This window comes from Citrobacter sp. CK185 (assembly GCF_030333565.1).
In the GTDB taxonomy this organism is placed as follows: domain Bacteria; phylum Pseudomonadota; class Gammaproteobacteria; order Enterobacterales; family Enterobacteriaceae; genus Citrobacter_B; species Citrobacter_B koseri.
Window position 1 is genome coordinate 1 of the sequence record NZ_JAOWFR010000015.1, and the last position, 57,671, is coordinate 57,671.

General features: G+C 55.5%; 44 protein-coding genes and 1 pseudogene (1 of these 45 running past the window's edge). 25 read left to right on the top strand and 20 right to left on the bottom strand.

All coding sequences use genetic code 11. The features are described from left to right. The first annotated feature begins 751 nt into the window (after positions 1-751). The 7 genes and pseudogenes from dppA (at position 752) to OGV79_RS02350 (ending at position 7,813) form a co-directional block, all read left to right on the top strand. A complete protein-coding gene (dppA, locus tag OGV79_RS02320; RefSeq protein ID WP_012135678.1) occupies positions 752-2,359 on the top strand; it encodes a dipeptide ABC transporter periplasmic-binding protein DppA in 1,608 nt (535 codons plus the stop codon). A gap of 196 nt (positions 2,360-2,555) precedes the next feature. Beyond that, complete coding sequence (dppB, locus tag OGV79_RS02325; RefSeq protein WP_012135677.1) at positions 2,556-3,575, top strand: dipeptide ABC transporter permease DppB; 1,020 nt, start codon at positions 2,556-2,558, stop codon at positions 3,573-3,575. 9 nt (positions 3,576-3,584) lie between these two features. Then, positions 3,585-4,487 (top strand): dipeptide ABC transporter permease DppC, encoded by a 903-nt coding sequence (gene dppC, locus OGV79_RS02330; RefSeq protein WP_012135676.1) that lies wholly within the window; start codon positions 3,585-3,587, stop codon positions 4,485-4,487. 10 nt (positions 4,488-4,497) lie between these two features. Further along, a pseudogene (locus tag OGV79_RS02335) lies at positions 4,498-5,065 on the top strand (ATP-binding cassette domain-containing protein); the annotation flags it as partial. An 18-nt stretch (positions 5,066-5,083) separates the two neighbouring features. Further along, the gene (locus tag OGV79_RS02340; protein WP_353622150.1) at positions 5,084-5,455 is read left to right on the top strand and encodes an oligopeptide/dipeptide ABC transporter ATP-binding protein; all 372 of its coding nucleotides are present in this window, start codon (positions 5,084-5,086) and stop codon (positions 5,453-5,455) included. Further along, entirely contained in the window at positions 5,452-6,456 is a 1,005-nt protein-coding gene (gene dppF / locus OGV79_RS02345; RefSeq protein WP_012135673.1) for a dipeptide ABC transporter ATP-binding subunit DppF, read from the top strand. The genes OGV79_RS02340 and dppF overlap by 4 nt, the downstream gene beginning before the upstream one ends. Before the next feature lie 154 nt (positions 6,457-6,610). Further along, positions 6,611-7,813 carry a sigma-54 interaction domain-containing protein gene (locus OGV79_RS02350; RefSeq protein WP_024131046.1) on the top strand — a complete coding sequence of 401 codons (1,203 nt, stop codon included), beginning with the start codon at positions 6,611-6,613 and terminating at the stop codon, positions 7,811-7,813. Positions 7,814-7,846: 33 nt separating this feature from the next. Here the strand turns inward: OGV79_RS02350 and OGV79_RS02355 are convergent, their stop codons facing one another. The 5 genes from OGV79_RS02355 to bcsE form a co-directional block, all read right to left on the bottom strand. Beyond that, positions 7,847-9,145, bottom strand: coding sequence for an aromatic amino acid transport family protein (locus OGV79_RS02355; protein ID WP_283316761.1), 1,299 nt, complete (start codon positions 9,143-9,145; stop codon positions 7,847-7,849). A gap of 115 nt (positions 9,146-9,260) precedes the next feature. Then, the gene (gene megL / locus OGV79_RS02360) at positions 9,261-10,457 is read right to left on the bottom strand and encodes a methionine gamma-lyase (protein WP_012135669.1); all 1,197 of its coding nucleotides are present in this window, start codon (positions 10,455-10,457) and stop codon (positions 9,261-9,263) included. A gap of 282 nt (positions 10,458-10,739) precedes the next feature. Continuing rightward, entirely contained in the window at positions 10,740-12,419 is a 1,680-nt protein-coding gene (gene bcsG / locus OGV79_RS02365; protein WP_049009740.1) for a cellulose biosynthesis protein BcsG, read from the bottom strand. After that, the gene (gene bcsF / locus OGV79_RS02370; protein ID WP_012135666.1) at positions 12,416-12,607 is read right to left on the bottom strand and encodes a cellulose biosynthesis protein BcsF; all 192 of its coding nucleotides are present in this window, start codon (positions 12,605-12,607) and stop codon (positions 12,416-12,418) included. The genes bcsG and bcsF overlap by 4 nt, the downstream gene beginning before the upstream one ends. Beyond that, a complete protein-coding gene (gene bcsE / locus OGV79_RS02375; protein ID WP_112001424.1) occupies positions 12,604-14,163 on the bottom strand; it encodes a cellulose biosynthesis c-di-GMP-binding protein BcsE in 1,560 nt (519 codons plus the stop codon). The genes bcsF and bcsE overlap by 4 nt, the downstream gene beginning before the upstream one ends. 290 nt (positions 14,164-14,453) lie before the next feature. Between bcsE and bcsR the strand changes: the two genes are divergently transcribed. The 9 genes from bcsR (at position 14,454) to OGV79_RS02420 (ending at position 30,400) form a co-directional block, all read left to right on the top strand. After that, on the top strand, positions 14,454-14,648 hold the full coding sequence (bcsR, locus tag OGV79_RS02380; protein WP_012135663.1) for a cellulose biosynthesis protein BcsR: 195 nt from the start codon (positions 14,454-14,456) through the stop codon (positions 14,646-14,648). An 11-nt stretch (positions 14,649-14,659) separates the two neighbouring features. Further along, complete coding sequence (gene bcsQ, locus OGV79_RS02385; protein WP_012135662.1) at positions 14,660-15,412, top strand: cellulose biosynthesis protein BcsQ; 753 nt, start codon at positions 14,660-14,662, stop codon at positions 15,410-15,412. After that, on the top strand, positions 15,409-18,015 hold the full coding sequence (bcsA, locus tag OGV79_RS02390) for a UDP-forming cellulose synthase catalytic subunit (protein ID WP_012135661.1): 2,607 nt from the start codon (positions 15,409-15,411) through the stop codon (positions 18,013-18,015). The genes bcsQ and bcsA overlap by 4 nt, the downstream gene beginning before the upstream one ends. Positions 18,016-18,025: 10 nt before the next feature. Then, complete coding sequence (bcsB, locus tag OGV79_RS02395; protein ID WP_200096929.1) at positions 18,026-20,377, top strand: cellulose biosynthesis cyclic di-GMP-binding regulatory protein BcsB; 2,352 nt, start codon at positions 18,026-18,028, stop codon at positions 20,375-20,377. 3 nt (positions 20,378-20,380) lie between these two features. Further along, the gene (gene bcsZ / locus OGV79_RS02400) at positions 20,381-21,490 is read left to right on the top strand and encodes a cellulose synthase complex periplasmic endoglucanase BcsZ (RefSeq protein ID WP_080750344.1); all 1,110 of its coding nucleotides are present in this window, start codon (positions 20,381-20,383) and stop codon (positions 21,488-21,490) included. Continuing rightward, positions 21,472-25,056, top strand: a complete 3,585-nt coding sequence (bcsC, locus tag OGV79_RS02405) for a cellulose synthase complex outer membrane protein BcsC (protein ID WP_286467047.1) — start codon at positions 21,472-21,474, stop codon at positions 25,054-25,056. Before bcsZ ends, bcsC begins: the two co-directional genes overlap by 19 nt. A 180-nt stretch (positions 25,057-25,236) precedes the next feature. Further along, positions 25,237-27,243 carry a biofilm formation regulator HmsP gene (gene hmsP, locus OGV79_RS02410; RefSeq protein ID WP_024131042.1) on the top strand — a complete coding sequence of 669 codons (2,007 nt, stop codon included), beginning with the start codon at positions 25,237-25,239 and terminating at the stop codon, positions 27,241-27,243. A gap of 157 nt (positions 27,244-27,400) precedes the next feature. Beyond that, on the top strand, positions 27,401-28,687 hold the full coding sequence (dctA, locus tag OGV79_RS02415; RefSeq protein ID WP_012135654.1) for a C4-dicarboxylate transporter DctC: 1,287 nt from the start codon (positions 27,401-27,403) through the stop codon (positions 28,685-28,687). Between the two features lie 219 nt (positions 28,688-28,906). Then, the gene (locus tag OGV79_RS02420; RefSeq protein ID WP_286467055.1) at positions 28,907-30,400 is read left to right on the top strand and encodes a M16 family metallopeptidase; all 1,494 of its coding nucleotides are present in this window, start codon (positions 28,907-28,909) and stop codon (positions 30,398-30,400) included. An 85-nt stretch (positions 30,401-30,485) separates the two neighbouring features. On the opposite strand, the gene kdgK is transcribed toward OGV79_RS02420, so the two are convergent. Next, positions 30,486-31,415 carry a 2-dehydro-3-deoxygluconokinase gene (kdgK, locus tag OGV79_RS02425; RefSeq protein WP_012135652.1) on the bottom strand — a complete coding sequence of 310 codons (930 nt, stop codon included), beginning with the start codon at positions 31,413-31,415 and terminating at the stop codon, positions 30,486-30,488. A gap of 232 nt (positions 31,416-31,647) precedes the next feature. On the opposite strand from kdgK, the gene pdeH reads away from it, so the two are divergent. Together pdeH and OGV79_RS02435 are read left to right on the top strand one after the other, a co-directional pair. Continuing rightward, on the top strand, positions 31,648-32,415 hold the full coding sequence (gene pdeH, locus OGV79_RS02430; RefSeq protein WP_012135651.1) for a cyclic-guanylate-specific phosphodiesterase: 768 nt from the start codon (positions 31,648-31,650) through the stop codon (positions 32,413-32,415). 121 nt (positions 32,416-32,536) lie between these two features. Further along, on the top strand, positions 32,537-34,594 hold the full coding sequence (locus OGV79_RS02435) for an AsmA family protein (RefSeq protein WP_286467062.1): 2,058 nt from the start codon (positions 32,537-32,539) through the stop codon (positions 34,592-34,594). Between the two features lie 59 nt (positions 34,595-34,653). Here OGV79_RS02435 and OGV79_RS02440 read toward each other — a convergent pair whose 3' ends face one another. The 3 genes from OGV79_RS02440 to OGV79_RS02450 all read right to left on the bottom strand — a co-directional run bounded on the left by OGV79_RS02440 (position 34,654) and on the right by OGV79_RS02450 (position 38,254). Further along, the gene (locus OGV79_RS02440) at positions 34,654-35,976 is read right to left on the bottom strand and encodes an MFS transporter (RefSeq protein WP_049011539.1); all 1,323 of its coding nucleotides are present in this window, start codon (positions 35,974-35,976) and stop codon (positions 34,654-34,656) included. Between the two features lie 302 nt (positions 35,977-36,278). Continuing rightward, positions 36,279-37,307 (bottom strand): inner membrane protein YhjD, encoded by a 1,029-nt coding sequence (gene yhjD / locus OGV79_RS02445; RefSeq protein ID WP_012135646.1) that lies wholly within the window; start codon positions 37,305-37,307, stop codon positions 36,279-36,281. Positions 37,308-37,354: 47 nt separating this feature from the next. Further along, entirely contained in the window at positions 37,355-38,254 is a 900-nt protein-coding gene (locus OGV79_RS02450) for a LysR family transcriptional regulator (RefSeq protein ID WP_012135645.1), read from the bottom strand. Between the two features lie 119 nt (positions 38,255-38,373). Between OGV79_RS02450 and OGV79_RS02455 the strand changes: the two genes are divergently transcribed. Together OGV79_RS02455 and OGV79_RS02460 are read left to right on the top strand one after the other, a co-directional pair. Then, the gene (locus OGV79_RS02455; protein WP_286467068.1) at positions 38,374-39,132 is read left to right on the top strand and encodes an SDR family NAD(P)-dependent oxidoreductase; all 759 of its coding nucleotides are present in this window, start codon (positions 38,374-38,376) and stop codon (positions 39,130-39,132) included. A 281-nt stretch (positions 39,133-39,413) separates the two neighbouring features. Beyond that, a complete protein-coding gene (locus OGV79_RS02460; RefSeq protein WP_286467075.1) occupies positions 39,414-41,003 on the top strand; it encodes an STY4199 family HEPN domain-containing protein in 1,590 nt (529 codons plus the stop codon). Between the two features lie 5 nt (positions 41,004-41,008). Here the strand turns inward: OGV79_RS02460 and OGV79_RS02465 are convergent, their stop codons facing one another. Next, entirely contained in the window at positions 41,009-42,658 is a 1,650-nt protein-coding gene (locus OGV79_RS02465) for an alpha,alpha-trehalase (protein WP_060816131.1), read from the bottom strand. Between the two features lie 427 nt (positions 42,659-43,085). Between OGV79_RS02465 and OGV79_RS02470 the strand changes: the two genes are divergently transcribed. Beyond that, complete coding sequence (locus OGV79_RS02470) at positions 43,086-44,480, top strand: cytochrome-c peroxidase (protein ID WP_071259278.1); 1,395 nt, start codon at positions 43,086-43,088, stop codon at positions 44,478-44,480. A 145-nt stretch (positions 44,481-44,625) separates the two neighbouring features. Here OGV79_RS02470 and gorA read toward each other — a convergent pair whose 3' ends face one another. Continuing rightward, positions 44,626-45,978, bottom strand: a complete 1,353-nt coding sequence (gorA, locus tag OGV79_RS02475) for a glutathione-disulfide reductase (protein WP_047460436.1) — start codon at positions 45,976-45,978, stop codon at positions 44,626-44,628. A 104-nt stretch (positions 45,979-46,082) separates the two neighbouring features. Continuing rightward, a complete protein-coding gene (locus OGV79_RS02480; protein WP_071259280.1) occupies positions 46,083-46,925 on the bottom strand; it encodes a 23S rRNA (adenine(2030)-N(6))-methyltransferase RlmJ in 843 nt (280 codons plus the stop codon). A 206-nt stretch (positions 46,926-47,131) separates the two neighbouring features. Here OGV79_RS02480 and prlC point away from each other — a divergent pair, with 206 nt between their 5' ends. Both prlC and rsmJ read left to right on the top strand, forming a co-directional pair. Beyond that, positions 47,132-49,174, top strand: coding sequence for an oligopeptidase A (gene prlC / locus OGV79_RS02485; RefSeq protein WP_081353211.1), 2,043 nt, complete (start codon positions 47,132-47,134; stop codon positions 49,172-49,174). A gap of 8 nt (positions 49,175-49,182) precedes the next feature. Next, on the top strand, positions 49,183-49,941 hold the full coding sequence (gene rsmJ, locus OGV79_RS02490) for a 16S rRNA (guanine(1516)-N(2))-methyltransferase RsmJ (protein ID WP_071259284.1): 759 nt from the start codon (positions 49,183-49,185) through the stop codon (positions 49,939-49,941). A gap of 74 nt (positions 49,942-50,015) precedes the next feature. Here the strand turns inward: rsmJ and OGV79_RS02495 are convergent, their stop codons facing one another. Then, positions 50,016-51,218, bottom strand: coding sequence for an NAD(P)/FAD-dependent oxidoreductase (locus OGV79_RS02495; RefSeq protein WP_071259286.1), 1,203 nt, complete (start codon positions 51,216-51,218; stop codon positions 50,016-50,018). A 233-nt stretch (positions 51,219-51,451) separates the two neighbouring features. Here OGV79_RS02495 and OGV79_RS02500 point away from each other — a divergent pair, with 233 nt between their 5' ends. Then, entirely contained in the window at positions 51,452-51,955 is a 504-nt protein-coding gene (locus OGV79_RS02500) for an RrF2 family transcriptional regulator (protein ID WP_012135633.1), read from the top strand. A gap of 65 nt (positions 51,956-52,020) precedes the next feature. Here OGV79_RS02500 and nadS read toward each other — a convergent pair whose 3' ends face one another. From nadS to uspA, 4 genes are all read right to left on the bottom strand, one after another. After that, positions 52,021-52,308, bottom strand: coding sequence for a NadS family protein (gene nadS, locus OGV79_RS02505; RefSeq protein WP_058668245.1), 288 nt, complete (start codon positions 52,306-52,308; stop codon positions 52,021-52,023). Further along, positions 52,305-52,646 carry a type II toxin-antitoxin system RelE/ParE family toxin gene (locus OGV79_RS02510; RefSeq protein WP_048902455.1) on the bottom strand — a complete coding sequence of 114 codons (342 nt, stop codon included), beginning with the start codon at positions 52,644-52,646 and terminating at the stop codon, positions 52,305-52,307. Before OGV79_RS02510 ends, nadS begins: the two co-directional genes overlap by 4 nt. A 112-nt stretch (positions 52,647-52,758) precedes the next feature. Further along, entirely contained in the window at positions 52,759-54,231 is a 1,473-nt protein-coding gene (dtpB, locus tag OGV79_RS02515; RefSeq protein ID WP_286467083.1) for a dipeptide/tripeptide permease DtpB, read from the bottom strand. A 299-nt stretch (positions 54,232-54,530) separates the two neighbouring features. Continuing rightward, positions 54,531-54,965, bottom strand: coding sequence for a universal stress protein UspA (gene uspA, locus OGV79_RS02520; RefSeq protein WP_000323571.1), 435 nt, complete (start codon positions 54,963-54,965; stop codon positions 54,531-54,533). A 391-nt stretch (positions 54,966-55,356) separates the two neighbouring features. On the opposite strand from uspA, the gene uspB reads away from it, so the two are divergent. Beyond that, on the top strand, positions 55,357-55,692 hold the full coding sequence (gene uspB, locus OGV79_RS02525) for a universal stress protein UspB (RefSeq protein WP_012135627.1): 336 nt from the start codon (positions 55,357-55,359) through the stop codon (positions 55,690-55,692). A gap of 47 nt (positions 55,693-55,739) precedes the next feature. On the opposite strand, the gene OGV79_RS02530 is transcribed toward uspB, so the two are convergent. From OGV79_RS02530 to pitA, 3 genes are all read right to left on the bottom strand, one after another. Further along, positions 55,740-56,147 carry a hypothetical protein gene (locus OGV79_RS02530; protein ID WP_071259288.1) on the bottom strand — a complete coding sequence of 136 codons (408 nt, stop codon included), beginning with the start codon at positions 56,145-56,147 and terminating at the stop codon, positions 55,740-55,742. Beyond that, entirely contained in the window at positions 56,125-56,514 is a 390-nt protein-coding gene (locus tag OGV79_RS02535; RefSeq protein WP_071259290.1) for a polymorphic toxin type 44 domain-containing protein, read from the bottom strand. Before OGV79_RS02535 ends, OGV79_RS02530 begins: the two co-directional genes overlap by 23 nt. 265 nt (positions 56,515-56,779) lie before the next feature. After that, positions 56,780-57,671, bottom strand: partial view of an inorganic phosphate transporter PitA gene (pitA, locus tag OGV79_RS02540; RefSeq protein ID WP_012135626.1) — the 3' portion only. 605 nt of this gene lie beyond the right edge of the window; 892 of the gene's 1,497 nt are visible here — the last part of the coding sequence; the start codon falls outside the window, past its right edge; its stop codon occupies positions 56,780-56,782.

A 57,671-nucleotide genomic window follows, 5' to 3' on the forward strand; every position in this document is an offset into this window, starting at 1 on the left:
AGGGCGAGCCACGCAGTGGCGAGTAATCCTCTATCACCGACCAATTCAGAAAAGCCAGCCTACGGGCTGGCTTTTTGCTGTCTGGAATTCAGCATTGTAGGCCTGATAAGCGAAGCGCCATCAGGCGGGATTGGTAGCCCACTTTCGGCAACGCCGGATGGCGGCGCAGGCGCCTTATCCGGCCTACGGCGATTTCGCCATTGGCAAAAAATGTGCATCACTTCTCACTGTTTGTTCACGTTTTTGTGACATATTCCATTGTCTTTTTTTATCTTTGCTTAAATTTTTTTTTGCGTTACTTATGGCTGAGCCCAGCATTTTCCGCTGTGCGTTTTAGCGTTCGTGATATTAATCGCTCAGATATGCAGCATTTCGTCAGAAATTTTTCACAATCTGCACAAACGTTAATCACCAAATGTTGCGAAATATGAAGCGATTAATTCTGGTGTTAACGGAGTAGCACAAATTTCCCTGCTGAAAATAGTCGTTTGAAGTTTTTTTAATCTTTGTTTGTGAATTCTCACCGTTGTTGTAAATCATGGTTGCCTGTATTGACGTTTTCACATTCTGTTGACAGATTGTAGGGCATGAGGGGCATTTCATGGAGAATCCGCACTGCAACTCAGGCGCTTATGTGAACGGAATCCCCATCCTCTTAACGCCGACCCGGCCGGGTAAAAAACAAAAAAGGCCAGGCGGTGCAAACCCACTGCAAAGGGTAAAACAACAACATCACATTTGGAGCAGAAGAATGAGTATTTCCTTGAAGAAGTCAGGGATGCTGAAGCTTGGTCTGAGCCTGGTGGCCATGACCGTCGCAGCAAGTGTACAGGCTAAAACTCTGGTTTATTGTTCAGAAGGTTCTCCAGAAGGCTTCAACCCGCAGCTGTTTACCTCCGGCACCACCTATGACGCCAGCTCAGTACCTATCTATAACCGTCTGGTGGAATTTAAAATCGGTACAACCGAAGTTATTCCAGGCCTCGCTGAAAAGTGGGATGTCAGCGAAGACGGCAAAACCTACACCTTCCACCTGCGTCAGGGCGTGAAGTGGCAGGACAGCAAAGACTTTAAACCGACGCGCGATTTCAACGCCGATGACGTGGTGTTCTCGTTCGATCGTCAGAAAAATGCTGAAAACCCGTACCACAAAGTGTCCGGCGGCAGCTATGAATACTTCGAAGGGATGGGGCTGCCAGACCTGATAAGCGAAGTGAAGAAAGTGGACGATAGCACCGTTCAGTTCGTGCTGACCCGTCCAGAAGCGCCGTTCCTCGCTGACCTGGCGATGGACTTCGCCTCCATCCTCTCTAAAGAATATGCTGACAACATGCTGAAAGCCGGTACGCCGGAGAAAGTGGATCTGAACCCAATCGGTACGGGGCCGTTCCAGCTGTTGCAGTACCAGAAAGACTCCCGCATTCTGTATAAAGCGTTTGATGGTTTCTGGGGCACCAAGCCGCAGATCGACCGTCTGGTGTTCTCCATTACGCCTGACGCGTCCGTGCGTTACGCCAAGCTACAGAAAAATGAGTGCCAGGTGATGCCGTACCCGAACCCGGCGGACATCGCGCGCATGAAGCAGGACAAAAACATCAACCTGATGGAGCAGGCGGGTCTGAACGTCGGCTACCTCTCTTTCAACACCGAGAAGAAACCGTTTGATGACGTGAAAGTCCGTCAGGCGCTGACCTACGCGGTGAACAAAGAGGCGATCATTAAAGCGGTTTATCAGGGCGCGGGCGTTGAAGCCAAGAACCTGATTCCGCCGACCATGTGGGGCTATAACGACGACGTTAAAGACTACAACTACGATCCAGAAAAAGCCAAAGCGCTGCTGAAAGAAGCGGGCCAGGATAAAGGCTTCACCGTTGAACTGTGGGCGATGCCGGTACAGCGTCCGTACAACCCGAACGCTCGCCGTATGGCTGAGATGATTCAGGCTGACTGGGCGAAGATTGGCGTACAGGCCAAAATTGTCACCTACGAGTGGGGTGAATACCTCAAGCGTGCGAAGTCAGGTGAACATCAGGCGGTGATGATGGGCTGGACCGGTGATAACGGGGACCCGGATAACTTCTTCGCGACCCTGTTTAGCTGCGCTGCGGCGAAAGACGGTTCCAACTACTCTCGCTGGTGCTACAAGCCGTTTGAAGACTTGATTCAACCGGCGCGCGCCACTGACGACCACAACAAGCGTGTTGAACTCTACAAACAGGCTCAGGTGGTGATGCATGACCAGGCGCCTGCGCTGATCATCGCTCACTCCACCGTGTACGAACCTGTGCGTAAAGAAGTCAAAGGCTATGTGGTTGATCCTCTGGGCAAACACCACTTCGAAAACGTCTCTGTCGAATAATTAAAAGCCAGGGGTGCCTGAGCACCCCATGCCCGGCGGCGCTGCGTTTGCACGAACCTACGATCGTAGGCCGGGTAAGCGCAGCGCCACCCGGCGTAATGCTTTACCCCACGGCGGTGTATGCCGTGGGATAAGATTTGTGAGCAATACAGACGCACTGTCACCAGGCGGCGCGTCATTAGAGAGAATCCGGGTTATGTTGCAGTTCATCCTCCGACGTTTGGGACTCGTCATCCCCACGTTTATCGGTATCACCCTTCTCACCTTTGCCTTCGTCCATATGATCCCGGGCGATCCGGTCATGATCATGGCAGGTGAGCGTGGTATCTCTCCTGAGCGTCATGCTCAACTGCTGGCTGAACTCGGTCTGGATAAACCGATGTGGCAGCAGTACCTCCATTACATCTGGGGGGTGATGCATGGCGATTTGGGCATCTCGCTGAAAAGCCGTTTGCCGGTGTGGGACGAGTTCGTGCCTCGCTTTAAAGCGACGCTGGAACTTGGCGTCTGCGCCATGATTTTCGCCACCGCAGTAGGAATTCCGGTCGGCGTGCTGGCCGCCGTGAAGCGCGGTTCCATTTTCGATCATACCGCTGTTGGCCTGGCGCTGACCGGTTACTCTATGCCTATCTTCTGGTGGGGCATGATGCTGATCATGCTGGTATCGGTGCAATGGAACCTGACGCCGGTTTCCGGGCGCGTCAGCGATATGGTGTTCCTTGATGACTCCAATCCGTTAACCGGCTTTATGCTGATTGACACGGCTATCTGGGGCGAAGAGGGCAACTTTATTGATGCTGTCGCGCACATGATCCTGCCTGCGATGGTGCTCGGTACGATACCGCTGGCGGTTATCGTGCGTATGACCCGCTCCTCCATGCTGGAAGTGCTGGGTGAAGATTATATCCGTACCGCGCGCGCCAAAGGTCTCACAAGGATGCGCGTCATCATCGTACACGCGCTGCGTAACGCGATGCTGCCGGTCGTGACCGTGATCGGTTTGCAGGTAGGGACGCTGCTGGCAGGGGCGATCCTGACCGAAACCATCTTCTCGTGGCCTGGCCTTGGCCGTTGGCTGATTGATGCGCTGCAACGACGCGATTATCCGGTTGTACAGGGCGGGGTGTTACTGGTAGCGACGATGATTATTCTCGTCAACCTGCTGGTCGACCTGCTGTACGGCGTGGTGAACCCGCGTATTCGTCATAAGAAGTAAGGGGCCATCATGTCACAGGTTACTGAAAATAAAGTTATCTCTGCACCGGTGCCGATGACCCCGTTGCAGGAGTTCTGGCACTATTTTAAACGCAATAAGGGTGCGGTTGTCGGTCTGGCGTATGTCGTCATCATGATCCTGATTGCGGTGTTCGCGAACGTCATTGCGCCGTATAACCCGGCAGATCAGTTCCGCGATGTGCTGCTGGCGCCGCCTGCGTGGCAGGAAGGCGGCAGTATCGCGCACCTGCTGGGAACGGATGATGTCGGTCGCGATGTGCTGTCGCGCCTGATGTATGGCGCACGTCTGTCGCTGCTGGTGGGCTGCCTGGTGGTGGTGCTGTCGCTGGTGATGGGGATTGTGCTCGGCCTGGTCGCGGGTTACTTCGGCGGCATTGTTGATAACATCATCATGCGTGTCGTCGATATCATGCTGGCGCTGCCAAGCCTGCTGCTGGCGCTGGTGCTGGTGGCGATCTTTGGCCCCTCTATCGGTAACGCCGCGCTGGCGCTGACCTTCGTGGCGCTCCCGCACTACGTGCGTCTGACCCGCGCCGCCGTGCTGGTGGAGGTGAACCGCGATTACGTTACCGCTTCCCGCGTGGCGGGCGCAGGCGCGATGCGCCAGATGTTCGTCAATATCTTCCCGAACTGCCTTGCGCCGCTGATCGTTCAGGCGTCGCTCGGTTTCTCTAACGCCATTCTCGATATGGCCGCCCTGGGCTTCCTCGGCATGGGTGCGCAGCCGCCGACACCGGAGTGGGGCACCATGCTCTCCGACGTGTTGCAGTTCGCACAAAGTGCCTGGTGGGTCGTGACCTTCCCGGGTCTGGCGATCCTGCTGACGGTGCTGGCATTTAACCTGATGGGTGACGGTCTGCGTGACGCGCTCGATCCCAAACTGAAGCAGTAAGAGGTTCGAGATGGCGTTATTAAACGTAGATAAATTATCGGTGCACTTCGGTGACGAAGGTACGCCGTTTCGCGCGGTAGACCGCGTAAGCTACAGCGTAAATCAGGGCGAAGTCGTTGGTATTGTCGGCGAGTCCGGCTCCGGTAAATCGGTTAGCTCGCTGGCGATTATGGGGCTGATTGACTTCCCGGGCCGCGTGATGGCGGAAAAACTGGAATTCAACGGTCAGGACTTGCAGCGCATCTCTGAGAAAGAGCGCCGCGATCTTCCAGGACCCGATGACCAGCCTGAACCCGTGCTACACCGTAGGTTTCCAGATTATGGAAGCGATTAAGGTGCATCAGGGCGGCAACAGGAAAACCCGTCGGCAGCGGGCGATTGACCTGCTGACTCAGGTGGGGATTCCCGATCCGGCGTCGCGTCTGGATGTCTATCCGCACCAGTTGTCCGGTGGGATGAGCCAGCGCGTGATGATTGCAATGGCGATTGCCTGTCGTCCGAAACTGCTGATTGCCGATGAACCGACCACTGCGCTGGACGTGACCATCCAGGCGCAAATCATCGAACTGTTGCTGGAATTGCAGCAGAAAGAAAATATGGCGCTGGTGCTGATTACTCACGATCTGGCGCTGGTGGCGGAAGCCGCGCATAAAATCATCGTAATGTATGCCGGACAGGTGGTAGAGACAGGGGCGGCGCACGATATCTTCCGCGCGCCGCGTCATCCGTATACGCAGGCGTTGCTGCGCGCACTGCCGGAATTCGCGCAGGATAAAGCGCGCCTGGCGTCGCTGCCGGGTGTGGTGCCGGGAAAATATGACCGCCCGAACGGCTGTCTGTTGAACCCGCGCTGCCCGTATGCCACGGATAAATGCCGTAGCGAAGAGCCGGATCTGAATCTGCTCGGCGATGGCCGCCAGTCCAAATGCCACTATCCACTCGATGATGCCGGGAGGCCCACACTATGAGTACGCACGAGGCCACCTTGCAACAGCCGCTGTTGCAGGCTATCGACCTGAAAAAACACTACCCGGTGAAGAAGGGGCTGTTTGCGCCCGAGCGCCTGGTAAAAGCGCTGGATGGCGTATCGTTCACCCTTGAGCGCGGTAAAACGCTGGCGGTCGTGGGCGAGTCCGGCTGCGGGAAATCCACGCTGGGCCGCCTGCTGACGATGATTGAAACGCCGACTGGCGGAGAACTGTATTATCAGGGGCAGGATCTGCTCAGGCACGATCCGCAGGCGCAAAAACTGCGTCGGCAGAAAATCCAGATTGTGTTCCAGAACCCGTATGGTTCGCTGAACCCGCGTAAGAAAGTGGGGCAGATTCTGGAAGAGCCGCTGCTGATCAACACCTCGCTCAGCAAAGAGCAGCGTCGTGAAAAAGCGCTGGCGATGATGGCGAAAGTCGGCCTTAAAACCGAGCATTACGATCGCTACCCGCACATGTTTTCCGGCGGCCAGCGCCAACGTATTGCTATCGCCCGCGGTCTGATGCTTGACCCGGACGTGGTGATCGCCGATGAACCGGTCTCCGCGCTGGACGTTTCCGTGCGCGCGCAGGTGTTGAACCTGATGATGGATTTGCAGCAGGAGCTGGGGCTGTCTTACGTCTTTATCTCGCACGACCTGTCGGTGGTCGAACACATTGCCGATGAGGTGATGGTGATGTATCTCGGCCGCTGCGTGGAGAAAGGGACGAAAGAGCAGATCTTTACCAACCCGCGCCATCCGTATACGCAGGCGCTGCTCTCCGCGACGCCGCGTTTGAACCCGGATGACCGCCGCGAGCGCATCAAGCTGACCGGCGAGCTGCCAAGCCCGCTGAATCCGCCGCCGGGCTGCGCCTTCAACGCCCGTTGCCGTCGTCGCTTTGGCCCCTGCACCCAGTTGCAGCCGCAGCTTAAAGATTACGGCGGTCAACTGGTGGCCTGTTTCGCCGTCGATCAGGATGAGAACCGACAGCAATAACTGTTGGTTATTGCCTCATAACCGGAGCCTTGTGCTCCGGTTTTTTTATATTCCTTTTTTGGCTCCACAATGTGAGTCCATCGGCAGAACATTATCCCATAGCGACTAGAATGTAAGCAGATTTCTGATTGCCACAGAAATATCTGGAGCCAACGTGGTCACGATACGCTGGGATATTAAAACAATCGATCGTCTGTCTATGGTTGAGGATGTCCTCAAGGAGTTTTCCTGCCGCGATATTAATATTATCTCCATGAAGGTCACGCCGGGTCGGATTCTGATTAAATCCTGGTGCCGCCATTTGCAGGATATTTCCAGCGTCCAGACCTGCCTCAATCAACATGCCGACATTATTAATGTCGCTTACCTCTCAGAGAATCTTTCTGAACTGACCACGCCCGAACTGACGCGACCGCGCTATTTCTCCGACATTATCTGTAGCAGCCAGAGTATGCAGGTGCTGATTGAAAAAGCGCTAAAAATCGCTGACAGCAAATATACCGTCCTGATCCGTGGTGAGACTGGCACGGGTAAAGAGTTGCTGGCGCGCGCCATTCATAATTCCGGGCAGCGGCGCTTTTATCCGTTTATCCCCGTCAACTGTTCAACGCTGCCTGAGGCATTGATGGAGAGCGAACTTTTTGGTTATGAAAAAGGGGCGTTCAGCGGTGCGGACGGCAGAGGGAAAAAAGGGTTGTTTGAAATGGCGGATAAGGGAACGCTGTTTCTTGATGAATTTGGCGAAATGCCGCTGAATTTACAGGCCAAGCTGCTGCGGGTGCTTCAGGACGGCGGCATCCGCCGCGTCGGCGGGGCGCAGGTGATCCCGGTTAACGCGCGTATTATTGTCGCCACCAACGCGAACCTGGAAGAGATGGTCGAACAGCGACTGCTGCGCGCCGATCTCTGGTATCGCATTAACGTACTGACGCTCACGATTCCGCCGTTGCGCGAGCGTCCTTCGGATATCACTTTACTGATTAGCCATTTTGTACAGAAATATGCCAAAGAGTTTCAACGGCGGCTGATACTGGACAAAGCCTGTTTTGAGTCACTGCGTCACCACCACTGGCCGGGCAACGTTCGCGAACTGGAGAACACCATTATCCGTCTGATGCTGATGTCAGAAAGTGATGTCATCACCTGCGATGATTTGGGGCTTTCAACGGTGTCACAAGCGTTGCCGGGGCATCCCGACCGCCCCTTCAAAGAGCAGGTGCAACATGCTGAGCGGCAGCTGATTGAGCAGATGGTGGAAGAGAATGTCTCCTCCCGGCATATCGCAAAAGCGTTGGGGGTTTCGCACACGACGGTGCTGAATAAAATACGTAGCTACCAACTGGAAGGGGTGAGTTAAGCGCCGCCAGGAACCGACGGCGCACGGAACGCGTTATTCAATCAGCTTCAGGAGCGGCGACAGGCACAGCAAAATCCCATACAGCAGAATCAGCCAGGTTTTCAGGCCGCGCAGTTTTTCCAGTTGCGTGACTTTATAGATCAGGAAAAAAGGGATGATGCACGACACAATGCCGTACAGCGGGCTACCCAACTGGAAGAACACCAGCACCGAGACGCGGAACGATACCCAAATGACCAGCGTGATAACGATAAAGGTACAGATGCCAAGCGTCAGCGCCAGCGGATTGATCTTCTCCACGTCGATAACCCGGCTCAGCACGTTGAGAATGATGCCCTTGATCGCTTCATGAAAACCCAGGTAAATACCGAAGAAGGCGGTGAGAACCGCAAAGATATTCAGTACCGTTGAGGTGAAATGAATGATCTGTCCGGGAATGACCTGCGCAGCCAATGCCAGCGCGGAGATATTCTGCTCAAAGGCGGAAACGGCTTCTTCGTGGCTGATGGAGAAGGTAAACGAAAACGAGAAGAACAGGATCACGGCAATCAGCGTGATATAGCTGATGCGGTGGGTACGAATGGCCATGCGCGTCGCCAGCACTCTGTCGGCTTCTCGTTTGCGGTAGGCAATGTTCATTGGGTTCAGTACCTGAATAAACACCGCCGAGAAAAAACAGAAGGGGACGGTGAGCAGCACATCGCGGAAGAAGACCGACGCCTGCGGGAAGGCCGTAATATTGCTGAAGTTCCAGTGCGGAATCATCGCGAAACCGAAGATCAGGATGATGCCTACTTTCACCACCACCATAGGGCCGGAGATTTTAAACAGCAGCTTTTCTCCACCGGAGGCGATAGCGACCAGTACGGCGAAGATCGCCACTTTATAGAGGATGGACTGCGAGAGATCGGCATCGGTCAGACCGAAGGTTTTAATGTACGACGCGCTGTCGAAAACCACGGATAAAGAGTAGATAAAAATGCCGTGGATAATCATCAAAAAGTAGATCACGCCGAGGAAGACGCCCCAGTTTTTCCCCAGGTAATGACTGATAATATCGGTGTAGTCATTACAGGTTTCACTTTCTGATAACGTCTTTAAGTAAATATCCTGCACGATATAGGTTGCGGGGTAGGCGATAATAAACGCGGTGATAAAGACCCAAATTCCTTTTAGCCCAATCTGTACCGGCATCAGCACCGTTCCGGCGCCAATGGCCATGCCGATACATAACAGCACCCAGCCAAAATCGTATTTCGTAAACGGTAGTTTTTTTGAGAACGCTGCGGTGGTCGCTTTACTGTTGCTTAATTGTAATGTGTTGTCCTGCATAGAGCCCCCTGCCCAAAATACGCGTCACCCCGGGAAGGATGATGCGTATAGCCAGGCCGTTGTGCCTTGATTCTCAACAGCCGGAGCCGACGCAGGCCAGCTCCGACCGTAATGGTCAGAATGTCGCCTTTCTGATGGCGTGTTCAAGGTCGTTAATAATATCTTCTGGATCTTCAAGACCCACAGAAAGACGGATTAGCCCGTCGGTAATACCTGCTTTAAGCCGTTCCTCTGGCGCAACAGGCGAATGTGTCATAGACGCAGGGTGCTGAATGAGGGTTTCGGTATCACCGAGACTGACCGCGAGGAGGCACAATTCTACCGAATTGATCATGCGTCTGCCAGCCTCCAGGCCACCCGCGATTTCGAAGCTGATAATGCCGCCGGGCAGGCTCATCTGGCGTCTGCCAAGTTCATACTGCGGGTGCGAAGGAAGCCCCGGATACCAGACGTGGGTAATCTTCGGATGGCTTTCCAGGAAACGGGCGATTTTCAGCGCGTTCTCGCAGTGGCGCTCCATGCGAATCCCCAGCGTCTTCACGCCGCGCAGCGTCAGCCAGGCGTTAAAGGGGCTCATGCAGCCGCCGGTGATATCCTTCAGCCCGATAAACCGCGCCTGATCGATAAACTCCTGCTTGCCGACGATGACCCCGCCAATAACATCCCCGTGTCCGTTGATGTATTTCGTGACGCTGTGAACCACGATATCGGCTCCCTGGAGCAGGGGTTGCTGGCAGTACGGCGACATAAAGGTGTTATCCACAACCAACAGCACGCCCCGCTGATGGGCGATCCCGGCGACCGTTTCGATATCGACCAGGGAGAGCGTTGGGTTGGCGGGCGTTTCGATGTACACCACTTTGGTTTCCGGGCGGATGGCTTCGCGGATCTCATCCGGGTTGGCGGCATTAACGAAACTCACGTCAATACCGAACTTCGGTATGCTGTGCGACAAAAATGCGTGCGTGCAGCCATAAATCGCGCTGGCTGAGACAATGTGATCGCCCTGCTCACAGAGCGTCAGCAGCGTGGTGGTGATGGCGGAAATGCCGGACGCGGTCGCCAGCGCCGCTTCGCCTCTTTCCAGTACCGCCAGCTTTTTCTCCAGCGCGTCCGTCGTGGGGTTGCCCAGGCGGGTGTAAATGTACCCGGACTCTTCGAGCGCAAAGCGGGCGGCCCCCTGTTCGGCGCTGTCGAAAACAAACGTCGACGTCTGGAAGATTGGCGTACTGAGCGCGCCAGTTGAAGGATCGGGTTGTTGCCCCGCGTGAACGATCTGGGTGTTGAATCCGTAAGTACGACAGTCAGACATGATATCTCCTTTGATTCGGAACAGAACAGCTCACACTCAAATAGCAATCGCTGTGCCAGAAAAGGAGTTTTTATATATCAAAGAGTTAGTGGGTTTCGTTTTTTACGGGTCGTCAGAAAAGTTGCCAGCTGGCAAGAATCTTTCCAGCGTGTTGCAGCGCTTGCGCGAGTTTTGCCGGATGGCGACAAAAGCGTCTTATCCGGCCTACAAATCGGCATAATTTCAGGAGATTGTGCCTGACCTGTAGGCCTGATAAGCGTAGCGCCATCAGGCCTTTTTCGTTTACTGCGGATAAGGCACCCAGTCGCCGCCGTTCAGACGCACATACGGTTTACCCTGATACTGGATAACCACCGCGTTGGCGTTTTCAGCGACCGGTGCGGTCTGCGGCAACCCACGGGTGAGCTGATCCCAGTTGACGTTGTCTTCGACAAACAGTTTGCCGTCAAGGGCGCGCACCACCAGTTCGGAAATCGCCAGGTAGCTGCTCGGCTGATCAATCTCAATCGATGCGCCCTGATGAGGCGTTTTCATACCGAAGAATTTCACCGCTGCCGGTACGTTGGTGATCGACGGGCTGGGGATGTCGCGTAGCCCGGAAACCTGCATTCTGTCGCCTTTGAGCGCGCCGCCGTGTTCCGGGACCATCACCACCATCACTTTACGGCCCGATTTCTCCAGCTCGGTAAAGAAGGCGTCCAGCTCATCGAACAGCTTTTGCGCGCGAATTTTGTAATCCGCCGTTTTGCTGACGCCAGGGAAGTGGTTCCCGTCGTGCAGCGGCAGCGTGTTATAGAACGTTGCGCTACGCGAGTTCTGATCTTTCTCGGTGGTTTCCAGCCAGCGGTTGAGCACGGCGGTGTCGTCATAAACCGGAGAACCGTCAAAGCCCAGCAGCGTGACGGGCAGCCCTTTTTGATCCATCAGCTCCGTCTGCATACCGCCATTCTCACGCACTTCTTTCAGGAAGCCGCCGAATTCGCCGTTATGACCCATCATCAAATGCTGCGTGAAGCCCAGCTTCGACAGGTTATCAAACAGGTAGCAGTCGTTGCCTGCCGGTTGATACAGATTCGTGTGCGACGACTGGCCGCAGCTGGCGCGCAGCAGGCGGATCGCCGCCGGGCCGCTGTAGGAGGTGGCGGAGTTAAAGTGCTTAAACAGAATATCGAAATGCGACCATAACGGATGTGACATCAGGCCTGCGGCTTCAACATCAGACCACGAGAGGGAACAGATGTTGATCACCAGCAGTTCAAACGGCTGCGCATCGGCCGGCAGCGCCGTCGGGAACGGCGTTTTTCGTTTTTCTTCTGCGTTATAGAAGGTGTTCAGCCACGCGTTCAGATTGGCTGAGGTCGGAGGCGCGGTCTGCGCCGGGATATCGCCGACCACCGGGGTGTCTCCTGCCGTTGCGACCGTCGCCGCCGCAGAGCCGCCGGTGGTCGTCACCGTGTCGGTCGGCTGGCCGCCAGGCCACAGCGTAAAGACTGGCCCTGTCAGCGTCAGCACGTTCAGCCAGATCATAATGGCGACAACAAAAAGAGTGACCCGAATCCACTGCGATAAAAACAGCCAGGCGACGAGCAGCACAAACACGGCGCCGATCATCTGCCAGTTGATAAAGCGAGTCACCAGATCGAGCATATAGTCCGCGCTAAAACCCGCGACCTGCGAGCCCTGACTGATAATGCTTTGTGGGCCAGGCAGCCAGGTGTCATGCCAGAAAAGCGCAAAGCCGATTGGGATAGCGACCCAATGGCGCAGGCGGTGCAGGCTGAGTTTGGGGACTGGCATTAACAAAAAGGCCATGAAGACCAGGTTCTGCAACGGATGGAAGTTGAGATATCCCGCCCAGAGCAGGCCAAACTTTACCAGAAAGTAGAAATTCCAGCCTGCAAGGCCGCGCCAGTATTGCCAGAGAGGTGAAGGCATGGATGAGGTTTGAGTATGCTGAGTCATTTTTTGTCTGCCTTGACGTTTGTTGCACGGCGCAAGGTTCCGGCGGGTTTTACATAACGGGGTCTGGCGAATAACAGTCGGGCTGTGTTACGGATGCGGCGAAGCGAATGGCGCGCCAGATAGCCCAGAGGAAAAAAGATCAGCGCGCAAAAGACGATGATCTGGATGATATCGTTGACGTTCATCATTGTGGGCGCTCCACGCTGTCATCCAGCAGTCGTAAGGGTTCGGGAATACGTCGCCAGACTCGCCCGTCATGCTCGGCATTGAGCACAGGGTTCGGCCCCTGAGTCAGCGGCAGCGGTGTGCCCCACAGTTCAGGCGACAGCAGGCGCATTTGCACGAGTTCAGCGCTGATTTGGTTATCTTCGAACCAGACCATGCGGTTGGAAAAGATATCGCCGGTCGGCAGCGGGAAGATATGGTTCAGCGCAGTGTCCAGATCGTTGACCCGACAGAATGATAAAAACAGCACCAGCCGGTTGCCGCCGATAGTCATGATATCGCCGGTACGGTTTGGGCGGCAGAGCGTCAGCGCCTGCTCGATGCGGATACCCGGCACCGGGCGCAATGCGACCATCACGCCTTTCCCGTCAGCGGGCAGCAGCGTGTTGCTCATCATGTTATGTACGGCTTCGCAGAAGACGTCCCATGTCTGGAAACCGCGCAGCTTCATGGGCTGCGTCATCGACAGGAGTGTGGCGATCTCTTCCGGGACGTAGCGGCTGAATTGCTGTCCCTGCACGCTTTCAATCAGCGTCAGGCAGCGGGAAAGCGGCGCATTCCACGGAATAACCATATTCGCGCCGCAGCCTAACAGCAGTCGCTCGTCGGTCGCCCGCAAACTGGCGAGATTTTCGCGGACGATAATTTTCAGCGCGCTTCCGCGCTGGCGGCGCAGCGTATGGATATTTCGCGCCATGGGTTCGATTTGGCTATTTTGCGTCAGGGAGAAGATGATCGTCGCCGCCTGCGCAGTTCGCGCCTCGTTGAACAAGGTTTGGTTATTATCAAAAAGCGCCCAGTGTTCCGACAGCGGCGGAGCGCCTTCAAGAACGGCGATATTGCTGAGGATGCGTTTTTCGTCGCTGCGCGGCTGAATGTTCGCCTCTTCCTTGTGAGCCAGCTCCCAGTGCGCATCTTTATGGCGCAGCGTCAGTTGTTGCCGGGCGCTGACCCCTTTTTCACTGCACCAGAACGCGATGTCGAACAGATGCTGGTCGCCCTGAAAACGTAAGCTGGCAAGGCCGAAAAGCGAACGGTACTCCCCCATCAACAGGGAGAACTGTTTGTCATTATTATTTCCAGGGTTAATAACCAGAAGCGAACAGTGATGGAACCGGGTCCATTTATTCATTTTTTCCAGCCACTGATGAAGGCGTTCCCCTGATATATTTTGCCAGGCGTTATTCGCGCAAAGAAGAATGAAAAAGTAATGTGTAGGATCAACAGAACAAAGCAAATCGCGGGGCAAAAAGTATAACCCCTTTTCAGAATCCGGCATTGAAAATAACTGGATTTTTTCCGGGCCGTGAGATTCATCTAATTTGATTAATTCACCCGGATCGCTGCCCATACAAATGACCGCGACTTTCGCGTTCCCTGCCTGCGAGGCAATCGTTTGATTCACCAGGCTGATGGCATCTTCATTGCGATCAGCGTCAACCCACCAGACACCGCCGGCAGGCATGTGGCGTAGTTCATCCCATAATGATGAGATGCCGATAGAAAATACGGGGTCCACAGCGTCCCTCTTGTCGCTATTTTATCTGTTTATCAGTTTACTAGCGAAAGCTCAGAAATAAACCTAACATTGAAATTAAAACACATCAGATTTAGCATATGAATCAATTCGGCGGGCAGGAAGCCTTGCGACCTCGGTCATGGTGTTTTCTTTACTCTTACAGTTTGCGTAACGGAAAGGCGAGAAATGAACGATCCCCTGCATTGAAGATTAACAGTGAAGAGGGGGGGATGCTGCCAGAAAAATTGTCTGAAGCATGGTGAGTATATTCAAAAGGGACACAATACAGAATGTATAACAACAACGAACCTGACTCTCAGTTTGATTCAGCATTGGGCTATACCTTTCAAAATGATTTTCTGGCGTTAAGTCAGGCTTTCTCCTTGCCCGAAATAGACTATACCGATATTTCCCAACGCGAACAGCTGGCTGCGGCGATTAAACGTTGGCCTTTATTGGCTGAATTTGCGCAACAACCATCATAAGGGAGTCAGGGATGTCCATTCTGGGATTGCAGGGCGTGCGCGGCGGTGTAGGCACCACATCAATCACTTCGGCGCTCGCCTGGGCGCTGCAAATACTCGGGGAAAATGTGCTGGTCGTTGATGCCAGCCCCGATAACCTGCTGCGTATGTCATTCAATGTCGATTTTGCCCATCGCGACGGCTGGGCCAGGGCGCTACTGGACGGTAAAGACTGGCGCGATGCCGGACTGCGTTATACCACCCAGCTCGATCTGCTGCCGTTCGGACAGCTTACGGTGGAAGAACGGGAGAATCCTCAGGAATGGGCGGAAAAGCTGGGAGCTATTTGCGCTGGCCTGCGCGAACTGAAAGAGAGCCGACGCTATTCGTGGATTTTGCTGGATCTTCCCCACGGCGTCTCACCGCTGACGCAACAGTTGGTCAGTCTCTGCGATCATACGCTGGCGGTGGTAAAAGCGGACACCAATTGCCATATCCGGCTGCATCAACAGGCGCTGCCCACGGGCGCGCATATTCTGATTAACGATTTACGCATTGCCAGCCAGTTGCAGGACGATCTGTACCAGGTCTGGCTGCAAAGCCAGCGTCGTTTGCTGCCGATGGTGATCCATCGCGATGAAGCGATGGCGGAGTGTATGGCTTCGAAACAGCCGCTGGGCGAGTACCGTGGCGATTCGCTGGCGGCAGAAGAGGTGCTGACGCTGGCAAACTGGTGTTTGCTGCACTATGCGGGCAATCGCGCCCCTGCCGGGAGCGCATCATGAACATCCTGACCCGGTGGCTTCTCATTCCGCCGGTCGGCGCACGCCTGAGCGAGCGCTATCAAGGGTATCGCCGTCATGGCGCGTCGCCGTTCAGTGCGATGCTGGGCTGCCTGTGGGTGATTCTGGCGTGGACTTTTATTCCGCTTGAGCATCCGCGCTGGCAGCGCATTCGCGCGCAGCATAAAGCGCTCTATCCGCATATTAACGCCAACCGACCGCGTCCGCTGGACCCGGCCCGCTATGCCATTCAAACGCTCTGGTTGATGGCCTTCTCGCCGCGTAAAGAGAAGAAGGTCGAACCGCGCTGGCGGTCGCTCTCCCGCCTGCTGGGCGTGCGCGGTCGCTATCATCAGTGGATGGACACGCTGCCCGACCGCGTCAGTAAAAAGACCACGCATCTGGAAAGCGAAAAAGAGCTGGGCCATCTTAGCAACGGGGTGCGCCGCTTTATCCTCGGCGTCATCGTCACTTTTTCCCTGATTCTGGCGATCATCTGTATTACCCAGCCGTTTAACCCGCTGTCGCAGTTTATCTTCCTGATACTACTGTGGGGCGTCGCGCTGCTGGTGCGGCGGATACCGGGGCGTTTCTCCGCCCTGATGTTGATCGTGCTGTCGCTGACGGTGTCATGCCGTTATATCTGGTGGCGTTATACCTCGACGCTAAACTGGGATGACCCGCTGAGCCTGGTTTGCGGGCTGATTTTGCTGTTTGCGGAAACCTACGCCTGGATTGTCCTGGTGCTGGGGTATTTCCAGGTCGTCTGGCCGCTTAACCGCCAGCCCGTGCCGCTACCGAAAGAGATGGCGCAGTGGCCGACGGTGGACATTTTTATTCCGACTTACAACGAAGACCTCAGCGTGGTGAAAAACACCGTTTACGCCTCGTTGGGCATCGACTGGCCGAAAGACAAGCTGAGCATCTGGATTCTTGACGACGGTGGGCGCGAAGAGTTCCGCCAGTTTGCCCAGACCGTCGGCGTACAGTATATCGCCCGTACCACGCATGAACACGCCAAGGCCGGCAACATCAATAACGCGCTGAAATACGCGAAAGGCGAGTTTGTCTCGATCTTTGACTGCGACCATGTCCCGACACGCTCGTTCCTGCAGATGACGATGGGCTGGTTCCTGAAAGAGAAAAAGCTCGCCATGATGCAGACGCCGCACCACTTTTTCTCGCCGGACCCGTTTGAACGCAACCTCGGTCGTTTCCGTAAAACGCCGAACGAAGGCACGCTGTTTTATGGGCTGGTGCAGGATGGCAACGACATGTGGGATGCGACGTTCTTCTGCGGATCGTGCGCGGTGATTCGCCGTAAACCGCTGGATGAGATTGGCGGCATTGCCGTTGAGACCGTGACCGAAGATGCGCATACCTCGCTGCGCTTGCACCGTCGCGGCTACACCTCGGCCTATATGCGCATTCCACAGGCGGCAGGTCTGGCGACGGAAAGCCTGTCCGCGCACATCGGACAGCGTATTCGCTGGGCGCGCGGCATGGTGCAAATCTTCCGTCTGGATAACCCGCTGTTCGGCAAAGGCTTAAAGCTGGCGCAGCGTCTGTGTTACGTCAACGCCATGTTCCACTTTTTATCGGGTATTCCACGGCTCATCTTCCTGACGGCGCCGCTGGCTTTCCTGCTGCTGCACGCCTATATCATCTATGCGCCCGCGCTGATGATTGCGCTGTTTGTGTTGCCGCACATGATTCACGCCAGCCTCACCAACTCGAAGATTCAGGGGAAATACCGCCACTCCTTCTGGAGTGAGATCTACGAAACGGTGCTGGCCTGGTATATCGCGCCGCCGACGATGGTGGCGCTGATCAACCCGCATAAAGGGAAATTCAACGTTACCGCGAAAGGCGGGCTGGTAGAGGAAGAGTATGTCGACTGGGTGATTTCCCGGCCCTATATCTTCCTGGTGCTGCTCAACCTGCTGGGGGTCGTGGTGGGCGTCTGGCGTTACTACTACGGCCCCGCCAACGAAATACTCACGGTGATCGTCAGTCTGGTGTGGGTTTTCTATAACCTGATCATTCTGGGCGGCGCGGTGGCGGTTTCTGTGGAAAGTAAGCAGGTACGCCGGGCGCACCGCGTTGAAATCTCCATGCCGGCGGCCATTGCCCGTGAAGATGGCCACCTGTTCTCATGCACCGTGCATGACTTCTCCGACGGCGGCCTGGGGATTCGGATCAACGGGCAGGCGCAGGTGCTGGAAGGGCAAAAGGTTAATTTATTGCTTAAACGCGGCCAGCAAGAGTACGTCTTTCCTACTCAGGTCGTGCGCGTGCTGGGCAATGAGGTTGGGCTGCAATTGCTGCCGATGACCACGAAACAACATATCGACTTTGTGCAGTGCACATTTGCCCGCGCGGATACGTGGGCGCTCTGGCAGGACAGCTTCCCGGAAGACAAACCGCTGGAAAGCCTGCTGGATATTCTGAAGCTGGGCTTCCGTGGCTACCGCCATCTTGCGGAATTTGCTCCGTCTTCCGTCAAAGTAATTTTCCGTTCTCTGACGACGCTGGTTTCCTGGATTGTGTCGTTTATTCCGCGTCGCCCGGAGCGGCAGCCGGATCAGGTGATGGCTCAACAATGATGATAACGCGATGAAAAGAAAACTTTCCTGGGTTTATGCAGTGGCTATGGGGATAAGCGCTTTCCCCACTTTCATGACGAATGCGACGCCTGCAACGCAACCATTGATCAATGCTGAGCCAGCGCAAACGCCGACAGCGCCTGCGGCAGAAACGCCGGAGCAGCCGGTCGGCCAGGTAATGCCGGGCGTGCCGGGCGCCGATGCGCCCGTGGTGGCGCAAAACGGGCCTTCCCGCGATGTGAAGCTGACCTTCGCGCAAATCGCGCCGCCGCCGGGCAGCATGGTGCTGCGTGGCGTGAACCCGAATGGCAGCATTGAGTTCGGTATGCGCAGCGATGAGGTGGTGTCGAAAGCGATGCTGAACCTGGAATACACCCCGTCGCCGTCGTTGCTGCCGATCCAGTCGCAGCTGAAGGTCTACCTCAATGATGAGCTGATGGGCGTGTTGCCGGTCACGAAAGAGCAACTGGGCAAAAAGACGCTGGCCCAGATGCCGATCAACCCGCTCTTTATCACCGATTTTAACCGCGTGCGGCTGGAGTTCGTCGGGCACTATCGTGATGTCTGCGAAAACCCGGCCAGCAGTACGCTCTGGCTGGATGTTGGCCGCAGCAGCGTGCTGGATCTGACGTACCAGACCCTGCCGGTGAAAAACGATCTGTCGCACTTCCCGGTGCCATTCTTTGATCCGCGGGACAACCGCCAGGTTACGCTGCCTGTGGTCTTTGCCGGTTCGCCGGATCTGATGCAGCAGCAGGCGGCATCCATTGTCTCTTCATGGTTCGGTTCGCGCGCAGGCTGGCGCGGCCAGCATTTCCCGGTGATGTACAACACGCTGCCGGATCGTAATGCCATCGTCTTTGCCACGAACGACAAGCGCCCTGATTTCCTGCGCGATCACCCGCCGGTAAAAGCGCCGGTGATTGAGATGATCAGCCACCCGGACAACCCATATGTGAAGCTGCTGGTGGTCTTTGGCCGCGACGATAACGATCTGTTGCAGGCGGCGAAAGGCATTGCGCAAGGGAATATCCTGTTCCGTGGCGACAGCGTGGTGGTGGATGAGGTGAAGCCTCTGCTGGCGCGTAAACCTTATGATGCGCCGAACTGGGTACGTACTGACCGTGCGGTGACGTTCGGCGAGCTGAAAACCTATAAAGAGCAGCTCCAGTCCACCGGGCTGGAACCTGCGGCGATTTCGCTGTCGCTGAATCTGCCGCCGGATCTCTATCTGCTACGCAGCAACGGTATTGATATGAATCTCAACTACCGTTACACCACGCCGCCGAGCAAAGACAGCTCGCGTATGGATATCAGCCTGAACGATCAGTTCCTGCAAGCGTTCAGCCTGAACAGCACCCAGGAAAGCAATCGCCTGCTGCTGCGTTTGCCGGTATTGCAGGGGCTGATTGACGGTAAAACGGACGTGTCGATCCCGGCGCTGAAGCTGGGGGCGATGAACCAGCTGCGCTTTGACTTCCAGTACATGAACCCGATGCCGGGCGGCTCGGTGGATAATTGCGTGACGTTCCAGCCGGTACAAAACCATGTGGTGATTGGCGACGACTCCACCATTGATTTCTCGAAATATTATCACTTTATCGCGATGCCGGACCTGCGTGCCTTCGCCAATGCGGGCTTCCCGTTCAGCCGGATGGCTGACCTTTCAGAAACCATTGCCGTGATGCCGAAAAACCCGAACGAAGCGCAGATGGAAACGCTGCTGGATGTGACCGGGACGATTGGCGCGCAGACCGGTTTCCCGTCGATTAACCTGAATATCACCGACGATAGCCGCCAGATTCAGGGTAAAGACGCGGATATTATGGTGATCGGGACAATCCCCGACGCACTGAAAGATGACAAACGCATCGATCTGCTGGTACAGGCGACGCAAAGCTGGGTGAACACGCCGATGCGCCAGACGACCTTCCCGAGCATCATGCCGGATGAGGCCGACCGCGCGCCGGATGCGAAATCCACCATCACCTCTGCTGGCGCGATGGCGGCGGTAGTGGGCTTCCAGTCGCCGTTCAACGACCAGCGTAGCGTGGTGGCGCTGCTGGCAGACAGCCCGCGCGGGTATGAACTGCTGACCGAAGCGATGAACGACAGCGGGAAACGCGCCGCCATGTTTGGCTCCGTGTCGGTGATCCGCGAGTCTGGCGTCAACAGCCTGCGGGTGGGCGATATTTACTACGTCGGGCATTTACCGTGGTTCGAACGCCTCTGGTACGCGTTATCGAATCATCCGGTGCTGCTGGCGATACTGGCAGCGGTTAGCGTCGTGCTGTTGGCCTGGGTTCTGTGGCGTCTGCTGCGCATTATCAGCCGTCGTCGACTCGATCCCGATAACGAGTAATCGATGATGAACGCGCTGCGTGGATGGATGTTAACTGCCCTGATGCTGGCGACCGTCAGCGTGCAGGCGGCCTGTACGTGGCCGGCATGGATACAGTTCAAAAAGGACTATATCAGTCAGGAAGGACGGGTGATTGACCCCAGCGACGCGCGCAAAATCACGACGTCGGAAGGGCAAAGCTATGCGCTGTTCTTTGCCCTCGCCGCCAACGATCGGCCGGCATTTGACCTGATCCTCGACTGGACGCAAAACAACCTGGCGCAGGGTTCCTTACAGGCGCATCTGCCTGCCTGGTTGTGGGGGCAGAAAGACCCCTCGACCTGGGAGGTGCTGGATGCAAACTCCGCTTCCGACGGCGATATCTGGATGGCCTGGTCGCTGCTGGAAGCCGGGCGCTTATGGAAAACGTCGCGCTATACCGACACTGGCGCCGCGCTGCTAAAACGCATTGCGCGTGAAGAGGTGGTAACGGTGCCGGGGCTGGGTTCAATGCTGCTGCCGGGGAACGTGGGTTTTGCGGAAAAGACGCGCTGGCGCTTTAATCCGAGCTATCTACCCCCGCAGCTGGCGCAATATTTTACCCGCTTTGGCGCGCCCTGGACCACGCTGCGTGAAACTAATATGCGTTTGCTGATGGAAACCGCCCCGAAAGGGTTCTCGCCGGACTGGGTGCGCTATGAAAAAGACAAAGGCTGGCAGCTGAAACCGGAAAAAACGCTGGTCAGCAGTTACGATGCCATCCGCGTTTATTTATGGGCGGGGATGATGCACGACGGCGATCCGCAAAAAGCGCGGCTGCTGACGCGCCTGAAACCGATGGCGACGCTGACGACAAAAAACGGCGTTCCGCCAGAGAAGGTGGATGTCGCCAGTGGTAAAGCTCAGGGCGACGGGCCGGTGGGCTTTTCGGCTTCTTTATTGCCTTTCCTGCAAAACCGTGATGCTCAGGCGGTGCAGCGACAGCGCGTGGCGGACAATTTTCCCGGTAGCGATGCCTACTATAGCTATGTGCTAACGCTTTTCGGACAAGGATGGGATCAGCATCGTTTTCGCTTCACCGCTAAAGGTGAATTACTACCTGACTGGGGCCAGGAATGCGCAAGTTCAAATTAAGTCTCATCCATCTCATTTTGCCGGGTGGCGGTAACGCCTTATCCGGCCTACGGGATGCCGCTGATTGTAGGCCGGATAAGACGCTAAAGCGTCGCCATCGGGCAGTGCTCGGCCTAACGCTCGGCATCGCCTGGATGCCATTCGCCGAGGCGGCGCCTTCCGCGCAACAGCAGTTGCTGCAACAGGTTCGGTTAGGCGAAGCCTCGCACCGTGAGGATTTGGTGCGCCAGTCGCTTTATCGCCTGGAACTGATCGACCCGAACAACCCGGAAGTGGTCGCCGCCCGGTTTCGCTACCTGCTGCGCCAGGGCGACAATGACGGGGCGCAGAAACAGCTCGACAGGCTTTCCCAGTTAGCGCCGAGTTCCAGCGCGTATCAATCCTCCCGCACGACGATGATGCTTTCCACGCCGGAAGGGCGCCAGTCCTTGCAGGAGGCGCGTTTACAGGCGACCACCGGTCATACCGAAGAAGCGATTGCCGCTTACGACGCGCTGTTTAAAGGTCATCCGCCGCAAGGCGATCTGGCGGTGGAATACTGGACGACGGTGGCAAAATCTCCCGCGAGACGTAACGAGGCGATTAATCAGCTTAAAAGAATTAACGCCAGTACGCCGGGCAATACCGCTCTGCAAAACACGCTGGCGCAGTTGCTGTTTGACGGCGGGCGACGCGATGAGGGATTTGCCGTATTAGAGCAGATGGCGAAATCCAGCGACGGGCGCACGACGGCTTCCGCTCTCTGGTATCAGCAGATTAAAGATCTGCCTGCCAGCGACGCCAGCGTAAAAGCGCTTCAAAAATACCTGACGGTGTTTAGCGAAGGCGACAGCGTCAATGCTGCGCGCAGCAAGTTGAGTGAACAGCAGCAACAGCTTTCCGACCCGGCGTTCAGAGCCAGAGCGCAAGGCCTGGCGGCGGTGGAGGCCGGACAGGGCGGCAAAGCCGTAACGGAATTGCAGCAGGCGGTAAGCGCGGATCACCGCGACAGCGAAGCCGTCGGCGCGCTGGGGCAGGCCTATTCGCAGCGCGGCGATCGTGCCCGCGCGGTGGCGCAGTTCCAGAAAGCGCTTGCGATGGACCCGAACAGCAGCAGTCGCGGCAAATGGGAAAGCCTGCTGAAGGTAAACCGCTACTGGCTGGCGATTCAGCAGGGCGACGCCGCGCTGAAAGCGAATAACCCGGACCAGGCGGAACGCCTCTACCGGCAGGCCAGGAGCATCGACAATACCGACAGCTATGCCGTGTTGGGGCTGGGCGACGTGGCGATGGCGCGTAAAGATTATCCCGCCGCCGAGCGCTACTATCAGCAGACGCTGCGAATGGACAGCGGCAACAGCAACGCCGTGCGCGGCCTGGCGAATATCTATCGTCAGCAGTCCCCGGAGAAAGCCTCGGCGTTTATCGCGTCGCTCTCCAGTCGTCAGCGGCAAAGTATTGATGATATTGAACGTAGCCTTGAAAACGACCGGCTGGCGCAGCAGGCCGAAGCGCTGGAAAACCAGGGGAACTGGGCGCAGGCGGCGGAACTGCATCGTCGCAGGCTGGCGCTGGACCCCGGCAGCGTCTGGGTAACGTATCGTTTGTCCCGCGATCTGTGGAACGCCGGGCAGCGCAGCCAGGCCGATGCGCAAATGCGCGCGCTGGCGCGTCAGAAACCGAACGACCCGGATCAGGTGTATGCCTATGGGCTGTACCTCGCGGGCAACGATCAGGATCGCGCGGCGATGGCGCATATCAATAATCTGCCGCGTAGCCAGTGGAACAGCAACATTCAGGAACTGGCGGACAGGCTGCAAAATAATCAGGTGCTGGAAACCGCCAGCCGCCTGCGTGATAGCGGCAAAGAGCGGGAAGCGGAAACGCTGCTTCGCCAACAGCCCGCCTCTACGCGCATTGATTTAACCCTTGCCGACTGGGCGCAGCAGCGGCGCGATTATTCTTCGGCGCGCGCCGCCTATGATGCGGTTCTGGCGCGGGAGCCGGGTAATGTCGATGCCCGACTTGGCCTGACGGAAGTCTATATTGCGCAGGGCGATAACGCGGCGGCGCGGGCGGAACTGGCGAAACTTCCCGCCCCGGCGACCGGGGAGCCGCTGTCCATCAATATGCAGCGCCGTATGGCGCGGGCTCAGGCGCAACTGGGCGATACCGTCGCGGCGCAGAAGACCTTCAACACGATTGTGCCACAGGCGAAGTCACAGCCGCCTTCTATGGAAACTGCGATGGTGCTGCGCGACGCGGCGGGCTTTCAGGCGCAAAACGGCGAACCGCAGCAGGCGCTTGAGACGTACAAAGACGCGATGGTGGCTTCCGGCATTACGCCGACCCGCCCGCAGGATAATGACACCTTTACTCGCCTGACCCGTAATGACGCGAAAGATGACTGGTTAAAACGCGGCGTGCGCAGCGATGCGGCGGATTTATACCGACAGCAGGATCTGAACGTCACGCTGGAGCATGATTACTGGGGATCGAGCGGCACCGGCGGCTACTCCGATCTGAAAGCGCATACCACCATGTTCCAGGTTGACGCGCCGTTGTCAGATGGCCGGATGTTCTTCCGTGCTGACCTGGTGAACGTGGATGTCGGCAGTTTCTCGACCCATGCGGACGGCACCTGGGACAAGAACTGGGGCACCTGTACGCTGCATGACTGTAGCGGCAACCGCAGTCAGTCTGATACCGGCACGAGCGTGGCGGTCGGCTGGAAAAACGAAACCTGGAGCTGGGATATCGGGACTACGCCGATGGGCTTTAACGTTGTCGATGTGGTTGGCGGCGTGAGCTACAGCAATGATATCGGGCCACTGGGCTATACGCTGAACGCGCACCGTCGGCCAATCTCCAGCTCTCTGCTGGCCTTCGGCGGGCAGAAAGACGCGCCGAGCAACACGGGCACAAAATGGGGCGGCGTGCGTGCGGACGGCGGCGGTGTGAGCCTGAGCTATGACAAAGGTGAAGCCAACGGCGTCTGGGCTTCGCTGAGCGGCGATCAACTGACCGGTAAGAACGTCGCGGATAACTGGCGCGTGCGCTGGATGACGGGCTATTACTATAAAATCATCAATGAGAATAACCGTCGCGTCACCGTCGGCCTGAACAATATGATCTGGCACTACGACAAAGACCTGAGCGGGTATTCGCTGGGGCATGGCGGTTATTACAGTCCGCAGGAGTATGTGTCGTTCGCCGTGCCGGTGATGTGGCGGCAGCGTACGGAAAACTGGTCGTGGGAGCTGGGCGGTTCGGTATCCTGGTCGCATTCACGCACCAAAACCATGCCGCGTTATCCGCTGATGAATTTGATCCCGACGGATTACCGCGAAGAGGCGGCCACGCAGACGAATGGCGGCGGCAGCAGTCAGGGCTTTGGTTATACGGCGCGGGCGCTGATCGAGCGACGGGTGACGTCTAACTGGTTCCTCGGAACGGCAATTGATATTCAGGAAGCGAAGGATTATACGCCGAGCCATTTCCTGCTGTATGTGCGTTATTCCGCTGCGGGATGGCAGGGCGATATGGATTTACCGCCGCAGCCGCTGGTGCCGTACGCGGACTGGTAAGCGCCGAACGCCTGATGGCGACGCGTTCGCGTCTTATCAGGCCTACAACGCGCGCTTGCGGCCACGCCGCCATCCGGCACTGATGATTCGGAAAAGTCCTTTTCAGATACGGCCTCTCTTTATGTCTGCGCGATCGGGTATACTCTGGCGGCAGCCTGGGGATAGTCATGGAGAGTCAATTTGCGCGTCAGCCGCTCGTTAACAATTAAGCAGATGGCAATGGTTGCGGCCGTTGTCCTGGTGTTTGTATTTATTTTTTGCACCGTTTTGCTGTTTCATTTAGTACAGCAGAACCGCTATAACACGGCTACGCAACTGGAAAGTATCGCCCGTTCTGTCCGCGAACCGCTGTCCGCCGCAATCCTGAAAGCGGATATCCCTGAAGCGGAAACCATCCTGGCGCGCATTCAGCCTGCGGGCGTGGTCAGCCGCGCCGACGTGGTGCTGCCGAACCAATTCCAGGCGCTACGAATGAGTTTTATTCCTGAGCGCTCCGTCCCGGTGACGGTGACGCGTCTGTTTGAACTGCCGGTGCAGATCTCGCTGCCGGTCTATTCCCTTGAGCGGCCAGCCAACCCACAGCCGCTGGCGTATCTGGTGCTCCAGGCGGACTCGTTCCGCATGTATAAGTTCGTGATGAGCACACTCTCGACGTTAGTGACCATTTACTTACTTTTATCGCTGATGCTGACGGTGGCGATAACCTGGTGTATGAACCGCCTGATTGTGCATCCTCTACGCAAAATCGCCCGGGAGCTTAACGATATCCCGCCGCAGGAGCTGACAGGCCATCAGCTGGCGCTGCCGCGTCTGCATCATGACGATGAGATCGGTATGCTGGTGCGTAGCTACAACCTGAATCAGCAGATTGCCCAGCGTCACAGCATTGAGCAAAACGATCATGCGATGCGCTTTCCGGTTTCCGAGCTCCCCAACAAGGCTTTTCTGATGGGGCTTCTGGAACAGGTTGTGACGCGTCAGCAGACGACGGCGTTAATGATTGTCACCTGTGAAACGCTGCGCGATACCGCAGGCGTGCTCAAAGAGACGCAGCGGGAAATCCTGTTGCTTACGCTGGTGGAAAAACTGAAATCGGTGCTGGCGCCGCGAATGGTGCTGACGCAGGTAAGCGGCTTTGATTTCGCCATCATCGCGCACGGCGTAAAAGAACCGTGGCACGCGATTACGTTAGGTCAGCAAGTGCTCACTGTCATTAATGAACGGCTGCCGATCGAAAGCATCCAGCTGCGCCCCAGTTGCAGCATCGGAGTGGCGATGTTTTACGGCGACCTGACGGCTGAGGCGCTTTATGGTCGCGCCGTCTCCGCCGCCTTTACCGCCCGCCGCAAAGGTAAAAATCAGATTCAGTTCTTTGACCCGGCGCAGATGGAAGCCGCGCAGCAGAGATTGACGGAAGAGAGCGATATTCTCAACGCGCTGGATAACCACCAGTTCGCCATCTGGCTGCAACCGCAGGTGGAGATGTCCAGCGGTAAGGTCCTGAGCGCAGAAGCATTATTACGCGTGCAGCAGCCGGATGGCAGTTGGGAACTCCCGGAAGGGTTAATTGACCGTATCGAATCCTGCGGTCTGATGGTGACGGTCGGGTACTGGGTGCTGGAAGAGTCCTGTCGCCAGCTTTCCGCCTGGCAGGAGCGCGGCGTGATGATGCCGCTCTCGGTGAATCTTTCCGCATTGCAGCTCATGCACCCGAATATGGTGTCGGATCTGCTGGAGCTGCTAAGCCGCTATCGTATTCAGCCGGATACATTGATTCTGGAAGTAACGGAAAGCCGACGCATCGACGACCCGCATGCCGCCGTCGCCATCCTGCGCCCGCTGCGCAGCGCGGGCGTACGCATCGCGCTGGATGACTTTGGTATGGGATACGCAGGGTTGCGTCAGCTTCAGCACATGAAATCGCTGCCGGTCGATATACTAAAAATCGACAAAATGTTTGTTGAGGGATTGCCGGAGGATGACAGCATGGTTACGGCGATTATCCTGATGGCGCGCAGCCTTAACCTGAAAATGATCGCGGAAGGCGTGGAGACCGAAGCGCAGCGCGACTGGCTGGCGCAGGCAGGGGTGGACGTGGCGCAAGGTTTCTTGTTTGCCCGCGCGGTTCCGCCGGATGTGTTTGAAGAACGTTACCTGAAGAACGCGCAGCCTGATTACAAAACTTAAAAAAGGTCAGACTTGTGCGAGCCAGCTCAAAGTTTTTAACATTTTTGTTTCAATTATGATCCAGGTGCATTTCTGTCATGTTGTGTGGGTGTTATTTTAAGGCCGCAGGTTAACCATAACCTTACAAGACCTGTGGTTTTTACTTCAAGGACACCCTATGAAAACCTCTCTGTTCAAAAGCCTTTACTTTCAGGTCCTGACAGCAATTGCCATTGGTATCCTCCTTGGCCATTACTACCCTGAATTAGGCGCACAAATGAAACCGCTTGGCGACGCGTTCGTTAAGCTGATTAAGATGGTCATCGCACCGGTTATTTTCTGTACTGTCGTTACCGGCATTGCAGGTATGGAAAGCATGAAAGCGGTGGGCCGCACCGGTGCGGTTGCGCTGCTTTACTTTGAGATTGTCAGTACGATTGCGCTGATCATTGGTCTCATTATCGTCAACGTCGTTCAGCCTGGCTCCGGGATGAACGTCGATCCGGCGACGCTGGATGCTAAAGCGGTGGCGATCTACGCCGAACAAGCAAAAGACCAGGGAATCGTGGGCTTCCTGATGGATATCATCCCGGGCAGCGTCATCGGCGCGTTCGCCAGCGGTAATATCCTACAGGTTCTGCTGTTTGCGGTGATGTTCGGCTTTGCGCTGCATCGTCTGGGCAGCAAAGGCCAGCTGATTTTCAACGTGATTGAAAGCTTCTCGCAGGTCATTTTCGGCATCATCAACATGATCATGCGCCTGGCGCCTATCGGTGCTTTCGGTGCAATGGCCTTTACTATCGGTAAATACGGCGTGGGTACGCTGGTGCAGTTGGGGCAGCTGATTGTCTGCTTCTACATCACCTGTATTCTGTTCGTGGTGGTGGTGCTTGGCTCGATTGCCCGCGCAGCTGGCTTCAGCATTTTTAAATTTATCCGCTACATCCGTGAAGAACTGCTGATTGTGCTGGGGACGTCCTCCTCCGAATCCGTGCTGCCGCGTATGCTGGATAAGATGGAAAAGCTGGGCTGCCGTAAGTCGGTCGTGGGGCTGGTTATTCCCACAGGCTACTCGTTTAACCTGGACGGAACCTCGATCTATCTGACGATGGCGGCGGTGTTTATCGCTCAGGCGACCAACAGTCATATGGATATCTTCCATCAGGTAACCCTGCTGGTGGTGCTGCTGCTCTCCTCGAAAGGGGCGGCCGGGGTAACGGGGAGCGGATTTATCGTGCTGGCTGCGACGATCTCCGCGGTGGGCCACTTACCGGTTGCGGGTCTGGCGCTGATCCTCGGTATCGACCGCTTTATGTCTGAAGCCCGCGCGCTGACCAACCTGGTCGGTAACGGCGTGGCAACGGTCGTTGTGGCGAAGTGGGTGAAAGAACTGGACCACAAAAAGCTGGATGATGTGCTGAATAATCGTGCGCCTGATGGCAAAACGCACGAATTATCCTCTTAATCTCACCTCTTATGCCCGCAGTCCCTTCCAGGACTGCGGGTGTTTGCGCATAATTGACCCCTGCACCCGAATCACTCAACATGTGGCTTCGGGATTTTTTCACTTCTGGCGTGACATTTTTATGTTCGCGCGGTCTAACACGAAGTGTTTTTAACGTCATATTCAGATAAGCCTTCCAGGCTGTCTTTTTATTACCAGGATTGTTGATCAGGGGTTTACATGCAGGGCACAAAAATTCGACTCTTAGCGGGCAGTCTGCTGATGATGGCTACTGTCGGCTATGTGCAGGCAGATGCGCTCCAGCCTGACCCGGCATGGCAACAGGGGACGCTGGCAAATGGATTACAGTGGCAAGTATTAGCTACCCCGCAGCGCCCAAGCGATCGTATTGAGGTTCGTCTGCTGGTCAATACCGGTTCGCTCACCGAAAGTACGCAACAGAGCGGTTTCAGCCACGCCATTCCCCGTATCGCGCTGACGCAAAGCGGCGGCCTTGACGCCGCGCAAGCACGTTCACTCTGGCAGCAGGGCTTTGACCCCAAACGCCCTATGCCGCCCGTTATCGTTTCTTATGATTCCACGTTATATAACCTCAGCTTGCCCAACACCCGTAACGATCTGCTAAAAGAGGCGCTCTCTTATCTGGCGCATACCTCCGGCAAACTGTCCATCACGCCAGAGACGGTTGCGCATGCAGTCAATAGTGAAGATATGGTTACCACCTGGCCTATGGACACCAAAGAGGGCTGGTGGCGCTATCGTCTGAAAGGGTCTGCGCTGTTAGGCCACGATCCGGCCGAGCCGCTGAAACAGCCTGTGGATGTGGAGAAACTTAACGCGTTTTACCAGAAATGGTACACCCCGGACGCGATGACGCTGATTATCGTCGGCAACGTGGATGCGCGTTCGGTTTCTGAGCAGATCAACAAAACCTTCGGCGAGTTGCAAGGCAAACGTGAAACGCCTGCGCCGGTGCCGACGCTTTCCCCTCTGCGCGCCGAAGCGGTCAGCATTATGACTGACGCCGTGCGCCAGGATCGTCTCTCCATCATGTGGGATACGCCGTGGCAGCCCATTCGCGAGTCTGCCGCGCTGCTGCGCTACTGGCAGGCGGATTTAGCCCGTGAAGCCCTGTTCTGGCATGTTCAGCAGGCGCTCAGCAAGAACAATGCCAAAGAGATTGGTCTCGGCTTTGACTGCCGGGTGCTGTTCCTGCGTGCGCAGTGCGCGATCAACGTTGAATCCCCCGGCGATAAGCTGAATCTGAACCTGGGGCTGGTGGCGCGTGAACTGGCGAAAGTCCGTGATAACGGCTTGCCGGAAGAGGAGTTTAACGCGCTGGTGGCGCAGAAGAATCTGGAGTTGCAGAAGTTGTTCGCCACTTATGCGCGTACCGATACCGATATCTTGATCAGCCAACGGATGCGCTCGTTGCAAAATCAGGTGGTCGATATTGCCCCGGAACAGTACCAGCGTTTACGGCAGAACTTCCTGAATAACCTGACCGTTGAGATGTTGAATCAAAACCTGCGTCAGCAGCTATCGCAAGATATGGCGTTGATTCTGCTTCAGCCGAAGGGCGAACCGGAGCTGAATATGAAGGACCTACAGGCAACGTGGGATCAAATCATGGCGCCAGTGACAGCAGCAGCAACAAGCGCAGAAACCGATGATGTCCACCCGGAAGTTACGGATATCCCGGCTGCGCAGTAGCAGTAGGCCGGATAAGGCGGTCACGCCGCCATCCGGCGAGAATGTCATGCCTGATGGCGCTACGCTTATCCGGCCTACAGTGCGGTTATTGCGGCATTGCATCGCGCGGGATAATCGCCCCGCGATGCTGAATGACCGTGCTGGCGGTCAGGTGCCCGCGCTGTGCGGCCCCGGCAGCGTCGCCGCCGGTTAAACGTATTGCCAGATACCCGGCGCTAAAGGAGTCGCCCGCTGCGGTGGTGTCGATCACTTTCTCTTTTGGCAATTTCACCGCCGGAACGTCAATCACCTCTTCGCCTTTGATGGAAACCAGGCAGGAATCTGCGCCGCGTTTCACCACCACTTCCTGGACGCCTGCGTCGTGCGTGCGGGCAATGACCTCGGCAACCGGCTTTTCACCCCACAACGCGTCTTCATCATCCAGCGTCAGGAACGCGATATCCGTGCATTCCAGCATCTGCTGATATACCTGCTGCGTCTCTTCTTTGCTTGCCCACAGGCGCGGGCGATAGTTGTTGTCAAAAATGACTTTCCCGCCGTTGGCGCGGCATTCGCGCAGCAGCGACAGTAATTTATCGCGGCTGGACGGGCTTAAAATGGCAAGGCTGATCCCGCTCAGGTAGAGGTAGTCGAAGGTCGCCAGCTCTTCGCAGATTGCCGCAGACTGCTCGCTCTCCAGCCAGAATTTCGCTGCCGCCTCGTTGCGCCAGTAATAGAAAGTGCGTTCGCCAGTGCTGTCCGTCTCGATGTAATAGAGGCCCGGTAGACGGTTTTCCATGCGCTGCGTGAGGGAGGTATCGACATTTTCACCTTGCCATGAATCCAGCATTTGCTGGCTGAAGCTGTCAGTGCCCAGCGCCGTCACGTAGTGTACGGACAAGGCCGCAGAATCGACCTGACGGGCGATGTAAACGGATGTATTCAACGTGTCGCCACCGAAACCGCGCTGAACGTCTGCGCCTTTCTGTGACAGCTCAATCATGCATTCGCCAATCACGGCAATCTTTTTGGACATAGTCGTGAACCTGCTCTGAAAAAAATTAGCGTTAGTGTGCGCTGTGGTGTATTCAGCGGTCAACTATATTAAAACATCGTTCCATTATTTTTTTGAGCCAACGCGTATTCTGTGTTGATTTTTGTCATGCTGTTTCTATTTTGCGGGACGCTGAACATAAAGTTCTTTGCCAGAGCGCCGATAACCTTTGACGAGTCCGGGCAGTCACACTCTCATTAACAGGACATCTGAGATGATAAAGCAGGTTATCCAGCAGCTAAGCATTCCTGAGGCAAGCATTGAAAGCTTGCAGGAGCGGCGCTTTTGGTTGCAGTGCGAACGTGCTTACACTTATCAGCCAATCTACCAGACCAACGGGCGATTGATGGCCGTGGAACTGCTGACGGTTGTGGTACACCCGGATAACCCTTCCCGGCGCGTTGCCCCGGATCGCTATTTTGCCGAACTGGCGGTAAGACACCGCGTGGATGTGGTGAAAGAACAGCTCCAGTTTCTGGAGCAGAAAGCCGATTTTTTCATGCGTCATGACCTGCTGGCCTCGGTCAATGTCGATGGCCCGACGCTGATCGCGATGCGTCAGCAGCCAGAGGTGTTGAAAACGATTGAGCGCCTGCCCTGGCTGCGATTCGAACTGGTGGAACATATTCGTTTACCGAAAGACTCTTCGTTCGCCTCAATGTGTGAATTCGGCCCGCTCTGGCTGGATGATTTCGGCACCGGCATGGCGAATTTCTCTGCCCTGAGCGAAGTGCGTTACGACTACATCAAAGTGGCGCGGGATCTGTTTGTGATGCTGCGCCAGACGCCGGAAGGGCGAAACCTCTTTACGCTGCTGCTGCAACTGATGAACCGCTATTGCCGAGGCGTTATCGTCGAAGGCGTGGAAACGCTGGAAGAGTGGCGCGATGTACAACGTTCGCCCGCTTTCGCGGCGCAGGGGTATTTTCTGTCGCGTCCTGTTCCGCTGGAGAACCTTGAACAGGTGATCCTGATGCTGTAATACCCGCTGTTTCCCGGAATGGCGCGTCTTTCACGCGGTATTCCAGGACGCAGCCTGCCTCCCTTTTCCGTCTGCTGGACTATCTTTAGGACTGGCAAGGAAAGAAGTGAGGAAGTAAAACATGACGAAAGCAGGCAAAATAACCGCTGCCGTATCAGGGACTTTGTTGTTGTTGATCGTCGTACTCATCGTCCTGATTGCGACATTTGACTGGAATCGCCTCAAACCGACCATCAACCAGAAAGTCTCTACAGAACTCAACCGGCCATTCGCCATTCGCGGCGATCTGGGCGTGGTGTGGGAACGTCAGAAACAGGAAACCGGCTGGCGAAGCTGGGTGCCCTGGCCGCACGTTCATGCCGAAGACATTATCCTCGGCAATCCGCCGGATATCCCCGAAGTCACGATGGTGCATCTCCCGCGCGTTGAAGCCACGCTGGCGCCGCTGGCGTTGCTGACCAAAACCGTCTGGCTGCCGTGGATCAAACTGGTGAAGCCTGACGCCCGCCTTATCCGCCTCTCGGAGAAAAACAATAACTGGACCTTCACTCTTGCGGCTGACGAGAAAAACGATCCCAATGCGCAGCCGTCCGCCTGGTCGTTCCGTCTGGATACGATTTTGTTCGATCAAGGGCGCATCGCCATTGACGATAAGGTCAGCAAAGCCGATATCGAGATCCTGGTTGATCCGCTGGGTAAACCGCTGCCTTTTAGCGAAGTCACGGGAGCCAAAAGCAACAACGACAACAATGTGGGGGATTATGTTTTCGGCCTTAAGGCGCTGGGGCGTTATAACGGGGAACCGCTGACCGGCACGGGCAAAATTGGCGGTATGCTGGCGTTACGCAGCGAAGGCGCGCCTTTCCCGGTGCAGGCTGATTTCCGCTCGGGCAATACTCGCGTGGCCTTTGCCGGGGTGGTCAACGATCCGCTGAACATGGGCGGCGTCGATCTCCAGCTTAAGTTTTCCGGCGACTCGCTGGGCGAATTGTACAACCTGACCGGCGTACTGCTGCCGGACACGCCGCCGTTTGAAACGGACGGTCGCCTGGTGGCGAAAATCGATACGGAGACATCCTCAGTTTTTGACTACCGCAATTTTAATGGCCGCATCGGCGACAGCGATATTCACGGCTCTCTTGCTTACACCACCGGCAAGCCGCGCCCCAAACTGGAAGGGGATGTGGAGTCGCGCCAGCTTCGCCTGGCTGACCTGGGGCCGCTGATCGGCGTGGATTCCGGGAAAGGGGCGCAACAGTCGAAACGCGCCGAGCAAAGCAAGGGCGAAAAGAGCATTCAGCCTGCCGACAAAGTGCTGCCTTATGACCGCTTTGAAACCGATAAATGGGACGTGATGGATGCCGACGTGCGCTTTAAGGGCGGGCGCATTGAGCACGGCAGCAGCCTGCCGGTCAGCGATCTCTCTACCCATATCATCCTGAAAAATGCCGATTTACGTTTGCAGCCGCTGAAGTTTGGCCTGGCTGGCGGCAGCATTGTCTCCAGCATTCATCTGGAAGGGGATAAAAAGCCGATGCAGGGAAGGGCGAATATCCAGGCGCGTCGTCTTAAACTGAAAGCGCTGATGCCGGATGTCGAACTGATGCAGAAAACATTGGGCGAAATGAACGGTGACGCGGATATCCGGGGAAGCGGCAATTCAGTGGCGGCGCTGTTAGGTAACAGTAATGGCAACCTGAAGTTGCTGATGAACGATGGCGTGATCAGCCGCAACCTGATGGAGATTGTCGGCCTGAACGTGGGCAACTTTATTGTCGGGCAGATATTTGGCGACGATGAGGTACGAGTCAACTGCGCGGCGGCTAATCTTGACATCGTTAATGGCGTTGCGCGCCCGCAAATCTTTGCTTTTGATACGGAAAATGCGTTGGTTAACGTCACCGGAACCGCGAGTTTCGCCTCTGAGCAACTGGATTTAACCATCGATCCAGAGAGCAAAGGGATTCGCATTATTACGCTGCGTTCGCCGCTGTATGTGCGCGGGTCGTTTAAAAACCCGCAGGCGGGGGTGAAAGCCGGGCCGCTGATCGCGCGAGGCGCGGTCGCTGCGGCGCTGGCGACGTTAGTCACGCCTGCCGCCGCGCTTCTGGCGTTGATTTCCCCGTCAGAAGGCGATGCGAATCAGTGTCGGATGATTTTGTCGCAGATGAAGAAATGATGATAGTGCCGGATGGCGGTGTAAACACCTTATCCGGCCTACGGGTGATGGCGGTCAAATCACAACGACTGGTGGCGCGTCTCGTGGGTCAACAGCAGCGCAATCAGCGTCAGGGCGGCCATTGACGCCAGATAGGTGCCGACCGCCGCCAGACCGTAGTTCCCCTGCAACCATGCGGCAATATACGGCGCTACGGACGCGCCAAGAATTGACGACACGTTATACGAGAAGGACGCGCCGGTGTAGCGAACTTCTGTCGGGAACAGCTCCGGCAGCAGCGCGCCCATCGGGCCGAAGGTCAGCCCCATCAGACTCAGCCCCAGCAGCAGGAAAACGAATATCAATGCCGGATTACCGGAACCGAGCAACGGTTTAAAGGCAAACAGCGCGAACAGAATGATCATTGTCGTGATAATGACCATGCTCTTACGGCGACCAAAAGCGTCTGCCAGCAGGCCCGCAACCGGCACCATCACGCCAAAGCCGATCACCGCCAGCATCAACATCCACAACACTTCGTTACGCGGTAAACCGAGCCCCGCAGGGGCGGCTGCGGTACTGTACGTCATGGAATAGACCGTCATGATGTAGAACAGCGTATAGGTCGCCAGCATGATGAATGTCCCGAGTACCGTTACGCGTACGTGCCGGGTCAGCAGGGTGCCCAGCGGGATTTTTACCTGCTTTTTCGCCGCAGCGACCTTAGCGAATACCGGTGTTTCATGCAGCGAGACGCGGACGTACAGGCCGATAATGACCAGCACCGCAGAGAAAATGAACGGTAAACGCCAGCCCCAGGTCATGAACTGCTCATCGGTCAGCAGCCAGGAGAGGAGCAGGAACGTGCCGTTGGCGAAGAAGAAGCCGATAGGCGCGCCAAGCTGCGGGAAAGAGCCGTACAGCGCGCGCTTGCGCGGCGGGGCGTTTTCGGTCGCCAGCAGTGCCGCGCCGCCCCATTCTCCGCCGAGACCCAGACCCTGGCCAAAGCGCGCCAGCGCCAGCAGCAGCGGGGCGAAAATGCCAATGGTGGCATAGCCCGGTAGCAGGCCGATCACGACGGTGGAGATCCCCATCGTCAGCAATGACGCCACCAGCGTCACTTTACGCCCGACGCGGTCGCCGAAGTGGCCGAATAGCGCAGAGCCAATTGGACGCGCGACAAAGGCGATGGCGAAGGTGGCGAGGGACTGAAGCGTTGCCGCTGCCGGATCGCCCTGCGGGAAGAAAATATGGGGGAACACGATTACCGCGGCAGTCGCGTAAATGTAGAAGTCGAAGAACTCAATGGCGGTGCCGATGAGGGAGGCAACGACGACTTTATTGCGCGAGTTTACCGGAACGTGTTCCTGTTCGTTGTCGAGTGTGGTGGCGGTTGCTTGCATAGTATTTTCTTATTTTTTGGCGAACGAACGGCCATATTACGCACAGCAAAAGCGACATTTCAATCTGTAACAAAGCGGGATTTCGCTCAAATAATGGTCAAAAAGGGGATAATGTTTAGACCTGCGATTTCACGTCTATGAAATGCTTCACACAATTTTAAACTTAGAGGATAAAACTGGTTTTAGGTTAAATAAAAGTTACGGTCTGGATTTATATGCTGCAAAGCGTGCCGTATAAGGCGTAGCGACCTGCCGGGCGGTAGGCCGGATAAGCATCGCGCCATCCGGCATCAAATGATGAACTAGCGGTGGGTTTTCCCTGGCATACGTGGGTCGTCTTTGTATTCGGCGGTGGCTATCCAGGCCGCGCAAAACAGCGTCAGGCGGGCAAAGAAGTAGAAGAACGCCATCAGGCCAAGCACGGAACCGAATGCGGCGCCAGACGGGGATTTCACCAGGGAAGGCAGCGTGTAGGTCATGATGATTTTGATCACCTCAAAACCGATCGCGGCGATAAACGTACCGCGAATCAATGCCTTCTTGCGCGGTCGGTGGCGCGGTAGCCGCCAGAAAATCCAGAAGAACAGCAGGTAGTTGGCGAAAATCGAAATGGCCAGCCCAATCAATCGCCAGGCGGGTTTTAGCCACTCAATGCTGTCGAGATACAGCGCGGAGATAATCATCTGCTGCGCAGAACCGGCAATCGAGGTAATGGACAGCGTGATAATCAGCGCAACCAACAGCCCAATCAGCGAGACAAAATCGCGCAGGTATTTTATCCAGATTTTTTCCTGATCCTGCGGGGTGCGCTCCCACACGTCCCGCGACTGGGCGCGAATCGCTTCACGCAGGTTGCCCATCCAGTTGATCCCGGAATAGAGTGCAATGCCCAGCCCCACCAGGCCGACGGTGGTTCTCTGCTGAACGGCGGTGTTGATGGTGCTTTTCAGCGTGGACGCCAGCGTAGGATCGCTGACGTTCATCAGGATTTTATTGAAGATGTCCTCTAACAGCGTGGGATGTGACGCGAGAATAAAACCGGCGGCGGCAAACGACACCATCAGGACAGGGATCATCGACAGAAACGAGAAATAGGTGATAGCGGCGCCAAACTGGTTGCCCAGCCGATCGTTAAAACGCTCTGCGGCGCGGATCAGGTGGGCAATCACCGGCTGACGCTGGATTCTCGCTGCCGTCGTGGAGACCGTTTTGAGCGCCTGGGTGGCCTTGTTGTTTGTTTCTGGTTCGTCACGATCGTGCGTCTCCACTTTGGGCACCGGCGCATGGTCGAGTTCCTGAATAGGGCGTTTTACGTCTTTTTCCTGCGTCATCAGGTCGATAGTCCTTCTTTTGTTAACTCTCAGAACAGTATAGCGTGTCAGTCCACGTAGTCTTTCATTACGCCGGTCAGCCACTCCATAAACAGGTGTACCCGGCGGGAGAGGTTGCGGCGATGCGGGTAGAGCAGGGACACCGGCATTGGGTCAGCGCGATACTGCGGCAGGATCTCGATGAGCGTTCCGGCGCGCAATGCCTCGCGAACGCCGATGCGCGGCACCTGAATGATTCCCAGCCCTGCCAGGCAGGCGGCATGGTAGGTCTCGGTGCTGTTGACCGTCAGAATGCCGCCGGTTTTAATCCACTGCGTGCCGTTTGCCGTTGCCACTTCGAAGCCTTGCGGACGCGTGCCCAGATTGACGGAATAATGAACCACCGCATGCGAGGCCAGATCGTCCAGACCTTCTGGGTAGCCAAAACGCGCCAGATACTGCGGACTGGCGCAGTTAATGACCGACAGCTTTCCCAACGGGCGGGCGATCAACCCGGAATCCTTTAGCGCCCCGACCCGCACCACGCAGTCGAACCCTTCCCGTATCAAATCCACCAGGCGATCGCTGCTGCTGAGTTCCAGCTCAATACCCGGATACTGCTGTAAAAACGCGGGCAGGCGCGGTATCACCAGGTTCTTGGCGACCCCAACCGGCATATCGACCCGCAGCTTGCCGCTGATGCTGGCCGGGTCGTGCTGGAATAAACCGTCCAGCTCGTCCAGGTTCGTCAGCAGATCTTTCGCACGTTCGTAATACACCATTCCGTCCTGAGTAAGCTGAACCCGCCGGGTGGTGCGGTGCAGCAACTGCGTGCCGAGGTGGTTTTCCAGCGCCTGTATCTGGCGGGATACGCTACCTTTAGGAAGGCCTGATGTTTCGGCGGCGCGGGAAAAACTCTCCAGTTCCGCGACGCGAATGAACAACTGCATTGCGTGAATTTTATCCATCGCGAGGTCCCGGTGTTGTTCTGAATGAAACAGTGAAGCGCATTTCGCTACATTTATTGTTTTTCTAACACCTAATAAGCTCTTTCTCAATCTTCACAACACCTGAAATGAGGTTTCTTATGACGCAACGTATCGCATTAGTGACCGGCGGCAGCCGAGGGCTCGGTAAAAACGCGGCGCTTAAGCTGGCGAGCAGAGGAATCGGGATCATTCTGACGTGGAACAGCAATGAAAAAGAGGCGCAGCAGGTCGTGCATGAAATTACGCAATCAGGTGGGAAAGCTGCAGCATTGCAGTTGAATGTCGGGGATATTTCGGGATTCCCGGCGTTTGTTGAAAAGGTGCGGGAAACCCTGAAAGCGGAGTGGCAGCGTGATTCGTTTGATTATTTATTGAACAATGCCGGAATCGGCATCAACGCGCCGTATTCGACCTTCACTGAAGCGCAGTTTGACCAGCTTTTGAATATTCAGTTTAAAGGGCCGTTTTTCCTGACTCAGGGGCTGTTACCCCTGCTGAAGAATGGCGGCAGGATCCTCAATGTGTCAACGGGGCTGGCCCGTTTTGCGTTGCCTGGCTACAGCGCTTATGCCGCGATGAAGGGGGCGATGGAAGTGCTGACGCGTTATCAGGCAAAAGAGCTGGGCGAACGCGGCATCACCGTGAACATTATTGCGCCGGGAGCCATTGAAACTGATTTTGGCGGCGGCAATGTGCGGGACAATGAACAACTGAATGCGTATATCGCGTCACAAACCGCCCTGGGACGGGTCGGTTTGCCGGACGATATTGGTGATGCCATCGCTGCGTTGCTCAGCGATGAACTGGGCTGGATGACCGCGCAGCGTATCGAAGTGTCGGGCGGCATGTTCTTATAATCAGGATGATAATATTAAGCGGGTGGTTTACACCCGCAACATTAATTTAGATTAAGGATAAACTTATTTCAGGAACGCTGTTTTATTCCTGACGTTAATTTTAATATTCCGCGATGATTGTTCATCGACTTCTCTTTATTTCTCTCGCCGCCCAAAATAAATTTCTCAACCTTTGCGTTATAGTCACTGTAATGCCAAAAAAATCTGTTATATCTATCAAAACAGATAATTAAAATAATATTAAAAGCCTTCTTTATGGAGGGGCTTTTTTAGGGACGATCATGACGAATAACGCTTCGCAGGCGATGCATTCGCCTTTTGAACACTGTCTGGGCATCATCCGTCAGGCGTCAGTGGAGATCCTGCTGCTGCTGGGCGTACATGTTGCGGAAGGAAAAGAACCGCGCTGGTTTATGGAACAACTGGATCAAGCCCGCCTTAATTTAGGCGGCTGGAGCGTGGTGGCAAAAAAATTACATATAAACGATGCGCAACTGAGCCAGTTTATGCTGCATTTGCGACATCTCCAGCAGTATGTTCCGCAATATGACAGCGGGAAGGATGTCAGTGAAAACCAACTGCTTGCCGCCCTGCGTTTTGTGGCGTCGCTGGAACAACTGCGCCAGCGGCAGCCGCTTCTCACTTATCAGACTGATATTGATGCAGGCAATCAGGACGCGCAAATACAGGCCCGGCGTCAGCTGCGGGCGATTGAACTCACGCTGAAAGCGCTTATTTCGCAGGTGTGGCCAGATCGTCATCAGTTGAATAGCTACCTGAAGCTGCATTTTGGCGCCGATCGTCTGCGACGCTGGTTAAAACTCAGCGAAGGACAGGATGCGCTCAGCGCGATGCTGTTCAGCGAGCTGGCATTGATGGTGGTCGATAAAAAGTCGTTCGCCCGTCACTATTCCGCATTTTTCAAAGACGCGTCTGCGCTGACGCTGTTTGTTGAGCCGCGTATGACCCTGCGTATGTTCCTTGAGGATTGCCGTCAGGCGCGTAACGGCATCATCGCCGGGCAGCCGCTCAGTTCCGTACAGTTGTCGCTACTGGATTGTCAGTTCCGCCAGATCACCCGCTCGGTACAGCGGGCGTTTAATGAAAAACGCACCCGCATAAATCCGGCTTCGTTTATGGCGTCCGATGAGGGCGTGGTGGAGAAATTCTGGGAGGAGGCGCGAGAAAAAGACGCGCTGGCGGGGGGAGATAACCAGGAAATTGGCGAGAGTATTGAACCGCCTCACAAGCGACAGCAGCGGACGGCTGAAGAGCGTGAGCAGCTGATTTCCGGGGCGTTGTGGGGCGGGGTTGGCGCAATGGTGTTGGCGATTCTGGTGGGGGCGTTTTGGTTGTTCAGCTCGCCGCCTCCTTCTGCCGCGCCCGTACAACGCGACGAGGTCATGCAGGATGACGCCCGGCTTGAGGCGCCCTCCGCGCGGGAAACCATGAGCCGCATGGGGATCACCTGGGATCCGTTTAATATGCGCTCGGCGATCGACCGTAATGATACACGCGTTACGGCGTTGTTCTTACAGGGCGGGATGAACTGGCAGCTGGCCTGGACCGAACAGGCGTTTTCGGCGGGCAATGCCGATGTGCTGCAACTGCTGCTGCGCTACCCTTCGCTGATGGATGAGGTAAAACCCTGCCGACGCTTCCTGACGTCGCTGAGCCACGCCATGCTGAACGGAGCGTCGCTGACGTCGCTGCATAAAAAGTATCTGCAAAGTTTTTGTACCGTTCCGGCGGTGGTGATGCGCCAGCAGCATGATATGGAGCAGGCCCGGCTGCGTGTTCAGGCCGAGCCCAGCGTGGAAAACAAAAAATGGTTAAAGATTCAGACCGCCATTTATAACGTGATTCGGTAACGCCGCTATGGTTCGCCGTATAAACCAATCAAACGGCGAACCACGCCATTGGTCCAGCCAAACCCATCCTGCAACGGATATTCCCCGCCGCCCCCTTCACGCGGCGTGCCGCAGGCAATATGGTACTTTTCGATCAGTTTATGGTGCTGCTGGTAAAAAATATTGACGGTTTTTAACCAGTTGCGGGCAATTTCATCCCCCAGCATATCGTCGCCGTACAGCTTGAAGCCCTGGATTGCCATCCACTGTAGCGGCGCCCAGCCGTTAGGCTTATCCCATTGCTCGCCGGTTTCATACTCTGTCGCCATGATCCCGCCAGGTGTCAGCAGACGGCTGCGAACGGCGTTAGCGAGGCGGTCTGCCTGCTCGTGAGTCGCCATGCCGACATACAGCGGCACGATACTGGCGGCGGAAAAGAGCGCCATTTGCTCGCGCCGCCAGTCGTAATCCCGATAGCAGCCATTCTCGTCATCCCACAGATAGCGGTTTACGGCGGCGCGGCGATCGCTGGCTTTCTGGCGAAATGCCGCTTCGGTTTCACGGTCGCCTTTCAGGGCGGAAATGTTGGCAATCGCGCTCTCCAGTTTGTAGAGGAAAGCGTTCAGGTCGATGGGGATGAACTGGGTTGTGCGGATGCTGGCCAGTCGGCTTGCATCGCGCAGCCAGCGTGATGAGTAATCCCAACCGGAGGCCGCGCCGGCACGGAGATCCCGGTATACCTCATTGGCCGGGCGACCCGAATGTTTGGCGGTTTCCACATCCTCCAGCCACGATTCGTCGCGGGGGGTGTCGCGATCGTCCCAGTAGCGGTTGAGCAGGGAACCGTCCGGCATTCTGATGACATGGCGATAGGCCTGGTTGAGCACCAGAGATTCCGCGCCGTCCATCCAGAAGGCGTACTCCATTTTCAGATGATCCAGATAACGCCGCGCCCCGCGCACGCCATCCTCTTCGAACAGTTCGACCATCAGTGCAAAGACCGGCGGCTGCGAGCGGCTCAAATAATATGTGCGGTTTCCGTTGGGGATGTGGCCGTAATTCTCAATCATCCACGCGAAGTTGTCCGCCATACATTTCAGCAGGTCTTCCCGGCCGCTTTCCGCCAGGCCCAGCATGGTGAAATAGGAGTCCCAGTAGTAGGTTTCGCTAAAACGTCCGCCCGGCACGATATAGGATTGCGGCAGCGCCAGCAGCGAGGACCAGGGAATGTGATCCTGCGGCTCACGCGTCAGCACCGGCCAGAGCTGATCGATATGCTCTTTCAGTGAGTTTTCCGGGTTGGAGACATATTCACTGGACCGGGTTTCCGGTAGCCAGAAGTGATTTTCAACAAAGCGCAGCAGGTCAAAGTCGCGGTGTCGTCTGACCTTACGGTATCGGATCAGAATATCCAGCGGGTCCATTTTTGGCGCGCAGTCGGGGAAAGTTTTACTGTCGGCAAAAAGCCGGGATGATTGCACATGCTCGAACAGCTCAAGATAGCGATCGGCTGGGGTAAGGGCGTCGGAGGCGGGTAGCCCCTCAATCATCTCAGGTTCCGGTTCTGCCTCGATCATTTCATCCAGCTTTAACTCGCACGGGTCCGTTTCATAAAGCAGATCGATTTCGATCGTTAATTCGTCGGATGGGGCGGGGTGTAATTTCTGGTTGAGCATAATGAGAAGGACCTCCGGATTGCGTCGTAAATGATACGGGTGTTGCCCGGCTGTCTATTAAGCGTAGACATTCGCTTCGGTATATGAGGTGCAAACTGTGCGATAGATCACGCTTTGTTAATGCGTGAAAAAGAGTCTTTAAATATAGATTACTGATAATAATATAAAAAATATGGAATAGCCGTAACAGGAAGATTTTCACTTTCAGAACATTCGATTGCAACGAGTTATGAATACCGACGCCGAAAGACCCTGCTTATAATAGGGGAAAGCTATCTTATCGATAGTTTATCCCCATGTAATTGCTTGATACTTATCAAAAACCCTTCGCCTGTATTTCCTATGATGGCTATGTCTAATAAAGACATACGCCTGATTTATGTTCATCTTCTGGGCCATAATATCTCACTATAGTGAGGGTAAAATAATGAAAATCATTACCCGTCTTACCGCGATAGCCATAGCAGGCATTGCGATTTGTTATTTAGGATTATCTGGTTACGTCTGGTATCACGATAATCAACGTAGTAAAGAAGCTGATGTGCAAGCCTCAACGCTGGAAGACAATAATAAAATCCTGGGTTTTTTGCGGGAAAAGGGATGCGATTATTGTCATACCCCCTCTGCTGAACTGCCTTTTTATTCCTCTTTTCCCGTTGCTAAGCAGTTGATGAATTATGACATTCAACTGGGCTATAAATCTTTCAACCTTGAAGCAGTACGCGCCGCGTTGGTCGCGGATAAACCCGTCACGCAAAGCGATCTGAATAAGATTGAATGGGTGATGCAGTACGAAACAATGCCGCCAACGCGCTATACCGCGCTGCACTGGGCCGGTAAGGTCAGTGATACGGAGCGGGAGGAGATTCTCGGCTGGATCGCTAAACAGCGCGAACGTTACTACGCCAGCGCGGATACGGCGGCGGCGCACCGTAATGAGCCGGTTCAGCCTGTCCCCGAAAAACTGCCGGTTGACGATCAAAAAGTCGCACTGGGTTTTACCCTCTACCACGATGCCCGTTTATCGGGTGACAGCACCATCTCCTGCGCGCATTGCCATGCGCTGAACGCGGGCGGCGTGGACGGCAGGAAAACCTCCATCGGCGTGGGCGGCGCGGTAGGGCCAATCAACGCGCCAACGGTGTTCAACTCGATCTTTAACGTTGAGCAATTCTGGGATGGTCGCGCGCCGACGTTGCAGGCGCAGGCTGGTGGGCCGCCGTTAAACCCGATTGAAATGGCCTCTAAATCCTGGGATGAAATCATTGGGAAACTCGATAAAGATCCGGTGCTAAAACAGCAGTTCACGGCGATATATCCGCAGGGCTTCAGCGGAGAAACGATTACGGATGCCATTGCCGAGTTTGAGAAGACGCTGATTACGCCAAATTCGCCTTTCGATAAGTGGTTACGAGGGGATGAAAATGCGCTGACGGCGCAGCAGAAACATGGCTATGAGCTGTTCAAAGAGAATAAATGCGCGACCTGTCACGGCGGTATTATTCTCGGTGGGCGTTCCTTCGAGCCGTTGGGTCTGAAGAAAGACTTTAATTTCGGCGAAATTACCGCTGCGGACATTGGACGTATGAACGTCACCAATGAAGTTCGCGATAAATTGCGTCAGAAAGTGCCCGGATTACGTAACGTTGCGCTGACCGCGCCGTATTTCCACCGTGGAGATGTGCCAACCCTCGACGGAGCGGTGAAACTGATGTTGCGTTATCAGGTGGGGAAAGAGATTCCGCAGAAAGACATTGATGATATCGTCGCGTTCCTGGAAAGCCTGAACGGGGTGTATACGCCGTATATGCAAGGAAAATAAAAGAATGCCGGATGACGGCTGAGGTTTTATCGGGCCTACGAAAACCGCACGCGTAGGCCCGATAAGCATAGCGCCATCGGGCATGGCGACGTAAACGCCTTAATCGGCCGACAGGATCATCACACCATCCGGCGCTTATCGACGATTAACGCATTGTCACGAACTCTTCCGCCGCCGTTGGGTGAATCGCCACGGTGTTGTCGAAGTCTTTCTTGGTGGCGCCCATTTTCAGTGCGACCGCGAAGCCCTGCAACATTTCATCCATCCCGAAGCCGATGCCGTGAATACCGACAATCTTCTCGTCTTCGCCGACGCATACCAGCTTCATGCGGCAGGGCTGACGGTGAGACGTCACCGCAGTGTACATGGCTGTGAACGATGATTTGTACACTTTCACCTGGTCGTCGCCGTACTGTTCGCGCGCCTGTGGTTCGGTCAGGCCCACGGTGCCAATCGGCGGGTGGCTAAAGACCACGGTCGGAATATTGCTGTAGTCCAGATGCTCGTTCGGCTTGTTGTTGAACAAACGTTCGGAGAGACGACGACCCGCCGCCACGGCGACTGGCGTCAGCTCAACCGCTCCGGTGTTATCGCCCACCGCATAAATACCTTCCACGCTGGTATTCTGGAATTTATCGACGACGATGTACCCTTTTTCGTTGGTTTTCACGCCGGTGGCGGCAAGGTTAACGTTGTCGGTTGCCGGTTCGCGGCCAATCGCCCAAATCAGGCAATCCACCGTTTCGCTGCGACCGTCTTCCAGTTGCAGGGTCAGGCTGCCGTCGGCGTTTTTCACCACCGCTTTCGGGATCGCGTGGGTGTGAAGCGTCGGGCCTTCCGTGTTCATCACTTCAACCAGCGTTTCGGTGATCATCGGGTCAAAGCTGCGCAGCGGCGCGTGTTTACGCACGAACAGGTGCGTTTGGGCGCCCAGGCCGTTAATCACGCCAGCCAGTTCTACGGCGATGTAACCCGCGCCGACCACCGCAACGCGCTCCGGCAGCGCAGGCAGCGCAAAGAAACCGTCGGAGTCGATACCGTATTCCGTACCCGGAATGGACGGATGGCTCGGGCGACCGCCGGTGGCGATCAGAATGTGATCGGCGGTGATCGTTTCCCCATTCACTTCAAGGGTTCTGGCATCCACGAAGCGGGCGAAGCCTTTGATCACATCCACGTTATTTTTACCCAGCACGTTGTCGTACGAGGTGTGAATACGGTCGATATAGGCCGTGCGGCTGGCAATCAGCGTGTCCCAGTTGAACGCGTTGATGGTGGTGTCAAAGCCGTAGTCCGGGCCGTACATATGGATCGCTTCGCGAATCTGCGCGGCATGCCACATCACTTTTTTAGGGACGCAACCGACGTTGACGCAGGTGCCGCCCAGCTCTTTGGCTTCAATCAATGCACATTTCTGACCGTACATAGCGGCACGGTTAATCGAGGCAATACCGCCGCTTCCGCCGCCGATCGCGATGTAATCATAGTGTTTGGTCATGACCGCTCCTTCATGTTCATTGTAGGGCGAATGAGCGCAATGCCATTCGCCAAAATATTCGCGATTGTATACCTGGAATTAAAAGGTTCCACCGATGGCTGTGATTACTCCGGCACGATCCAGCTGACGGAAGCGTGCCCGGTGCCCGCTGGAACCAGCTTGCTGTGCAGCCACGGCAGCACGTTGTTCATCTGCTTTTCCAGCTTCCACGGCGGGTTAATGACGATCATGCCAGAGGCGGTCATGCCGCGCTGGTCGCTGTCCGGGCGTACTGCCAGCTCAATTTGCAGGATTTTGCGGATTCCGGTGTCTTCCAGGTCGTGAATCATGCGTTTAATTTGCTGGCGTAACACCACCGGATACCACAGCGCATAGGTGCCGGTGGCAAAGCGCTTATACCCTTCGCTGATGCCGCTGACGACCGCCTGATAATCGGTTTTCATTTCGTAAGGCGGGTCGATGAGGATCAGGCCGCGACGCGAAACCGGCGGCAGTTTGGACTTCAACTGCATATAGCCGTCGGCACGCTCCACGCGGGCACGGCTGTCTTTTTGAAACTCAGAACGCAGCAGCGGAAAATCGCTTGAATGCAGCTCCGTCAGTTGCAGGCTGTCCTGCTCACGCAGCAGCTGGCGGGCGATGAGCGGGGAACCCGGGTAGTAACGCAGTTGCCCGTTACGGTTAAAGTGTTCTACCACGCCGATATAAGGCTCCAGCTCGGCCGGTAAATCGTCCTGCTGCCAGATGCGGGCGATCCCTTCCATATATTCACCGGTGCGTTCGGCGTGTTCGCCGCTCAGCTGATAACGGCCAGCGCCAGCGTGCGTGTCCAGATAAAGAAACGGTTTCTCTTTCTCTTTGAGCGACTCGATAATCAGGCTCTGAACAGTGTGTTTGAGGACGTCGGCGTGGTTGCCAGCGTGAAAGCTGTGGCGATAACTGAGCATGGGTAATTAAATTCCGCTGAAATAGACGATTTGTCACAGTTTACAGCAGAAAAGGGCAGATTACCCGTAGGCCGGTAAGCGCAGCGCTACCGGGTATTTTTCCGCTACGCTCGCCATTGAAATTCACTACACTTACCCCCATCTGAAACAAATATGCACAGCGCCGGATGCGCGCTTCATTCACCTCATTCAACAGGACAGCGCTTATGACCAATCCATTACTGACGCCTTTCTCGCTACCGCCGTTTTCCCAAATCCAGCCTGAGCATGTGGTGCCTGCCGTGACAAAGGCGCTGAATGACTGCCGTGAAAACGTGGAGCGGGTAGTGGCGCAGGGCGCGCCGTACACCTGGGAAAATCTCTGCCAGCCGCTGGCGGAAGTGGACGACGTGCTGGGGCGCATTTTCTCTCCGGTCAGCCACCTGAATTCCGTTAAAAACAGCCCGGAACTGCGCGAAGCCTATGAGCAGACGCTGCCGCTGCTGTCTGAATACAGCACCTGGGTTGGTCAGCACGAGGGTCTGTACAATGCGTACCGCGACCTGCGCGATGGCGACCATTACGCGACCCTGAACCTCGCGCAGAAAAAAGCGGTTGATAACGCGCTGCGCGATTTTGAGCTTTCCGGTATTGGTCTGCCGAAGGAAAAACAGCAGCGCTATGGTGAAATCGCCACTCGCCTGTCCGAGCTGGGTAACCAGTACAGCAACAACGTGCTCGACGCTACGATGGGCTGGACGAAGTTAGTGACTGACGACGCGGAACTGGCGGGTATGCCGGAAAGCGCTCTGGCCGCCGCGAAAGCGCAGGCGGAAGCGAAAGAACAGGAAGGCTGGCTGCTGACGCTGGATATTCCAAGCTATCTGCCGGTGATGACCTACTGCGACAACCCGGCATTGCGTGAAGAGATGTACCGCGCCTATGTGACGCGCGCCTCCGATCAGGGGCCGAATGCGGGTAAATGGGACAACAGCCCGGTGATGGAAGAGATCCTCGCGCTGCGTCATGAACTGGCGCAACTGCTGGGTTTCGACAGCTATGCCTTTAAATCGCTCGCCACCAAAATGGCGGAAAACCCGCAGCAGGTGCTGGATTTCTTAACCGATCTGGCGAAACGCGCGCGTCCGCAGGGCGAAAAAGAGCTGGCGCAACTGCGCGCCTTCGCGAAAGCGACGTTCGGCGTCGATGAACTGCAACCGTGGGATATCGCGTACTACAGCGAGAAACAGAAGCAGCACCTTTACAGCATCAGCGATGAGCAACTGCGCCCGTACTTCCCGGAAAACAAAGCCGTGAACGGCCTGTTTGAAGTGGTACAACGCATTTACGGCATTACGGCCAGAGAGCGTAACGATGTGGATGTCTGGCATCCCGACGTGCGCTTCTTCGAGCTGTATGACGAAAATAACGAACTGCGCGGCAGCTTCTACCTCGATCTGTATGCGCGTGAGCACAAGCGTGGCGGGGCGTGGATGGATGACTGCGTCGGCCAGATGCGCAAAGCCGATGGCTCGCTGCAAAAACCGGTCGCCTACCTGACCTGTAACTTTAACCGTCCGGTTAACGGTAAGCCGGCGCTGTTCACGCATGATGAAGTGATCACCCTGTTCCACGAGTTCGGCCACGGTCTGCACCACATGCTGACCCGCATCGAAACGGCGGGCGTTTCCGGCATCAGCGGCGTGCCGTGGGATGCGGTCGAACTGCCGAGCCAGTTTATGGAAAACTGGTGCTGGGAGCCGGACGCGCTGGCGTTTATCTCCGGTCACTACGAGACCGGCGAACCGCTGCCGAAGGAACTGCTGGATAAAATGCTGGCGGCGAAGAACTACCAGGCGGCGCTGTTTATTCTGCGTCAGCTGGAGTTTGGCCTGTTCGACTTCCGTCTGCATGCGGAATTTAACCCGGAACAAGGGGCGAAAATTCTGGAAACGCTTTCTGAAATCAAAAAACAGGTCGCCGTGGTGCCGGGGCCGTCATGGGGTCGCTTCCCGCACGCCTTCAGCCATATTTTCGCCGGGGGATATGCGGCAGGTTACTACAGCTATCTGTGGGCCGATGTACTGGCGGCGGATGCCTTCTCGCGCTTTGAGGAAGAAGGCATTTTCAACCGCGATACCGGGCAGTCGTTCCTCGACAACATCCTGACTCGCGGCGGTTCGGAAGAGCCGATGGAGCTGTTCAAGCGCTTCCGTGGTCGTGAACCGCAGCTGGACGCGATGCTGACGCACTACGGCATTAAAGGCTGATAGCGTACGTGAAGATCTGCTTAGTTGATGAAACAGGCGCCAGAGACGGCGCCTTATCTGTTCTTGCCGCCCGCTGGGGGTTAGAGCATGACGAAAACAACCCGATGGCGCTGGTGCTGACGACTGCGCATCTGGAGCTGCGTAAGCGCGATGAGCCGAAGCTTGGCGGCATCTTTGTCGATTTTGTCGGCGGGGCGATGGCCCATCGCCGCAAGTTCGGCGGCGGTCGTGGCGAAGCGGTCGCGAAAGCGGTCGGCATTAAAGGCGATTACCTGCCGGATGTGGTCGATGCGACGGCGGGACTGGGGCGCGATGCTTTTGTGCTGGCTTCCGTGGGGTGTCGAGTGCGCATGCTGGAGCGCAACCCGGTGGTCGCGGCGTTGCTGGATGACGGTCTGGCGCGCGGGTATGCTGACCCGGAAATCGGCCCGTGGTTGCAGGAGCGCTTGCAGTTGATCCATGCCTCCAGCCTGACGGCGCTGACGGATATCACGCCGCGCCCGCAGGTGGTTTATCTCGATCCGATGTTCCCGCATAAGCAGAAAAGCGCATTGGTGAAAAAAGAGATGCGGGTGTTTCAGTCGCTGGTCGGGCCGGATCTTGATGCCGATGGTTTGCTGGCGCCAGCGCGCCAGCTGGCGACCAAACGGGTCGTGGTGAAGCGCCCGGATTACGCGCCACCGTTAGCGGATGTCGCCACGCCGAACGCGGTTGTCACCAAAGGCCACCGGTTTGATATTTATGCCGGTACGGCGTTGGTGGAGTAACGAATTGCCCGATGGCGCTTCGCTTATCGGGCCTACGGTTCAGTGCAGGGTACGCCGCCATCCGGCAAGGCTGACTAAACAAACGGCGCCAGCGGATCGGCAATCTCAAACGCCACGGCTCTGTCGGCCTTCGGTGGATAGATCAGCTCGCTGACAATCGACAGCTTGAGTTTTTTCGCTTCCGCACGCGTCAGTTTTACCTGCTGATCCCAGCCTTCGGTGTAGACCGCGCCCCATGCGCCAAGATCCAGACAGGTGACATAGTTTTCCTGACGATACGGCAGAGGAGCGACCTCCAGCAGGTCAGCGGCCGCGTTATTCCCGGCAAACTTGCCCAGCAGAATCGCGTGCTGGCAGGTCATTAACGCATGATTGCCTTTGTCATCGGTTGCGGCGTACGCCACATCGCCAGTGGCATAAATGTCATCGTGACCCACCACCTGAAGCTGAGCGTTCACATGTAAACGCCCCTGACGGTCGCGCGGAGCGTCAATCTGCCCGGTCAGATCGTTCGCCTGAACGCCGACGGTCCAAATGACGGTTTGCGACGCGATGGTTTGCCCGTCTTTCAGCGTGATGCCCGTTGCGTCCACGCTTTCCACTTCCGTATTCACCAGCCACTCCACGCCCAGCTCTGCCGACGCTTCGATAATCACGTTGCGCAGTTCTTCGCTGTAGCGAGCGCCAGGCTGGGGGCCGCGTTCAACTACGACTACTCTGGTCTTAGCATCAGCGCCGAGAATATCACGCAAACGGCCAGGCAACTCCAGCGCCATCTCGATCCCGGTAAAGCCGCCGCCGCAAACAACAACGGTATTGCGCGCGGCGCTTTCTTCTTTGTTCGCCAGATCCTTCAGGTGCTGCTCCAGTACGGCGGCGCTTTCCAGTTGATCCAGATCGAACGCATGCGCATCTGCGCCCGTTACGAGTGAACGGTTAACGTGGCTGCCGCTTGCCAGAATCAAACGGTCGTAGCGATGCAAGTGCGTTTTGCCGGAGGCATCCGCCCAGCTCACCTCTTTTGAGTCGGGAAGGATCTGCGCAACCGTCCCGCGCAGGAAGTTGACGCCGGTTTCGTCGAACAGCGGTTGCAGGGGAGCGACCAGCGTCTGGACGGCATTTTCATAAAAGCGAGGGCGTACGCGAAGTTCGGGTTGTGGGGCGATAACGGTGATATCAATTGTGTCATTCTGGTGTTTATCTGCCAGACGGGCGGCGCTCAGCGCGGCCCACATCCCGGAAAAACCTGCACCAACGATCAGAATTTGTTTACGCATTTAGGTTGCACTCAATGTTAACGATGAAGTTATTTACTCGGATTTTATTAGTCGTAGTTAATGAATGCAATGTCATTTGTGCGATCCGGTGGAAAATGATCCAGATCTGTTGGTTATCATTATGATAAATAATGAATTAAATTTTAATTCCTAATGTGCTGTGGTTCTCTGTCTGGCAAGCGCCTGTCGAAAAAGCTACAATAACTCAGAATTATTTTGGCTGAGATAAGAGCATGGCATTCTACAGTTCCGGGGTTGAGTACGGCATCCATAGCCTGATGTGTATGGTGGACAGCAAAGGCGACGCCCGCGATATGAGCGTTCGCGAAATTGCTGACCTGCAAAGCGTGCCCTACGACTATCTGGCCAAGATTTTTACCCGTCTGTCGAAAGCGGGCCTGGTGCGCAGCATCGAAGGCAAAGGCGGTGGTTTTCAGCTCGCCAGGCCTGCTGAACACATCACGGTGCTGGATGTGGTCAACGCCATTGACGGTGACAAGCGCATCTTTGAATGCCGTGAAATTCGCCAGCGTCTGGCTGTTTTTGATGAGCAACCTCCGGCGTGGGCCTGCGAAGGTATCTGCGGCGTGCGCTCGGTAATGGACATGGCGCAGCAGCGTATGGAAGAAGCGTTAGGGCAGCATACCATTCTCGATCTGGCGCGTAAGATGTACCGCAAAGCGCCAGAGACCTTTGTGGTTGAAGTGCAGGAATGGATTGACGCGCGTAAAGGGTAAATGCCCGAACGCAGGCCGGATGCGGCTATGTCCGATAGCGCTGTGCTTATCGGACTATGTTGCGATTAGACTGTTTTGAAAAGATTAACCATCTCTGGATTACGCTCTATCACCCGAAGAACCTTAAGATAAGTTCCGGTAGGGATACGCCTCTTCTGCTCCCAGGCCTGAATCAGGGAAGATGAGACGCCTATTGCCTGTGCAAACTCATTCTGCTTCATATTGGCTTTCTTCCTGATAGCTTTGACATCTGGAAGTTCATATCGGGTGATTCGGGCAGCAGGTTTGCGACCCTGGCTGATTTCAACGGCCTCGCTTGCAGATTCCATCAGATCTTTAAAGAAATCGTTCATAACGAGCCCTCTTTTAGTTGGTGAATGATGGATTTGAGGGCGTTTTTTTCTTCGCCGCTCAGACTATCCTTTTTGTTCTTAGGGTAAGCCATGAAAAGCCAGATACGCCCTTCGCTATTTTGAAAATAGTAAATACTACGAATCCCGCCGCTTTTTCCCTTACAGTGGCTTGCTGGAGCAAAACGAACTTTCCTGCAACCACCTGTACCCTGAATTAAATCACCTTCCAGCGGGTTTATAATGAGCATTTCCTGAAATGCGCGATATTCATCCTCGGTGAGCAGAGCTTCCCGCTGGCGGGCAAAGACAGAAGTCTCAATAAATTCAATGTAGTTCATGGTCATGTCCGTCCATGATGACCTGTTTGTTTAAATTATACTCTTACATAGTAAGAGTTAACAGATAAAAAAAACCGCGATGTTACTCGCGGTCAGAACTAAAAGTTGACGCTTATTTACTGCTATCCGGCGTATTAATCATCCGGTTCAACCACGGCACCATAATCGCCATCACAACGGTGACCGCCAGTGTGACGAGGCCTATTTTGCTGAACACGCCGGTGTAGATAGGCAGCGTCTGGAGCGGGTCGGTGATATTTTCCGGTACGGCGGTGAAGGTTGCGACATAGCCGCCCAGCAGGAAAGCCGCCGCCTGCGTCAGGAACCACATCCCGAGAATAAAGCCCATCAGGTGCTGAGGCACCAGCGCGGCAACCATTGCCAGCCCCAGGGCGCTAATCAGCAACTCACCCAGACTCTGGAACAGGTACACCAGCACGATAAACCACGGTGAAGTCAGCCCCTGCGCATCGGCGAACCACATGCCTGCGGCGGCGGCGGTCAAAAAGCCCAGCGAACAGAGGAACATGCCCAGCGTAAACTTCATCGGCATGGTCAGATCTTTGCCTTTGCTCCCCAGACGCGTGTAAATCGCCGCCAGTACCGGACTGGCAACCACCACCCAGAACGGATTCAGCGCCTGGAAGCTGACCGGGTTAATGGTAAAACCGAGAATATCGTGATGTACGTTATTGATTGCGAAGAAATTCAGCGATGTAGGCATCTGTGCGTACAGAATATAAAACAGCACCGCTTCAAGCATCAGGATAAAAGCGACGAACATTTTGTTGCGTCCGGTTTTATCCAGACGAAACGCTTCACGGAAGAAGAAAATGATGACCACGATCGACAGGACGATCAGTACCAGGTTGGCGATTTTTACGTTATGCATCAGCCAGGCGCAGAGGAAAATCATGGCGATGGTGCCGATCAGTACGGCGAGCAGATTACGGAAGCTCAGCGGCTTATGGTCCGGCTCTGAACCGATATCTTTCACCATGCCGCGACAGGCGAAGTAGACCAGCAGCGCGACAATCAGCCCGGCGCCGCACAGGTTATAGGTAACGGCATAGCCGAATTTGTCGGCGATGACCGGGGCGAGGGAGAGCGACAGCAGCGACCCGATGTTAATCGACATATAAAACAGGGTGAACGCGCCGTCCAGACGGGGGTCTTTGGGCAGGTAACACTTGGACAGCAGGCTCGCAGGGTTGGCTTTAAACAGCCCGTTACCGACGGCAATCGTCCCTAGCGCGATAAAAATCAGGTTCGGTTTCAGTAACGATAACCCGGTCATGAAGTAGCCGATCGCCAGGACAATCGCCCCCAGTACCAGGGTACGCTTAGTTCCCAGCAGGTGATCGCCAACGTAGCCGCCAATGGATATCAGGCCGTACACCAGTGCGGCAAATGCGCCAAAGGTGATAAATGCCTGTTCCTGAGAGAAGCCAAGCTGTTTAACAAAGAAAACCGCCAGGATGCCCTGGACGCCGTAATAGCCGAATCGCTCCCATAATTCCACAAAAAAGATCATGAAGAACGGACGGGGTTGCTGTAGCAAGCCCGTAGGTGCAGTTGTATTCATATTCCTTCGCCTTTCAATGCCATCCCGAAAAGTATGAACGCGTATGCCAAAACGCGCCGAAAAAGTCTGACTCTGTTATAGACTGCGGTCATTAACCGAATGAATAGATTATTATAGAGATGGTTTTCGATCTAATTAGTTGATCACACTAATTATGATTTGTGGTCTGGAATGTTGTACTGGAATGCGTTCGAGGGAAGGCATAAACAAAAACGCCCGCATTGGCGGGCGCTGTGTATATCGGGCTGATGAATGCCAGGCCGGATAAGGCGTCAGCCGCCATCCGGCACAACAGGAACTTACTCTTCTTCGTCGCGCAGCGGAACAATCAGCATGTCGACATGCACGGTATTAATCAACTGGCGTGCTGAAGACATCAGTTTGCTCCAGAAGTCCTGATGATGACCGCAAACGACCAGATCCATATCGTATTTTTTGATCGCGTCAACCAGTACCTGACCCAGATCGCCGCTGCCGCTCAGGGTTTCGGTGATAGGGTAACCGGCATTGGTGGAAAGTTCGGTCAGCGCATGGTGTGTTTCTTCAGAGATGCGTTTTTGCATATCGCCCAGATTCACGTCGATCAGGCCGGTGTACAGGTCAGAGTAATTGACATCAACGTGGATAAGAGAGACTTTCGCGTTGTAAGGACGCGCCATTGAAACCGCTTTTTCTACCAGAACTTTACTTTCCGGGGAAAGGTCAACCGCGATGAGAATGTGTTTGTAAGCCATAGTGTTACTCCTTCCATAAGTTGTCGATGACTAGCCAGCTAGCGTTTCTTGTGCCGCCGCGTCACCCGCGTCCTGCGAACTACAGCGCGGGGCTAGCCCAGCCGAGAAGTGAATGTAAAAACTATCCTTACATTATAGCGACCTGGATAATCCGTCAATCCGCCTTGCTTGCCAATCAGTTAAACAAAATTTTCAGTTAATTGCATTGATAGCGGTTAACCTTCTGGCAAAAAAATTAACTGATCTCCTACACTATTTAATAGAGCCGTTCGGATGCAGGGCACTGGCGTGAACGGTTTAGCAGGACTCTTTCACTGAACTGTCTGGCTGAGTATCGGGGGAGCGGTAGTCCCGGAGAGGAGCTCCGTGGGCGGGTCGCCGGGGAGGAGGTATGATAAGCACCGTCGCATTATTCTGGGCTTTATGTGTCGTTTGCATTGTTAATATGGCGCGCTATTTCTCATCGTTACGCGCGCTGTTAGTGGTACTGCGTGGTTGCGATCCATTGCTCTACCAATATGTGGATGGAGGTGGCTTCTTTACCTCGCATGGTCAACCCAACAAACAGATGCGTCTGGTGTGGTATATCTACGCGCAACGTTATCGCGATCACCACGATGATGAATTCATCCGCCGTTGTGAACGCGTTCGCGGCCAGTTCATCCTCACCAGCGCATTATGCGGTCTGGTGCTGATCAGTATGGTTGCGCTGTTGATTTGGCACTGAGCAAAAATAAAAAAGGCGAGGATATCCTCGCCTTTTTATCATCCGGCTCAGGGCGCAACTGTGAACCGGAGGTCTGAGATATTGTCCTGAATCGAGATAACTTTACCGCTATAAGAAATGCTCACCGCCCCGTTTTTATCTGGGCTGGCATTCGTAATAGTGCCAGTACCCTCAATGACGGGAGATTTCGTAGAGAGTTGCTGGATAATGTCTGTGTCTTTGCCCTCTAGCTTATTCGACAGATAATATCGGTAAATGGTAGGTACGGTTGCGCCACCCTGATGATTCACAGTCATGTACAGCCAGACGCAATCTGAAACTTGATAAACGCGCTGCAACTCGTCGTCACTGCGAGGGGCGGGCTGATGATTTAACCAGGCAAAACCTGTAACCACGATGAGAAGTACAAGCGTGACAAGCCGATGGAGCCATCTAATAGCCGTTCTGAATGGCATAGTCTATTCCTTCTCTGATATTGCGCTGATCCGTTGGGTCATCACCGTAAGGTGGTTTATCGTACCATTTACCCCATTCAGGTTTTGAAGTACCTGCGCGGTTCTGAGCCCAACCCCCGCCAATAAGGAGGATCTTTGCAGGAATGCCTGCAGCAGTCCCTGCGGCACCGAAGTTGAAATTGCCAAATGCTGCGAAATACGGATCGAATTTTTTATAATCCCATGGGCCGCCATTTCTGACTTTTTGATAGAACCAGTAGTAAGTAGAAGCCGTGGCCATATTACGAGACATTCCATTTTGGCGTGCTTCACGCATGTTGTTAGCTATAACAATTGAACCAGGGCCAGGGGTTGGAACGGAAGCCATACATCCTCCAGTGTTCGGTTTTAATCCTGCCCGGCATGATAGTTTCTCGCGTATCGATAATCTGAACAAAAAGTGTTCAGATTTTCCTAATGAAAGTAGAGAGTTAATAGAAAAACGGCGCATATAAAAAAAGCGGGTCAGTTTCCTGACCCGCTCAATACGGTTGATTCTGCATTCCTTTGCCTGATGGCGCGTCGCTTTAAAGCCTACGTGCTGCGTTTTTGTAGGCCGGATAAGGCATCGCCGCCATCCGGCACGGTCGCGCTTAGATAATCTTCAGCGAGATCCAGTACAGCACGCCGGACAGAATAATTGCCGCTGGCAGGGTAAACACCCAGGCCATCAGAATGCTGGTGACCGTTTTGCGCTGTAGACCGCCACCGTCCACAACCATTGTCCCCGCGACGGAGGAAGAAAGGACGTGTGTGGTGGATACCGGCATACCGGTGTAGCTGGCGAGACCGATAGAGACTGCGGCCGTCATCTGCGCCGACATCCCTTGCGCATAGGTCATGCCTTTCTTACCAATCTTCTCACCGATGGTGGTCGCCACGCGGCGCCAGCCGATCATGGTGCCAATACCCAGCGCCAGCGCGACGGCCATGATTATCCAGATCGGCGCGTACTCAATGGTGCTCAGCATATCGGTTTTCAGTTTTTTCAGCAGACGCTGGTCGTCATTGCTTACGCCAGGCAGCTTCACGACTTTATCGGTCGTGTCGGAGATGCACAGCATAATGCGACGCAGCTGGCTACGCTGGTCAACGCTTAACGTGTCGTAGCTTTCCAGATTCGCCAGCATACCTTTCGCGCGATCAAGCGCATTGATGGTATTCGCCGGGTGGCAATGGAACTCTGCGGGTTCTGTCGCGCCCGGTTCCGGTGCGGGAATCAGCTGATCCACGCCGGTGACTTTTTTCAGCAGATCAGGGTGCTGCTGGAAGTACGTTTCGACGTTGTTGATGGCGTCGCGGGTACGGGTAATTTCATAGCCGGATGCGTTCATATTGACGACGAAGCCCGCAGGCGCCACGCCAATCAGAACCAGCATGACCAGACCAATGCCTTTCTGACCATCGTTAGCGCCATGAGAGAACGCCACGCCGATAGCCGAGAGGATAAGTGCGATACGCGTCCAGAATGGCGGCTTTTTCTTA

Excerpts from the sequence above, each read along its gene's own strand:
- dppA (WP_012135678.1), top strand. The coding sequence starts at position 752 with ATGAGTATTTCCTTGAAGAAGTCAGGGATGCTGAAGCTTGGTCTGAGC.
- dppB (WP_012135677.1), top strand. The coding sequence starts at position 2,556 with ATGTTGCAGTTCATCCTCCGACGTTTGGGACTCGTCATCCCCACGTTT.
- dppC (WP_012135676.1), top strand. The coding sequence starts at position 3,585 with ATGTCACAGGTTACTGAAAATAAAGTTATCTCTGCACCGGTGCCGATG.
- OGV79_RS02340 (WP_353622150.1), top strand. The coding sequence starts at position 5,084 with ATGGCGCTGGTGCTGATTACTCACGATCTGGCGCTGGTGGCGGAAGCC.
- dppF (WP_012135673.1), top strand. The coding sequence starts at position 5,452 with ATGAGTACGCACGAGGCCACCTTGCAACAGCCGCTGTTGCAGGCTATC.
- OGV79_RS02355 (WP_283316761.1), bottom strand. The coding sequence starts at position 9,145 with ATGCAGGACAACACATTACAATTAAGCAACAGTAAAGCGACCACCGCA.
- megL (WP_012135669.1), bottom strand. The coding sequence starts at position 10,457 with ATGTCTGACTGTCGTACTTACGGATTCAACACCCAGATCGTTCACGCG.
- bcsG (WP_049009740.1), bottom strand. The coding sequence starts at position 12,419 with ATGACTCAGCATACTCAAACCTCATCCATGCCTTCACCTCTCTGGCAA.
- bcsF (WP_012135666.1), bottom strand. The coding sequence starts at position 12,607 with ATGATGAACGTCAACGATATCATCCAGATCATCGTCTTTTGCGCGCTG.
- bcsR (WP_012135663.1), top strand. The coding sequence starts at position 14,454 with ATGTATAACAACAACGAACCTGACTCTCAGTTTGATTCAGCATTGGGC.
- bcsQ (WP_012135662.1), top strand. The coding sequence starts at position 14,660 with ATGTCCATTCTGGGATTGCAGGGCGTGCGCGGCGGTGTAGGCACCACA.
- bcsA (WP_012135661.1), top strand. The coding sequence starts at position 15,409 with ATGAACATCCTGACCCGGTGGCTTCTCATTCCGCCGGTCGGCGCACGC.
- bcsB (WP_200096929.1), top strand. The coding sequence starts at position 18,026 with ATGAAAAGAAAACTTTCCTGGGTTTATGCAGTGGCTATGGGGATAAGC.
- bcsZ (WP_080750344.1), top strand. The coding sequence starts at position 20,381 with ATGATGAACGCGCTGCGTGGATGGATGTTAACTGCCCTGATGCTGGCG.
- bcsC (WP_286467047.1), top strand. The coding sequence starts at position 21,472 with ATGCGCAAGTTCAAATTAAGTCTCATCCATCTCATTTTGCCGGGTGGC.
- dctA (WP_012135654.1), top strand. The coding sequence starts at position 27,401 with ATGAAAACCTCTCTGTTCAAAAGCCTTTACTTTCAGGTCCTGACAGCA.
- OGV79_RS02420 (WP_286467055.1), top strand. The coding sequence starts at position 28,907 with ATGCAGGGCACAAAAATTCGACTCTTAGCGGGCAGTCTGCTGATGATG.
- kdgK (WP_012135652.1), bottom strand. The coding sequence starts at position 31,415 with ATGTCCAAAAAGATTGCCGTGATTGGCGAATGCATGATTGAGCTGTCA.
- pdeH (WP_012135651.1), top strand. The coding sequence starts at position 31,648 with ATGATAAAGCAGGTTATCCAGCAGCTAAGCATTCCTGAGGCAAGCATT.
- OGV79_RS02435 (WP_286467062.1), top strand. The coding sequence starts at position 32,537 with ATGACGAAAGCAGGCAAAATAACCGCTGCCGTATCAGGGACTTTGTTG.
- OGV79_RS02440 (WP_049011539.1), bottom strand. The coding sequence starts at position 35,976 with ATGCAAGCAACCGCCACCACACTCGACAACGAACAGGAACACGTTCCG.
- yhjD (WP_012135646.1), bottom strand. The coding sequence starts at position 37,307 with ATGACGCAGGAAAAAGACGTAAAACGCCCTATTCAGGAACTCGACCAT.
- OGV79_RS02450 (WP_012135645.1), bottom strand. The coding sequence starts at position 38,254 with ATGGATAAAATTCACGCAATGCAGTTGTTCATTCGCGTCGCGGAACTG.
- OGV79_RS02455 (WP_286467068.1), top strand. The coding sequence starts at position 38,374 with ATGACGCAACGTATCGCATTAGTGACCGGCGGCAGCCGAGGGCTCGGT.
- OGV79_RS02460 (WP_286467075.1), top strand. The coding sequence starts at position 39,414 with ATGACGAATAACGCTTCGCAGGCGATGCATTCGCCTTTTGAACACTGT.
- OGV79_RS02465 (WP_060816131.1), bottom strand. The coding sequence starts at position 42,658 with ATGCTCAACCAGAAATTACACCCCGCCCCATCCGACGAATTAACGATC.
- OGV79_RS02470 (WP_071259278.1), top strand. The coding sequence starts at position 43,086 with ATGAAAATCATTACCCGTCTTACCGCGATAGCCATAGCAGGCATTGCG.
- gorA (WP_047460436.1), bottom strand. The coding sequence starts at position 45,978 with ATGACCAAACACTATGATTACATCGCGATCGGCGGCGGAAGCGGCGGT.
- OGV79_RS02480 (WP_071259280.1), bottom strand. The coding sequence starts at position 46,925 with ATGCTCAGTTATCGCCACAGCTTTCACGCTGGCAACCACGCCGACGTC.
- prlC (WP_081353211.1), top strand. The coding sequence starts at position 47,132 with ATGACCAATCCATTACTGACGCCTTTCTCGCTACCGCCGTTTTCCCAA.
- OGV79_RS02495 (WP_071259286.1), bottom strand. The coding sequence starts at position 51,218 with ATGCGTAAACAAATTCTGATCGTTGGTGCAGGTTTTTCCGGGATGTGG.
- OGV79_RS02500 (WP_012135633.1), top strand. The coding sequence starts at position 51,452 with ATGGCATTCTACAGTTCCGGGGTTGAGTACGGCATCCATAGCCTGATG.
- nadS (WP_058668245.1), bottom strand. The coding sequence starts at position 52,308 with ATGAACGATTTCTTTAAAGATCTGATGGAATCTGCAAGCGAGGCCGTT.
- OGV79_RS02510 (WP_048902455.1), bottom strand. The coding sequence starts at position 52,646 with ATGAACTACATTGAATTTATTGAGACTTCTGTCTTTGCCCGCCAGCGG.
- dtpB (WP_286467083.1), bottom strand. The coding sequence starts at position 54,231 with ATGAATACAACTGCACCTACGGGCTTGCTACAGCAACCCCGTCCGTTC.
- uspA (WP_000323571.1), bottom strand. The coding sequence starts at position 54,965 with ATGGCTTACAAACACATTCTCATCGCGGTTGACCTTTCCCCGGAAAGT.
- uspB (WP_012135627.1), top strand. The coding sequence starts at position 55,357 with ATGATAAGCACCGTCGCATTATTCTGGGCTTTATGTGTCGTTTGCATT.
- OGV79_RS02530 (WP_071259288.1), bottom strand. The coding sequence starts at position 56,147 with ATGCCATTCAGAACGGCTATTAGATGGCTCCATCGGCTTGTCACGCTT.
- OGV79_RS02535 (WP_071259290.1), bottom strand. The coding sequence starts at position 56,514 with ATGGCTTCCGTTCCAACCCCTGGCCCTGGTTCAATTGTTATAGCTAAC.